This is a genomic window from Amycolatopsis sp. Poz14, assembly GCF_006704225.1.
GTDB lineage: Bacteria > Actinomycetota > Actinomycetes > Mycobacteriales > Pseudonocardiaceae > Amycolatopsis > Amycolatopsis nivea.
On record NZ_JACLHD010000001.1, the window covers coordinates 1859239 to 1916711 of the forward strand.

The 57473-nt window shown below is 69.2% G+C and carries 52 protein-coding genes, 1 tRNA gene and 1 pseudogene (2 of these 54 only partly in view); 37 read left to right on the forward strand and 17 right to left on the reverse strand.

Features of this window, described 5'->3' with window-relative positions; genetic code table 11:
• Positions 1–274, reverse strand: the start of a protein-coding gene (locus tag FKO37_RS09255; RefSeq protein WP_238604237.1) for a S10 family peptidase. It extends 1217 nt beyond the left edge of the window; the window shows 274 of its 1491 coding nt (coding positions 1–274); its start codon is at positions 272–274; its stop codon lies off the left edge, out of view.
• 52 nt (positions 275–326) lie between these two features.
• Here FKO37_RS09255 and FKO37_RS09260 point away from each other — a divergent pair, with 52 nt between their 5' ends.
• The 3 genes from FKO37_RS09260 (at position 327) to FKO37_RS09270 (ending at position 2577) form a co-directional block, all read left to right on the forward strand.
• On the forward strand, positions 327–1010 hold the full coding sequence (locus FKO37_RS09260; protein WP_037820283.1) for a uracil-DNA glycosylase: 684 nt from the start codon (positions 327–329) through the stop codon (positions 1008–1010).
• Between the two features lie 84 nt (positions 1011–1094).
• Complete coding sequence (locus FKO37_RS09265; RefSeq protein WP_043836597.1) at positions 1095–2423, forward strand: NAD(P)/FAD-dependent oxidoreductase; 1329 nt, start codon at positions 1095–1097, stop codon at positions 2421–2423.
• 80 nt (positions 2424–2503) lie between these two features.
• Positions 2504–2577 (forward strand) — tRNA-Leu (locus FKO37_RS09270).
• Positions 2578–2667: 90 nt separating this feature from the next.
• Here FKO37_RS09270 and FKO37_RS09275 read toward each other — a convergent pair.
• From FKO37_RS09275 to FKO37_RS09290, 4 genes are all read right to left on the reverse strand, one after another.
• Entirely contained in the window at positions 2668–3213 is a 546-nt protein-coding gene (locus FKO37_RS09275) for an LppA family lipoprotein (protein ID WP_308196519.1), read from the reverse strand.
• A gap of 78 nt (positions 3214–3291) precedes the next feature.
• Positions 3292–3558 (reverse strand): hypothetical protein, encoded by a 267-nt coding sequence (locus FKO37_RS09280; protein WP_238604239.1) that lies wholly within the window; start codon positions 3556–3558, stop codon positions 3292–3294.
• Positions 3555–5267 (reverse strand): GMC oxidoreductase, encoded by a 1713-nt coding sequence (locus tag FKO37_RS09285; RefSeq protein ID WP_238604240.1) that lies wholly within the window; start codon positions 5265–5267, stop codon positions 3555–3557. The genes FKO37_RS09280 and FKO37_RS09285 overlap by 4 nt, the downstream gene beginning before the upstream one ends.
• Before the next feature lie 119 nt (positions 5268–5386).
• Positions 5387–6628 (reverse strand): CdaR family transcriptional regulator, encoded by a 1242-nt coding sequence (locus tag FKO37_RS09290; RefSeq protein ID WP_238604241.1) that lies wholly within the window; start codon positions 6626–6628, stop codon positions 5387–5389.
• A 121-nt stretch (positions 6629–6749) separates the two neighbouring features.
• On the opposite strand from FKO37_RS09290, the gene FKO37_RS09295 reads away from it, so the two are divergent.
• The 7 genes from FKO37_RS09295 to FKO37_RS09325 all read left to right on the forward strand — a co-directional run bounded on the left by FKO37_RS09295 (position 6750) and on the right by FKO37_RS09325 (position 12543).
• Positions 6750–8159, forward strand: a complete 1410-nt coding sequence (locus tag FKO37_RS09295) for a fatty acid desaturase (RefSeq protein ID WP_238604242.1) — start codon at positions 6750–6752, stop codon at positions 8157–8159.
• Positions 8156–8347, forward strand: coding sequence for a ferredoxin (locus FKO37_RS09300; protein WP_134732381.1), 192 nt, complete (start codon positions 8156–8158; stop codon positions 8345–8347). The genes FKO37_RS09295 and FKO37_RS09300 overlap by 4 nt, the downstream gene beginning before the upstream one ends.
• Before the next feature lie 6 nt (positions 8348–8353).
• Positions 8354–8896: an RNA polymerase sigma factor gene (locus FKO37_RS09305; protein WP_238604243.1), complete on the forward strand. Its 543-nt coding sequence runs from the start codon at positions 8354–8356 to the stop codon at positions 8894–8896.
• 4 nt (positions 8897–8900) lie between these two features.
• On the forward strand, positions 8901–9089 hold the full coding sequence (locus FKO37_RS09310) for a hypothetical protein (protein WP_238604244.1): 189 nt from the start codon (positions 8901–8903) through the stop codon (positions 9087–9089).
• Positions 9090–9204: 115 nt separating this feature from the next.
• Positions 9205–10458 (forward strand): carboxylesterase family protein, encoded by a 1254-nt coding sequence (locus tag FKO37_RS09315; RefSeq protein WP_238604245.1) that lies wholly within the window; start codon positions 9205–9207, stop codon positions 10456–10458.
• On the forward strand, positions 10455–11681 hold the full coding sequence (locus FKO37_RS09320) for an MFS transporter (protein ID WP_037820409.1): 1227 nt from the start codon (positions 10455–10457) through the stop codon (positions 11679–11681). Before FKO37_RS09315 ends, FKO37_RS09320 begins: the two co-directional genes overlap by 4 nt.
• Positions 11656–12543, forward strand: coding sequence for an MBL fold metallo-hydrolase (locus tag FKO37_RS09325; RefSeq protein WP_134667495.1), 888 nt, complete (start codon positions 11656–11658; stop codon positions 12541–12543). The genes FKO37_RS09320 and FKO37_RS09325 overlap by 26 nt, the downstream gene beginning before the upstream one ends.
• Before the next feature lie 4 nt (positions 12544–12547).
• On the opposite strand, the gene FKO37_RS09330 is transcribed toward FKO37_RS09325, so the two are convergent.
• Entirely contained in the window at positions 12548–12934 is a 387-nt protein-coding gene (locus FKO37_RS09330; RefSeq protein ID WP_134667494.1) for a VOC family protein, read from the reverse strand.
• Positions 12935–13085: 151 nt separating this feature from the next.
• Between FKO37_RS09330 and FKO37_RS09335 the strand changes: the two genes are divergently transcribed.
• The 13 genes from FKO37_RS09335 to FKO37_RS09395 all read left to right on the forward strand — a co-directional run bounded on the left by FKO37_RS09335 (position 13086) and on the right by FKO37_RS09395 (position 31907).
• Positions 13086–14561, forward strand: coding sequence for an amidohydrolase family protein (locus FKO37_RS09335; RefSeq protein ID WP_238604246.1), 1476 nt, complete (start codon positions 13086–13088; stop codon positions 14559–14561).
• Entirely contained in the window at positions 14558–15715 is a 1158-nt protein-coding gene (locus FKO37_RS09340) for a M20 family metallopeptidase (protein WP_238604247.1), read from the forward strand. The genes FKO37_RS09335 and FKO37_RS09340 overlap by 4 nt, the downstream gene beginning before the upstream one ends.
• 47 nt (positions 15716–15762) lie before the next feature.
• Positions 15763–16641, forward strand: a complete 879-nt coding sequence (locus FKO37_RS09345; protein WP_238608240.1) for a GNAT family N-acetyltransferase — start codon at positions 15763–15765, stop codon at positions 16639–16641.
• Complete coding sequence (gene menC / locus FKO37_RS09350) at positions 16638–17744, forward strand: o-succinylbenzoate synthase (protein ID WP_238604248.1); 1107 nt, start codon at positions 16638–16640, stop codon at positions 17742–17744. Before FKO37_RS09345 ends, menC begins: the two co-directional genes overlap by 4 nt.
• A gap of 77 nt (positions 17745–17821) precedes the next feature.
• Positions 17822–19474 carry a CdaR family transcriptional regulator gene (locus FKO37_RS09355; protein WP_037820415.1) on the forward strand — a complete coding sequence of 551 codons (1653 nt, stop codon included), beginning with the start codon at positions 17822–17824 and terminating at the stop codon, positions 19472–19474.
• A 156-nt stretch (positions 19475–19630) separates the two neighbouring features.
• Complete coding sequence (locus FKO37_RS09360) at positions 19631–20518, forward strand: serine hydrolase (protein ID WP_238604249.1); 888 nt, start codon at positions 19631–19633, stop codon at positions 20516–20518.
• Between the two features lie 119 nt (positions 20519–20637).
• Positions 20638–22026, forward strand: coding sequence for a beta-lactamase family protein (locus FKO37_RS09365; RefSeq protein ID WP_238604250.1), 1389 nt, complete (start codon positions 20638–20640; stop codon positions 22024–22026).
• The gene (locus FKO37_RS09370; protein WP_238604251.1) at positions 22023–22916 is read left to right on the forward strand and encodes a serine hydrolase; all 894 of its coding nucleotides are present in this window, start codon (positions 22023–22025) and stop codon (positions 22914–22916) included. The genes FKO37_RS09365 and FKO37_RS09370 overlap by 4 nt, the downstream gene beginning before the upstream one ends.
• Before the next feature lie 10 nt (positions 22917–22926).
• On the forward strand, positions 22927–24519 hold the full coding sequence (locus tag FKO37_RS09375; RefSeq protein ID WP_238604252.1) for an ABC transporter substrate-binding protein: 1593 nt from the start codon (positions 22927–22929) through the stop codon (positions 24517–24519).
• Complete coding sequence (locus FKO37_RS09380) at positions 24519–25499, forward strand: ABC transporter permease (RefSeq protein ID WP_037820422.1); 981 nt, start codon at positions 24519–24521, stop codon at positions 25497–25499. Before FKO37_RS09375 ends, FKO37_RS09380 begins: the two co-directional genes overlap by 1 nt.
• A gap of 1 nt (position 25500) precedes the next feature.
• On the forward strand, positions 25501–27408 hold the full coding sequence (locus FKO37_RS09385; RefSeq protein WP_238604253.1) for a dipeptide/oligopeptide/nickel ABC transporter permease/ATP-binding protein: 1908 nt from the start codon (positions 25501–25503) through the stop codon (positions 27406–27408).
• Between the two features lie 121 nt (positions 27409–27529).
• Positions 27530–28492, forward strand: coding sequence for an ABC transporter ATP-binding protein (locus tag FKO37_RS09390; protein ID WP_238604254.1), 963 nt, complete (start codon positions 27530–27532; stop codon positions 28490–28492).
• Between the two features lie 106 nt (positions 28493–28598).
• Positions 28599–31907 (forward strand): serine hydrolase, encoded by a 3309-nt coding sequence (locus tag FKO37_RS09395; RefSeq protein ID WP_238604255.1) that lies wholly within the window; start codon positions 28599–28601, stop codon positions 31905–31907.
• Between the two features lie 44 nt (positions 31908–31951).
• On the opposite strand, the gene FKO37_RS09400 is transcribed toward FKO37_RS09395, so the two are convergent.
• The 3 genes from FKO37_RS09400 to FKO37_RS09410 all read right to left on the reverse strand — a co-directional run bounded on the left by FKO37_RS09400 (position 31952) and on the right by FKO37_RS09410 (position 34052).
• Entirely contained in the window at positions 31952–32152 is a 201-nt protein-coding gene (locus FKO37_RS09400; RefSeq protein WP_134732405.1) for a hypothetical protein, read from the reverse strand.
• Positions 32153–32223: 71 nt separating this feature from the next.
• Positions 32224–32865: a response regulator transcription factor gene (locus FKO37_RS09405; RefSeq protein ID WP_043836645.1), complete on the reverse strand. Its 642-nt coding sequence runs from the start codon at positions 32863–32865 to the stop codon at positions 32224–32226.
• Positions 32853–34052 (reverse strand): sensor histidine kinase, encoded by a 1200-nt coding sequence (locus tag FKO37_RS09410; RefSeq protein ID WP_167754307.1) that lies wholly within the window; start codon positions 34050–34052, stop codon positions 32853–32855. Before FKO37_RS09410 ends, FKO37_RS09405 begins: the two co-directional genes overlap by 13 nt.
• 147 nt (positions 34053–34199) lie before the next feature.
• Here FKO37_RS09410 and FKO37_RS09415 point away from each other — a divergent pair, with 147 nt between their 5' ends.
• From FKO37_RS09415 to FKO37_RS09430, 4 genes are all read left to right on the forward strand, one after another.
• Positions 34200–34940, forward strand: a complete 741-nt coding sequence (locus FKO37_RS09415; protein WP_037820432.1) for an ABC transporter ATP-binding protein — start codon at positions 34200–34202, stop codon at positions 34938–34940.
• 5 nt (positions 34941–34945) lie between these two features.
• Positions 34946–37516 (forward strand): FtsX-like permease family protein, encoded by a 2571-nt coding sequence (locus tag FKO37_RS09420; RefSeq protein WP_238608241.1) that lies wholly within the window; start codon positions 34946–34948, stop codon positions 37514–37516.
• 13 nt (positions 37517–37529) lie between these two features.
• A complete protein-coding gene (locus tag FKO37_RS09425; protein ID WP_037820434.1) occupies positions 37530–39098 on the forward strand; it encodes an amidase in 1569 nt (522 codons plus the stop codon).
• 608 nt (positions 39099–39706) lie between these two features.
• On the forward strand, positions 39707–40573 hold the full coding sequence (locus tag FKO37_RS09430) for a trypsin-like serine protease (RefSeq protein WP_037816828.1): 867 nt from the start codon (positions 39707–39709) through the stop codon (positions 40571–40573).
• A gap of 4 nt (positions 40574–40577) precedes the next feature.
• Here the strand turns inward: FKO37_RS09430 and FKO37_RS09435 are convergent, their stop codons facing one another.
• Positions 40578–41318 (reverse strand): IclR family transcriptional regulator, encoded by a 741-nt coding sequence (locus FKO37_RS09435; protein ID WP_037816826.1) that lies wholly within the window; start codon positions 41316–41318, stop codon positions 40578–40580.
• 120 nt (positions 41319–41438) lie between these two features.
• Between FKO37_RS09435 and FKO37_RS09440 the strand changes: the two genes are divergently transcribed.
• Positions 41439–42716, forward strand: a complete 1278-nt coding sequence (locus FKO37_RS09440) for an MFS transporter (RefSeq protein WP_238604256.1) — start codon at positions 41439–41441, stop codon at positions 42714–42716.
• The gene (locus tag FKO37_RS09445) at positions 42713–43606 is read left to right on the forward strand and encodes a 2-hydroxyacid dehydrogenase (protein WP_238604257.1); all 894 of its coding nucleotides are present in this window, start codon (positions 42713–42715) and stop codon (positions 43604–43606) included. The genes FKO37_RS09440 and FKO37_RS09445 overlap by 4 nt, the downstream gene beginning before the upstream one ends.
• Here the strand turns inward: FKO37_RS09445 and FKO37_RS09450 are convergent.
• Complete coding sequence (locus tag FKO37_RS09450) at positions 43599–44429, reverse strand: TIGR02569 family protein (protein ID WP_238604258.1); 831 nt, start codon at positions 44427–44429, stop codon at positions 43599–43601. The genes FKO37_RS09445 and FKO37_RS09450 overlap by 8 nt on opposite strands.
• Positions 44430–44685: 256 nt before the next feature.
• On the opposite strand from FKO37_RS09450, the gene FKO37_RS09455 reads away from it, so the two are divergent.
• Complete coding sequence (locus tag FKO37_RS09455; RefSeq protein WP_043828165.1) at positions 44686–45855, forward strand: thioester domain-containing protein; 1170 nt, start codon at positions 44686–44688, stop codon at positions 45853–45855.
• A 756-nt stretch (positions 45856–46611) separates the two neighbouring features.
• On the opposite strand, the gene FKO37_RS09460 is transcribed toward FKO37_RS09455, so the two are convergent.
• Positions 46612–48078, reverse strand: a complete 1467-nt coding sequence (locus FKO37_RS09460) for an LCP family protein (protein ID WP_238604259.1) — start codon at positions 48076–48078, stop codon at positions 46612–46614.
• Between the two features lie 209 nt (positions 48079–48287).
• Here FKO37_RS09460 and FKO37_RS09465 point away from each other — a divergent pair, with 209 nt between their 5' ends.
• Both FKO37_RS09465 and FKO37_RS09470 read left to right on the forward strand, forming a co-directional pair.
• A complete protein-coding gene (locus FKO37_RS09465) occupies positions 48288–49298 on the forward strand; it encodes a glycosyltransferase (protein ID WP_037816816.1) in 1011 nt (336 codons plus the stop codon).
• A pseudogene (locus FKO37_RS09470) lies at positions 49295–49738 on the forward strand (polysaccharide deacetylase family protein); the annotation flags it as partial. The gene FKO37_RS09465 and the pseudogene FKO37_RS09470, both read left to right, overlap by 4 nt.
• 156 nt (positions 49739–49894) lie before the next feature.
• Here FKO37_RS09470 and FKO37_RS09475 read toward each other — a convergent pair.
• A complete protein-coding gene (locus FKO37_RS09475; protein WP_238608242.1) occupies positions 49895–50893 on the reverse strand; it encodes a M56 family metallopeptidase in 999 nt (332 codons plus the stop codon).
• Between the two features lie 2 nt (positions 50894–50895).
• Positions 50896–51273, reverse strand: coding sequence for a BlaI/MecI/CopY family transcriptional regulator (locus FKO37_RS09480; protein WP_043828018.1), 378 nt, complete (start codon positions 51271–51273; stop codon positions 50896–50898).
• Positions 51274–51363: 90 nt separating this feature from the next.
• Between FKO37_RS09480 and FKO37_RS09485 the strand changes: the two genes are divergently transcribed.
• Genes FKO37_RS09485 through FKO37_RS09500 form a run of 4 tightly spaced genes read left to right on the forward strand, consistent with a single transcriptional unit; the run spans position 51364 to position 53644 of the window.
• The gene (locus FKO37_RS09485) at positions 51364–51966 is read left to right on the forward strand and encodes a DedA family protein (protein WP_051729237.1); all 603 of its coding nucleotides are present in this window, start codon (positions 51364–51366) and stop codon (positions 51964–51966) included.
• Complete coding sequence (locus FKO37_RS09490) at positions 51963–52532, forward strand: phosphatase PAP2 family protein (RefSeq protein WP_037816809.1); 570 nt, start codon at positions 51963–51965, stop codon at positions 52530–52532. The genes FKO37_RS09485 and FKO37_RS09490 overlap by 4 nt, the downstream gene beginning before the upstream one ends.
• Positions 52529–52897 (forward strand): DUF1707 domain-containing protein, encoded by a 369-nt coding sequence (locus FKO37_RS09495; protein ID WP_037816807.1) that lies wholly within the window; start codon positions 52529–52531, stop codon positions 52895–52897. Before FKO37_RS09490 ends, FKO37_RS09495 begins: the two co-directional genes overlap by 4 nt.
• Before the next feature lie 9 nt (positions 52898–52906).
• Entirely contained in the window at positions 52907–53644 is a 738-nt protein-coding gene (locus FKO37_RS09500; protein WP_037816805.1) for an SDR family oxidoreductase, read from the forward strand.
• Here FKO37_RS09500 and FKO37_RS09505 read toward each other — a convergent pair.
• Genes FKO37_RS09505 through FKO37_RS09515 form a run of 3 tightly spaced genes read right to left on the reverse strand, consistent with a single transcriptional unit; the run spans position 53641 to position 57200 of the window.
• Positions 53641–55185, reverse strand: coding sequence for a long-chain fatty acid--CoA ligase (locus tag FKO37_RS09505; protein WP_037816804.1), 1545 nt, complete (start codon positions 55183–55185; stop codon positions 53641–53643). The two genes, FKO37_RS09500 and FKO37_RS09505, sit on opposite strands and share 4 nt — an antisense overlap.
• 16 nt (positions 55186–55201) lie before the next feature.
• On the reverse strand, positions 55202–56323 hold the full coding sequence (locus FKO37_RS47510; protein WP_037816802.1) for a DUF5938 domain-containing protein: 1122 nt from the start codon (positions 56321–56323) through the stop codon (positions 55202–55204).
• A 28-nt stretch (positions 56324–56351) separates the two neighbouring features.
• On the reverse strand, positions 56352–57200 hold the full coding sequence (locus tag FKO37_RS09515; RefSeq protein ID WP_199817910.1) for an SDR family NAD(P)-dependent oxidoreductase: 849 nt from the start codon (positions 57198–57200) through the stop codon (positions 56352–56354).
• Between the two features lie 78 nt (positions 57201–57278).
• On the opposite strand from FKO37_RS09515, the gene FKO37_RS09520 reads away from it, so the two are divergent.
• Positions 57279–57473, forward strand: the start of a protein-coding gene (locus FKO37_RS09520) for a TetR/AcrR family transcriptional regulator (protein ID WP_043828030.1). Its footprint extends 420 nt past the window's final position; the window shows 195 of its 615 coding nt (coding positions 1–195); it begins with the start codon at positions 57279–57281; the stop codon falls past the right edge of the window.

The window sequence follows — 57473 nt, forward strand, 5'->3', positions numbered from 1 at the left end:
AGGCGAAGGTGACCGGTCGCGTGCCGGGGTCGGCGTCGTCGAGGGTGTAGGCGGTGAGGAAAACCTCGGCCTTGGCCTGGTGGCCCTCGGACTTGCCGTCCTTCTTGACCTCTTGGCGGAGCACGATCCGGCCGGTCTGGGCGGTGTAGGCGAGCTTGCGCCGCTTGACGGTGAGCGTGTGCTGCGTCGTGACGAGGTCGTCGACGGGCTCCGCCGCCTTCGTCTCCTCGTCCTTGGTCTTCTCGGCGGTCTCGTCCGCGGTGGTGTCGGCCATGGCCCCAACCTATCCCGCGTTACCGTGGCAGCACACCAAGCGGAGGAGATCGATGCGCACGTTCGCCGAGCTCGACGCGGAGCTGGTGCGGTGCCGCGCGTGCCCGCGGCTCGTCGAATGGCGCGAGGGCGTGGCGGGGACGAAGGCCGCGTTCGCCGGGCAGGAGTACTGGGCGCGGCCGGTGCCCGGTTTCGGCGCGGAGGACGCCGCGCTGGCCGTCGTCGGGCTCGCGCCGTCCGCGCACGGGGCCAACCGCACCGGCCGGATGTTCACCGGCGATCCGTCCGGCGACTTCCTCTTCCGCGTGCTGTACGAGGTCGGCCTGGCGTCTCAGCCGGTGTCCGCCGCCATCGGCGACGGCCTCACGCTGCGCGGCACCCGACTCGTGTCGCCGGTCCGCTGCGCGCCGCCGGAGAACCGGCCGACCCCCGCTGAGCGGGACAACTGCCGGCACTGGCTGGCCGACGAGCTGGACCTGCTGCGCCCGACCCTGCGCTCGATCGTCGTGCTCGGCGCGTTCGGCTGGCAGGCGCTGCTGCCCGTGCTTTCCGCCGCCGGCTGGCCGGTGCCGAAACCGCGTCCGGCCTTCGCGCATGGCGCCCGGATGCAGGTCGGCGACCTTGCGGTGTTCGGCTGCTACCACGTGTCACCGCGCAATGTCCAGACCGGTCGTGTGACACAGCCCATGGTGGTGAGCGCGTTCACCGCCGCGGCCTCGGCGGCTGGGCTCATCTGAATCGTGACAACCAGCGTGGCGATGCTGGTCACAGCGGGGTGGGGTACCCGAGCGGAGCCGCTTCGGAAGTGCGACTATAGGTACATGGCTGCTGCGAAGTCGGAACCGACTCGGATCCTCGTCCTCGGTGGTGGATACGTCGGCCTGTACACCGCGTACGGGCTTCAGAAGATGCTGCGCGCCAACGAGGCCTCCGTGACCGTCGTTGACCCGCAGCCGCACATGACCTATGCCCCGTTCCTGCCCGAGGCGGCGGCCGGCGCGATCGAGCCGCGGCACGTGGTCGTGCCGCTGCGCCGCGTGCTGAAGCGCTGCCACGTGCTGACCGCGCGGGTCACGAAGATCGAGAACGAGCGCAAGGCCGTCACGGTCGAAGCGGCCGACGGCCACATCGAGACGCTGAACTACGACGTGCTCGTGGTCGCGCTCGGCGCCGTCGCGCGGATCCTGCCGATCCCCGGCCTCGCCGAGGAGGGCATCGCCTTCAAGACCATCGGCGAAGCGATCTACCTGCGCAACCACATCATGACCAAGCTGGACGAGGCCGCCAGCACGCTCGACCCCGAGCTGCGCAAGCGCCTGCTCACGTTCACCGTGGTCGGCGGCGGGTTCGCGGGCATCGAGGCGCTGGCCGAGCTCGAGGACATGACCCGCTTCGCGGTCGAGAACTACTACCCGAACATCAAGCCGGCGGACATCCGCTGGGTGATGGTCGAGGCGGCCGGGCGGATCCTGCCCGAGGTGCGCGAGACGCTGGGTGTGTACACGGTGCAGCAGCTGGAGAAGCGCGGCATCGAGGTCTACCTGTCGACCGCGGCGAAGTCGTTCGAAAACGGCCACGTCGTGCTCTCGGACGGCACCGAGTTCGACACCGACACGATCATCTGGACCGCGGGCGTGAAGGCCAACCCGGTCCTCGCCGGCTCGGACCTGCCGCTCGACAAGCGCGGCCGCGTCGAGGCCACCGCCGCGATGCAGGTGGTCGGCCACCCGGACGTCTGGACCGCGGGCGACAACGCGGCCATCCCGGACCTGTCGCGCACCGAACAGGACCCGACGGCGACCTGCCCGCCGAACGCCCAGCACGCGGTCCGCCAGGCCCGCCTGCTGGCGAAGAACATCATCAAGGTGATCCGCGGCGGACAGCCGAAGGACTACTTCCACAAGAACCTGGGCGCGGTCGCGAGCCTCGGCCTGCACAAGGGCGTGGCGGACGCGCTGAACCTGAAGATCAAGGGCTTCCCGGCGTGGCTCTTCCACCGCGCCTACCACCTCAAGGCGATGCCCACGTGGAACCGCAAGATCCGCATCCTGTTCGACTGGATGCTGGGCGGCCTGTTCCGGCGCGAGGTCATCTCGCTGGGGCAGATCAACAACCCGAAGGAAGAGTTCAACCGGGCCAGCAAGGGCTGAGCGGTTTTCTGATGAAGCCGGGTCGTCTTCGGGCGGCCCGGCTTTGTCGTGTGCGGGGGCGGGTTCGCTAGGGTGGGTGGGCCCCCGTAGCCCAATTGGCAGAGGCAGTCGACTTAAAATCGACCCAGTGCGGGTTCGAACCCCGTCGGGGGCACCGTTATCGCCGCGCCCGGGTGTGCGCCGCCTGGTCGGTAAAGGTATGGACCACCCGGTCGGTGCGTTCGGTCGCCGGGCAGGTTTGCTGCTAATCGGGCTTGGGGCCGCCGCGGCGGTGTGCTTCCGCCGTCAGATGGCAGCCGGTCTCCACTCGTAGAGTGGTGTACTTGCCGGTTCCGAAGTGCAGGAGTGCGCCGTCGGGCTTGCCGTAGGCCACGGTGTGGGTGCCGGGTTGGTTGGTGAAGACCTTGGGCGTGGAGTTGAAGCCGTAGCCCGCGGCGATCTGGCCGACCAGAGCCTGGGCGCGGAGCCAGTCGTTGTCGGGCAGGTTGCCAGGCGAATCCCAGCGGGGCAGGCGCAACTCGCGACCGTCGGCGTCGAGACCGGGGTAGTCGTTGCCGCAGGTTCCTCCGCTGAGTTCGCCTCCTTGTTCCCAGGTGCGGCCGAATTCGGCGGTGAGCCGGTCGCGGATGGCGGCGGTCATGGCGGTATAGGTGGCTTTGGCCTGGTCGATGTCGGGGAGCTTCATCAGTTGGGCGTAACCCTCGGGGGCTGTCTGGCCGCAGCCGCCGGCCAGGGCTAGTGCGAGGGCCAATGCCGCGAGGCGGGCGGCGGATCGAGGGCGTAGGGGCACGAGACGTTTCTACCGTCTTTCGGGCCGTTGATAGTCGGGCCGAGCCACGAGCAGCGGTTCCGGCCGGGGATCGTGCGGTTACCGGGCGCGGCGGCCCCGCAGTTCGACCAGCCAATCCCGTACCTGGCGGTCGTCGTGCAGGTAGGCGTCGCCGGGGCCGTGGCGCAGGTCGATTCCGCAAAGAATGTCCAAGGCCCACCAGCTCAGCTCATCCCACGACAGACTGTCGTCGGTCAGCCAGCGGCAGGCCCATCGATCGACAGCGTCGCGGGTCATGCGTCCTTCGAGAAGTGCGACGAAATGTGCCTCGATCTCGTCGAGGTCCGGCTGCTTGCCAGCGGTCACTCGACAACCGTACGCGAGGGAATCAGTGCACCGGGAGCACCAGCCGGAACCACCGGATTCCGTGGCGCCACCGGCTCGACGCGTGCATACGGTGCGCCCAGCGGAGGCCGCCGGTCTTCCTCGTCGCGGTTGGGCCACAGGGACATCGCGCGTTCGGCTTGGGCGGTGATCGTCAGGGATGGGTTGACGCCCAGGTTCGCGGAGATTGCCGAGCCGTCGACGACGTGGAGGCCTGGGTGGCCGTGGATGCGGTGGTAGGGGTCCAGGACACCGGTTGCCGGGTCGGTGGAGATGGCGCAGCCGCCGATGAAGTGGGCGGTCATCGGGATGTTCAGGATTTCTCCGGTGGTGCCGCCGGCGATGCCGTCGATTTTCTCCGCTACGCGGCGGGCCGCATCGTTTCCGGCGGGGATCCAGGTGGGGTTCGGTTCTCCGTGGCCGGGGCTGGACGTCAGTTTGTGCCGCCCGGTGCGGGTGCGTTTGCTCGAGACCGTGATGGAATTGTCCAGGGTCTGCATCACCAGCAGGATGATGGTGCGTTCGGACCAGCGGCGCGGCGAGAACCAGGTGAGGTTGCGCGGGTTTTTGGCGAACGCGCCGAGCCAGGTGAGCCAGCGCGGGACTGGTTTGCCGCCGTCGGTGAGGGCGGTTTGCAGCAGCGACATCGCGTTGCTGCCTTTGCCGTAGCGGCACGGTTCGATGTGCGTGTGCTCGTCGGGGTGGATGGACGACGTGATCGCGACGCCGTGGGTGAAGTCGACGTCCTTGCGTTTCGATTTCGCGCCCAGGATGGATTCCGAGTTCGTCCGGGTCAATCGGCCTAGGCTGGCGGAGATTCGCGGCAGTGCGCCGGTTTCGCGGGCTTGGTGGAGAAGTTTCTGTGTGTTGTAGGTGCCTGCGCTGAAGATCACGTCGCGGGCGAAGAAGGTGCGCACGTTTTTGCGGCGGCGCGGCGATTTTCCAGTGCGGACTGCGGTGACGAGGTAGCCGCCGTCTGTGGGGCGGACGTCGAGCACTGTGGTCATGGGGATGATGTTCGCGCCGCGTTTTTCGGCTAGATAGAGGTAATTGCGGTCTAGCGTGTTCTTCGCGCCGACGCGGCAGCCGGTCATGCAGGAACCGCATTCGGTGCAGGTTTTGCGGGCTGGTCCGGCGCCGCCGAAGAATGGGTCTGGTACGGCGGTTCCGGCTGGGGTGTTCTTGCCGCCGAAGAAAACGCCGACTGGGGTGAGCCGGAAGGACGAGCCGACGCCCAGGTCGTCGGCGACTTCGCGGAGTACCTCGTCAGCTTTGGTGACAGTGGGGTTCTGGGTGACGCCGAGCATCCGGCGGGCCTGGTCGTAGTGCGGTTTCAGTTCGGCTTGCCAGTCGGTGACGTGCGCCCATTGCGGGTCCTCGAAAAACGGTGCGGGCGGTTCGTAGAGGGTGTTGGCGTAATTCAGGGAACCGCCGCCGACGCCTGCGCCGCCTAGGATGACGACGTCTCGGAGCAGGTGAATGCGCTGGATTCCGTAGCAGCCGAGCCGCGGTGCCCACAGGAAATTCCGGACATCCCAAGAGGTTTTGGGCAGCGTCTCCTCGGTGCGACGGGGGCCGGCTTCCAGTACGGTGACGTGATAGTCCTTTTCGGACAGTCGTAGTGCGGCTACCGAGCCGCCGAAGCCCGAGCCGATCACGAGGACGTCGGTTTCTTCGCGGGGGTCGTTCATCGTTGTCCTCGCAGACGCGGTGGCGAACTCGTTGCCCGGGAGTCTTCTCGCCAAGTCGCGTGCGGGCATCGGTCCGCGGACCGGGAGGTTGGGACGCGACTGGTCCCGCGGCACAAAAATCAGTCGACCGGCCGGAGCACTGCCGGACCGAGCAGCCGGCACGCCAGCAGTGCCACTTCGACGTCGATCCGTCCCTCGGACAGGGGACGGCCGCGTTCCTGCTCGGCCTTGCGCAGCCGGTACTGGATGGTGTTCTTGTGCAGGTGCAGCTCCTGCGCGGCGACCATCAAGCTGCTCCCGCTCGACAGGTACGCCCACACCGTCTCGCGCATCCGGTGGTGTCCCTCGTCGTCGTCGGCCAGGGCGCCGAGCACCGACTGGACCCAGCCCGCGACCGCCGACGGATCTGCCGCGACCAGCGCCAACGGTCCGAGTTGCGCCGCCGCGGTGACCGGGCGCGGTTGGGTTCGCTCGGTCATCTGCGCGACGGCTTCGGCTTGCCGGGCCTGCTGGTGGGTCGTGCGGAACCCGGCGAGTCCGCTCGCCGGGTCGCCCAGCGCGACGCGCACCGGATCGGGTGAGCCAGCGAGCGCGGCGGACACCGCGTCGAGGTCGAGCGTCGCGGCCGGGAACCAGGCCCACACGGTCGAGGCGTCCGGGGCGACGACCAGCGGCGTGGCACCCAGGGCGTTCGCGAGCAGGGCCGCGTGTCGTTCGAGGGTGGTCAGCCGGGTGCTTTCGTCCAGCTCAGGGCCGCACCACAGCACCGCGCCGACGTGCCGGTCCGAGAGCGCGTAGCCGAGGGTTTTCTCGACGTCGGCGGTGTCGACGGGCTTGCCGGACAGCGCTGCCTGCACCTTCGCGAGCCGGGCCGCGTTGCGGTGGCGCAGCCAGGTGTCGCGTTCCAGCTGGTAGGCCTCGACGACCTCTTCGGAGATCTTGTCGATGTAGGTGAAGGCGACCTGCGACAGTTCGGTGGCGGCGACCGCGACGTCCGCGGCCTCCACCGGCTCGGCGGCGATCCGGGCGATCATCTCCTGCTGGAAGGCCGCCTGGCCGAGCCGGTACGCGCGCAGCATCGCGGTGATCGGCACCCGCCGCTGGGCCAGCCGCCGGGCGAACTCCAGCGCGACCGGCGGCGCCCCGACGTCGACCGGTTCGGTCGCGCCGCCCAGCACGCTCAGCGCGGCGACCAGGTTCTCTCGCACCGTGCTGTCCAGCAGTTCGGCGGCCTGCGCGTCCGGTGCGAGCGAGGGCAGTTCGGCGGAGACCTCCGCCACGATCCGCGCGCGGAGCAGCGCGAGCTCGGCCAGGACCGAGTCCGCGACCTTGGCCAGCGTGGCGGCAGCCGTCGACGTCACAGGCAGCACCGTACGCCCGGTTCGTGCCCGAGACCCAACGCAGCCGAGCGTTTCGGTTTCGCGCACAGTGTCCCGCCGCCCGCGAATTCCTACCTTCAGGAAAACGACAGTGGAGGCCGCCATGAAGAAGTACCGCCTCGCCGGACCGAACGGCGAAACCGCCTGGCACGACCGGAAGCGGCACCTGTGGCTGCTCGGGCTCGTGGTGCCGCTGCTGCCGTTCGGCGCGATCGGACTGCACGCCGCGACCGGATCCGACGCGGTGCTGTGGCTCGGCCCGCTCGTCGTGCTGGTCCTCGTGCCGCTGATCGACCTCGTCGCCGGATACGACCACACCAACCCGCCGGACGAGGTGATGGAGGCGCTGGAGGAGGACCGCTATTACCGCTGGATCACCTACCTGTTCCTGCCGTTGCAATACGCCGGTTTCGTGGCGGGTGCGTGGATGCTCGCGCGCGGCGAACTGTCCGTCGGCGGCAAAATCGGCCTCGCGATCACGCTGGGCACGGTCGCCGGCATCGCGATCAACACCGCGCACGAACTCGGCCACAAACGGGAAAGCACCGAGCGCTGGGCCGCGAAAATCGCGCTGGCGCAATGTTTCTACGGGCATTTCTACATTGAGCACAACCGCGGGCACCACGTCCGCGTCGCCACTCCGGAGGATCCGGCGTCGAGCCGGTTGGGCGAAAGCTTCTACCGGTTCTGGCCGCGCACGGTCTTCGGTTCGCTGCGCAGCGCCTGGGGTGTCGAGCGGAAACGGTACGCCCGCAAGCAAACTCACCCGTTCCACCTCGGCAATGACGTGCTCAACGCGTGGTTGATGAGCGTGGTGCTGTGGGGCGTGCTGATCGCCTGGCTCGGCGTCGGAATCCTGCCGTATCTGGTGATTCAGGCGGTATTCGGATTCTCGCTGCTGGAGATCGTGAATTACATGGAGCACTACGGGATGCTGCGCAAGCAGGTCACTCACGGCGCCAAGATCCGGTACGAGCGGGTCACTCCGGCGCATTCCTGGAACTCCAACAATGTCGCGACGAATGTGCTGCTGTACCACCTGCAACGGCACAGCGATCACCACGCGAACCCGACGCGCCGGTTCCAGACCTTGCGCGACTTCAAGGAAAGCCCGGTTCTGCCGACCGGCTACACCGGGATGATGGTCGTCGCGCTGGTCCCGGCGTGGTTCCGCAAGGTGATGGATCCGCGGGTTTACCGGCATTTCGACGGCGACATCCGGCAGGCGAACGTGCAGCCGGGCAAACTTCCGTCGCTGCTGAAGAAATACCCGGTCGTCGCCGCTGCCGCGGACGAACCCGTCGCGGACACCCGGGCGAAGCTGGCCGACGACGTGGACGCCGCGCGGTGCCCTGGCTGCGGCTACATCTACCGCGTCGCGGAGGGCAACGAGCTGGAGGGCTTCGCCGCGGGAACCGCGTGGTCGGAGATCCCGGACGACTGGACGTGCCCCGATTGCGGCGTGCGCGACAAGGTCGACTTCGTGCCCGTGGTGCGGGAGGCGGCGTGCTGAAGATCGTCGCGGACCACGGCAAATGCGAAGGCCTCGGCATGTGCGAGGCGATGGCCGACCAGTTCTTCGAGGTCGGCGACGACGGAGTGGTGCAGGTCCTCGACGAGACCCCGCCCGAGGCGGAGCGGCACTTCGTCGACGCGGCGGTGCGCGCGTGTCCGGTCGCGGCGTTGCGGCTGCAGGATTGAGGCCCGGTGGAGACGGAACTGCTCGGGCGGGCGCGGTCTGGTGACCAGGCCGCGTTCGCCGTCATCTACCAGGAACACGCGCCGCCGGTCTTCCGCTACCTGCGGCTGCGGGTGCCGACGGCGACGGTCGCCGAAGACCTGACGAGCGAAGCTTTCCTGCGCGCGTGGCGGAAACTGCCGGACTTCCGGCCGGACGTCGGCTCGTTCACCGGCTGGCTGTACACGATCGCCGACAACCTCCTGCGCGACCACCGCAAATCGGCCCGCTACCGGCGTGAACTCCTCGACGGAAAAGACCACGACGGACCGGACCTCCGCGGCGGAGCCGACCGGCTCGCGCTGGCCCGCATCGAAGCGGCGGCGCTGCGGCGGTGCCTGGCCGACCTCAGCGAACCGCAGCGCGAGTGCGTGCGGCTCCGATTCTTCGCTGGACTGTCCGTCGCCGAGGTCGCCGCAACGATGAACAAGAACCCCAACAGCATCCGGGCGCTGCAGCACCGTGCGGTGCGCACGCTCGCGACGCTGCTGGCCGAGACCGAGAAGGCGTGAGGGCATGCACGGATTCCTTGAGATTTTCAAGATCATGGGACCATTGCTGGTGCTGATGCTGTGCCCGATCTGGCTTCCGCTGCTTGGAATGCTGATCGGGAAGCTCTCGGACGCCTTCTCCGGCGGCGGCAAGCGGGTCGAGCCCGCGCCGCGGGTGGCGCGGGCCGAGGCGGGGAGCCGCGTCGGGCGGTGAGGTATAGCCGGGCAAACATGCCTCGGGCGGCAAAGAGCATTGGTCAGGCATTCCGGACTTTCTTAGCCTGACAGCGGGTCGAAGGTGCCGGACACCCGCTCAAAGGAGAGCCGAGATGACCGAATGCCAGCCTGTCACTGCCCAGCCGCCGTCCGGTCCGGTCATCGGCGAGCACAGCGACGACGGTTTGCTGCGGTTCCGCGGCGTGCGGTACGGCACCGCCGAGCGGTTCGAGCCGCCGCTGCCGGCCGCGCCTCGCTCCGACGCCAGCCTGCCCGGGCCGATCTGCCCGCAGCTCGGCTCGCGTCTGGAAGCCGCGATGGGGCCGCCGCGGGATGAACCGCCGCAGTCCGAGGACTGTCTCAATCTTGCCGTCGTGACGCCTGCGCTGACCGGCTCACGGCCGGTACTGGTGTGGCTGCACGGTGGCGGTTTCCTGAGCGGAGGCGGCACCCTTCCCTGGTACGACGGAGGACGGCTCGCCGCGGACGGCGACGTGGTGGTCGTGTCGGTCAACTACCGGCTCGGGGCGTTCGGCTACCTGGTCTGCGACGGCGTCAGCGAGGGCAATCTCGGCCTGGCGGACCAGGCGCTCGCGCTTGAATGGGTGCGCGACAACATCGCGGCGTTCGGTGGTGACCCGGGCAATGTCACCCTCTTCGGGCAGTCCGCCGGCGCGCTGTCGACGCTTGCCTTGTTGTCCAAACCGGACAGTCGTCCGCTCATCCGCCGGGCGATCGTCCAGAGTTCGCCGGACCCCGGGATCATTCAGAAACGTGCGACGGCGCTGGAGATCGGCCAGTATTTCGCCGACGCGGTCGACGGCGACCCGGCCACCGCTTCGGTGGACCAGTTGCTGGCCGCACAGCAGCGCACTCTCCGATGGAACGCCGCGAAGGACCCGACGTCGACCCGGCCGCCGTTCGGGCTAGTCGATCTGGACGTGCGACTGTCCGATCCGTTGCCGGACTTGATGATCGGATACACCACGCGGGAGTGTGCGGCGTTCGCGATCGGGCTGCCGGACGAGGGGATCCGGCAAGCGATCCTGGACCAGACCGATCCGCTTTTCGGTCGTCCGGCGCGTGAGCTGGCACAGCAATACGGCGCGTACTCCTACGAATTCGACTGGGCTCCGGAACACGGCGGCTACGGCGCGATCCACTGTCTCGAGCTGCCGTTCCTGTTGGGCACTCCGGAATCCTGGCGGGGGAGCCCGATGCTGGGCGACACCAGCTGGGCCGAGGTCGAACGCCTCGGTGCCCAAATGCGCTTGCGGTGGACGGAATTCGCGCGATCGGGCTCGCCAGGACCGCGGAGCGGCGTCCGGATCGGGAATTCCCTTCAGACACTGGAGAACACGCCATGAGCAAGAGCATTCATTGGCCCGTCGTCCTGCTCTGCTTCCTCGCTGTCCTGCTGGACGGCTTCGACACCGCCGCACTCTCGTTCACGATCCCGACGCTGTCGCATGAGTGGGGTGCGGTTCCGGCTGCCTTCACCCTGCCGTTGGTGCTGACCAACATCGGGGTCGTCATGGGATACCTGGCCGCGGGTTACATCGGCGCCCGGATGAAGGCACGGTCCGTCGTGCTCACCGGCGTCCTGATCTTCGCGGGCGCGACCGTGCTGACCGCCGCGATCCTGCACCTGAAGTCCATGCCAGTCTTCGCGGCGGCACGATTGGTGACTGGCCTGGGCCTCGGGCTGGTGCTGCCCGCCGGGGTGTCGCTCGCGACGAAACACAGCGCGGAAGGCCGCCGGGAACTGGTCTCGGTCGCGGTCACCCTCGGGCTCGCTTCCGGGAGCAGCCTCGGTGGGTTCTTCGGCGGGAAACTGCTGCACAGCGTCGGGTCCGCCGGGGTCTTCTACGTCGCCGGGCTGGCTCCGTTGGTGCTGGCTGCGGTCATGGCCGTGGTGCTGCCCGCCCGCGAGCCGTCGGTGGAGAGCAGCGCGAAGCAGGAAGCCAAGGTGAGCAGGCTCTTCGGACCGGGACTGCGCCTGCCGACGTCGCTCATCTGGGCGTTCTCGTTCCTCATCTTCATCACCGCGTACGTCCTGATTTCCTGGGTTCCGACGCTGCTCACCGGATACGGTTTCGCGGCTGGCAAGGCCCCGCTGGGACTCGCGTTCCTCACCCTGGGCGGCATCGCGGGCGGCCTGGTGCTCATTCCGCTGGCCGCGCGGATCGGGATCGCCCGCGCGCTGATCCTCATGCCCGCGATCGGGGCGGTGTGCATGGTTCTCGTCGCGACCGTGCCGGTCGGCGAGACGCTGCTGTTCGTGCTGCTGGCCGGTGCCGGTTTCGGGGTCACGGCCGGGCAGATCGGCCAGTTGACCCTCGCGGTTTCGATCTATCCCGCCCGCACGCGCACCACTGGCGTCGGCTGGGCCGCGGCGCTGGGGCGGATCGGGTCGATCGTCGGACCGGGCGTCGCGGGTTTGCTGCTCGCGCTGGCGTTGTCGGCGCAGACGATCGTCCTGGTGACCGCCGTTCCGGTGCTGGTCGCAATCGCTTGCGCGGTGGGATTGAGCCGCGTGCGGCCGGCGGCGAGGAGGGAGCGCGATGGCGCACTGGTTCGATCTCGGTGACGTCGCGGTCGTTCCCCTCGTCGAGGACGACCGGCTGCTGATCGAGCCCGGGGAGTTCTTCCCGGGACTCGAACCGGACCTGTCCGACTGGTACGCCCAGGAGCCGTGGTTCGACCGGGCGGCGGGGAAGCTGGTCTTCGTCATCCAGTCGTTCCTCGTCTGCTCGGCGGACGAGGTGCTGGTGGTCGACGCGTGCGTCGGGGCGGGGAAGGAGCGCCAGCGCGCGGAGTTCGACCACCTGCCGGACCGATGGATGCGGCAGTTCCTCGCGACCGGGCTGCGGCCCGCGGACGTCGACGCGGTGGTGTTCACCCACTTGCACACCGATCACGTCGGGGCCGCCACTGTGCAGCGGGAACCGGTGTTTCCGGACGCCCCGCACTTCGTGGTCGAGGAGGAGTTCCGGTACTGGTCGAGCGAGGCTGGCGGGGCGGCGATGCGCCGGACTGGGGACTACCTGACCGACAGCGTGCTGCCGATCGAGCAGGCTGGACAGCTCAGTTTCGTCGCCCCGGATGCGGTGGTCGGCAAGCACGCCGAACTCGTACCCGCTGCTGGGCACACGCCGGGGAACGTGTGCGTGCGGGTGCGCGGCAGTGCCGGGACCATGCTGCTTGCTGGCGACACGATGCACCACGGGGTGCAGATCCGGCATCCGGAGCTGAGCACGAGGTACTGCGTTGATCCGGGGGAGGCGGCACGGGTCCGGAGCCGCCTGCTTGCGGCCGCGGAGGATTCGGTCCTGCTCCCGACGCATTTCCCGGCCCCCTCGGCGGGGCGGGTCCGGCGCGGCCGGGACGGGTACGGCTTCGAGTTCGCCGCCGATCTGCTCCGGTCCGGGCAGTTCCGCTACCGGGCGTAGCCGCTCAGCCGGGTACCGGGTCGACCCGGCGGCGGAGCAGGCAGAACACGTTCCCCTCCGGGTCCGCCAGCACGTGCCACGACTCCTCCCCGGTCTGCCCGACGTCGGCGGGCCGCGCACCGGCCGCGAGCAGGCGTTCCAGTTCGGCGTCCTGGTCCCGGTCGGTCGGGTTCACGTCCAGGTGCAGCGGCAGTTTCGCCGGCTTCGGGTCGGTGCTGCGGCTGAGGATCAAGGTGGGCTGCGGGCCGCCGAAACCGGCGTCGGGCGGGCCGATTTCGAGGTCTTCGCCGTCCCAGCCGAGTTCGACGTAGCCGAGGACTTCGCACCAGAAATCACCCATCCGTTGCGGGTCGGCGCAGTCGAGGACGAGTTCGGTGATCCGGCAGGCCATGTGCGCGAGCTTAAGGCCCGCGCGCACCCCGGCCCAGCGAATTCCGGTTTGTGCGCGCGGATAGATCTGCCGCCCCGGATTCGTCCGCGCGCACGAACGTACTGCCCGGGAAACCTCCTAGGGTCGCCAGCAGCGAGGCGAGGAGGCAAGCATGCGGACACTGCTGCGTGGCGGTCGCGTCATCGACCCGGCTACGGGCTTCGACGGTACGGCTGACGTGCTGGTATCCGACGGCGAGGTGATCGCGGTCGGACCGGGACTGCCGAGCGCGGACGACCAGGTCGAGATCGACGTCGCCGGGTACATCGTGGGACCGGGGTTCATCGATCTGCACAGCCACGTGCATTCGATCGCGGGACAGCGGCTGCAGGCGATGGACGGCGTCACGACGGCGCTCGACCTCGAGGCCGGGCTGATGCCGGTCGAACGGGCCTACGCCGAGGCCGCCGCGGCGGGGCGTCCGCTGCACTACGGCTTCTCGGCTTCGTGGGGTTCCGCGCGGGCGAAGGTGCTCGCGGGCATCGAGCCGGACGCGAACATCAACACCGGGCTTTCCGTGCTCGGCAATCCGGCCTGGCAGCGGTCGTCGTCGAAGACCGAGCTGGCCGCGTGGCTGTCCCTTGTGGAGGGTGAGCTGGCGGCGGGCGCGCTCGGCGTCGGCGTGCTGCTCGGGTACGCGCCGGCCAGCGATCCGGCGGAGTTCCTGGCCTTGGCGAAGCTCGCCAAACAGGCCGAGGCGCCGACGTACACGCACGTCCGCGAGCTGGTCGAGGTCGATCCGGGCACGCCTGCCGACGGGTCGGAGGAGATCGCGATCATCGCGGCCGAGACCGGTGCGGCGATGCACCATTGCCACGTCAACAGCACTTCCGGACGGCACATCGACCGCGTGCTCGCCGCGCTGGAGTCGGGCCGCTCCGCCGGGTCGCGGGTGACGGTCGAGGCCTATCCGTACGGTGCGGGCAGCACCGCGGTCGGCGCGGCTTTCATCTCGCCGGAGCGGCTGAAGATGAAGGGCCTCAACCCGTCGCGGGTGATCCTGCTGGAGACCGGCGAGCGGATCGCGGACGAGGGCCGGTTGCTGCAGGTCCGCGCCGAAACGCCGGGTGCGCCGTGCATCCTGGAGTTCCTCGACGAGCAGGACCCGGTCGACCGCACTCTGCTGCACCAGGCGCTGGCCTTCCCGGACTCGATCGTCGCGAGCGACGCCATGCCGGTGTACTGGCAGAACGGGGCGAACGAATCCACCGAATGGCCGTTGCCGCCAGGAGGGGCGACGCATCCGCGGACGGCGGGGACGTTCTCGAAGTCGCTGCGGCTGATGGTGCGCGAGGCTGGGGCCTGGACCTGGCTGGAGGCGTTCCGGCGCTGCTCCTACCTGCCGGCGCGGGTGCTTGACGAGGTCGCGCCCGGTGCGCGGACCAAGGGCCGGTTGGACGTGGGTGCGGACGCGGACATCGTCGTCCTTGATCCGGCCACGATCACCGACACCGCAACGTATTTCGACGCGACCCGGCCCGCGGTCGGCGTGCGGCACCTGTTCGTCGCGGGCACCCCGGTGGTGCGCGACGGGCAGCTGCTCACCGACGCGTTCCCCGGCCAGCCGCTGCGAGGTGAGCCGCGATGACCGAGTTCAATGTGGACGCTCTGCTCGCCGACATCGAAACGTTGGTGTGCTGTGAATCCCCGTCGTCCGACCTCGACGCGGTGGCGCACAGCGCGGACGTGCTGACCGGCGTCGGCAAGGCTTTGCTTGGCGTGGAGCCGGAGCGGATTGTCCTGGATGGACGGACGCATCTGCGCTGGCGGTTCGGTGACGGTCCGCCGCGGGTCCTGCTGCTCGGTCACCACGACACGGTCTGGCCGATGGGCTCGCTGGAGACGCATCCGTTTTCCGTGCGGGACGGGGTCTTGCGCGGTCCGGGCTGCTTCGACATGAAGACCGGCGTCGTGATGGCGCTGCACGTCGCGGCTTCGCTGGCAGACCGAAGTGGACTGTCCATTTTGGTCACTGGGGACGAGGAGCTGGGTTCGCCGTCGTCGCGGGGACTGATCGAGGAAGAGGCGCAGGGCTGCGCGGCGGCGTTCGTGCTGGAGGCTTCGGCGGACGGCGGCGCGATCAAGACCCGGCGCAAAGGCGTGTCCCACTACCGGATCGAGGTGATCGGACGCGCCTCGCACGCCGGTCTCGAGCCGGAGAACGGGATCAACGCCGGGATCGAGATCGCGCATCAGGTGCTCGCGGTTGCCGCGCTCGCCAGCCCGGAGCGGGGAACCAGCGTCGTGCCGACGGTGCTTTCGGCTGGTACCACGGTGAATACCGTGCCCGCCGCAGCCGCGGTTGAGGTCGACGTACGCGTGTGGGACGAAGAAGAACAGCTTCGCGTCGACCGTGCGGTTCGTGCGTTGCAACCGGTGTTGGAAGACGCACAAGTCCGGGTCACCGGCGGGATCAACCGTCCGCCGCTGGACGCGGTCTCGTCGGCCGCGTTGTACGGCCTGGCCAAGGAATTGGCTGCGGAACTGGGCTTGCCGGAACTGACCGAGGCGGCCGTCGGCGGTGCATCGGACGGCAATTACACCGCCGGACTCGGCGTGCCGACGCTCGACGGTCTCGGTGCGGTCGGCGGCGGCGCGCACGCCGATCACGAACATGTCCTGGTCGAGGAATTGCCGCGGCGGACGGCGTTGCTGGCCGCGCTGGTGGAGAACGTGCTGACGAAGGGGAGTCCGTCGGTTCCGACGAATCCGGCGGACGATTCTGGTCGAGCACGACGGTGACTCTTCGGGGGAAGCCGGGAAAGGATCATCCCGTGACGAATCTTGCGATGAACACGGAAAGACCCGTCGCGGCGGAAACGTGCGACGAAGCGGTCGCGGCCGCTCAGGCGGCGGCCGCCGCTTCGGGGGTCGAAGTCCGGGAAATCACCGAGATCGCGGAAATGACCGCGGTCGGGGTGCTGTTCGAGACGATCTGGCGGTCCGCGCCAGGAACCCGGCCGGTGACCACGGAACTGCTGCGCGCGCTGTCGTCGGCGGGGAATTACGTGGCAGGTGCGTTCGCCGACGGGGAAATGCTCGGCGCCTGCGTCGGCTTTTTCGGAAATCCCGGAAAAGGCAGCCTGCACAGTCACATCGCCGGAGTTTCCAAGGCAGGTGCCGGTCGCGGAATCGGGTACGCGCTGAAATTGCATCAGCGCGGCTGGGCGCTGGCGCAGGACGTCTCGGCGATCAAATGGACCTTCGATCCGCTGGTGCGCCGCAACGCCTATTTCAACCTCGGCAAACTCGGCGCGCTCCCGGTGCGGTATCTGCGGGACTTCTACGGGCCGATGGCGGACGGCATCAACGGTTCCGGCGACACCGACCGGCTGATGGTGTCCTGGGACCTGGCCAGTCCGTCCGTGCGGACCGCCGCGTTCGGCGAACCGATCCGCACGGACGCGAAGGTTTTGCTCGAGCAAGGCGCGGCAGTAGCGCTCGAAGTGGCCGCGGACGGCGGTCCGGCCGACGGCAAAGCGGACGCCCCGGTGGTGCTCGTCGGCGTCCCGCCGGACATCGAAGGCTTGCGCAGCACCGATCCCGGCCGGGCGGACGCGTGGCGGGCCGCGCTGCGCGAATCTCTCGGCGGGCTGATGGCCGACGGCGGCCGGGTGACCGGCTTCGACCGAGCCGGCTTCTACGTGATCTCCAAGGAGGAGCAGTGAAACTCAGCGGTGTGGAACTGCGCCGGGTGCAGATGCCGCTCGTCGCCCCGTTCCGGACTTCGTTCGGCACCCAGTCCGTGCGCGAGCTGTTGCTGCTGCGCGCGGTCACGCCGGCCGGCGAGGGCTGGGGCGAATGCGTGACGATGGCCGGGCCGGTGTACTCGTCGGAGTACAACGACGGCGCGGAACACGTGCTGCGGCACCACCTGATCCCGGCGCTGCTGGCCGCGGAAGACATCACCGCGGCGAAGGTGACGCCGTTGCTGGCGAAGTTCAAGGGCCACCGGATGGCCAAGGGCGCGCTGGAAATGGCGGTGCTCGACGCCGAACTGCGCGCGCACGAGCGGTCGTTCGGCGCCGAACTCGGCTCGGTGCGCGATTCCGTGCCCTGCGGCGTTTCCGTCGGGATCATGGACACCATTCCGCAGCTGATCGACGTCGTGGGCGGATACCTCGACGAGGGCTACGTGCGGATCAAGCTCAAGATCGAGCCAGGCTGGGACGTCGAGCCGGTGCGCGCGGTCCGCGAACGCTTCGGCGACGACGTGCTGCTGCAGGTCGACGCGAACACCGCCTACACCCTCGGCGACGCACCGCAGCTGGCCAAGCTCGACCCGTTCGGCCTGCTGCTGATCGAGCAGCCGCTGGAAGAGGAGGACGTGCTCGGCCACGCCGAACTCGCCCGGCGGATCCAGACGCCGATCTGCCTCGACGAGTCGATCGTGTCGGCGCGCGCGGCGGCGGACGCGATCAAACTGGGCGCGGTCCAGATCGTGAACATCAAACCGGGCCGCGTCGGCGGTTACCTGGAAGCGCGGCGGGTGCACGACGTGTGCGCGGCGCACGGGATCCCGGTGTGGTGCGGCGGGATGATCGAGACCGGCCTCGGCCGGGCGGCGAACGTCGCGCTGGCCTCGCTGCCGAACTTCACCCTGCCCGGCGACACCTCGGCGTCCGGCCGGTTCTACCGGACCGACATCACCGAGCCCTTCGTGCTGGACGGCGGGCACCTGCCGGTGCCGACCGGACCGGGACTCGGCGTGGCGCCGATTCCGGATCTGCTCGACGAGGTGACCACGGCAAAGGTGTGGATCGGTTCGTAGCCCGCTACGAATTCCGGAGGTAGATTTGGTCGGATCGGACCAGCCGGTCCGGGCGAGGCCGGATCTACCTTCGGGGGGTGCTGACACCGGTGCCGAGCAAGCCGCACACGAGTCTGGGACGCGTCCTCGAAGCGCTCGGGGACGTGCTCCTCGAACCGGTCGCGGTCGGCCGCGACACGCGCCGCCACCTCGGCGGGGTGGTGATCCACGATCCGCACGACGACGCGGAGTTCCCGGCGCAGGCGGTGGTCCTCGGCGTCGGGGTCCGCGAATCCGACGAGATCGTGCAGCTCGTGCACGCCGTCGCCGCGCGTGGGGCGACCGCGCTGGTCGTGCGGTCGCCGGTCGCCGCCTCGACGGAACTCGTGCGAGCGGCTAATTCCTCCGGGGTCGCGCTGCTCGGGCTCGCCAGCGGCGCGTCCTGGGCACAGCTGGCCGCCATGCTCCGCACGCTGCTCGCCGAGGGCGACGTCGGCGATGTTTCCCCGCAGACACTCGGCGGGATGCCATCCGGCGATCTTTTCGCCCTCGCCAACGCCATCGCCGCGCTGCTCGACGCGCCGGTCACCATCGAGGACCGCAACTCGCGCGTGCTCGCGTTCTCCGGCCGTCAGGACGAGGCCGACCCCTCGCGCGTCGAGACGATCCTCGGCCGCCAGGTGCCCGAACGGTTCACTCGCGAGCTGGAGAAGGACGGCGTTTTCGAGCGGCTCTACCGCGATCAGGGCCCGGTTTACGTCTATCCGGGAGACGGCTACGACAAGAAGATCGTCATGCCGCGCGCGGCGCTCGCGGTCCGGGCCGGTGACGAAGTCCTCGGGTCGATTTGGGCCGCTGTCGACAAAGAGCTAAGCGAAGAACGTACCGCGGCGTTGATCGACGCTTCGAAAATCGTTGCGCTGCATATGCTTCGGCTCCGCGCGGGCGCCGACGTCGAACGCCGGTTGCGGGCCGATCTGGTCAGCACCGCGCTCGAAGGCGGCTCGGGCGCGCAGGAAGCCATCGCGCGGCTCGGGTTGCTGGGGCAGCCGACGATCGTGCTCGCCATGGGCTTGCTCGAGGCGCCCGACGACGACCTCCGGCTGGTCGCGGAACGCCAGCGGGTCGCCGACGCGTTCGCCATGCACCTCAGCGCGGTCCAGCCCCGATCGGCGGTAGCGCTCGTCGGCGACGTCGCCTACGGCATCGTCCCGATGCCCGGGAACCACGGCGATTGCCGCGAACGCTCGGTACGCGTCGCGTCGACCTTCCTGGAACGCACCGGCCGCCGGGTCGCGGCGGCGATCGGCATCGGCCCGCTGGCTCTCGACGGATCCGGGTTGCGCGCGTCTCGCGACGGGGCCGACCGGGCGTTGCGCGTGCTGCTCACCAACGGCGGCTCGAAGCGGGTGATCGCCGCCGAGGACGCGCACATCGAGGCGCTGATGCTGGAGCTGGCCGACCTTTCCGCGGCGCGCGGCGACGTCGCGACGGGGCCGATCGCGCGGTTGCTGGAGTACGACACCAAACATCAGTCCCAGCTCGTGCACACGTTGCGGTGCTGGCTCGATTCGTTCGGGGACATCAGCGCGGCTTCGGCGGCGGCGTACGTGCATCCGAGCACGTTCCGGTACCGGTTGCGCCGGCTCGCCGAGGTCGGCGGGATCGACCTCGACGATCCGGGGGACCGGTTCGCGGCGATGGTGCAACTGCACTTGCTGCCGCGCATCGAGAAGCCCGAAGAGGCCTGAGTCTTGCTCTCCTGACGGGAAACGGACCGCGACCTTCCCGCGAACGCAGCAACCCCGGCCCCGGCCCCGCCGAGACAATGGGAGACCGGCAGGCGGCGATTCCCGGTTCACGCCAAGAACTTCCTGCCCGAAGTGTCCACTGTAGACAGGAGGGTCATGGCTACCGCATCCGAAACGATCGCCCGCCGCGCCGAGGAGGTCGGCGTCGAGGTCCGGCTGCACGCCGCCGAGGTCGACGGGACCCGAAGTCTCGGCATCGGCGAGGACGTCCCGGTCGTCCCCGCGTCGGTGTTCAAGGTCCCGATCGCGCTGGAGCTGGCGCGTCAGGCCGCCGAAGGAACGCTCGATCTGAGCGCCCCCGTCACCGTCGAACCCGGGCACCCGACGCCGAGTCCGTACGGTCTCGCCACCTTCCGCCACGAAGTCCGGATGTCCTGGCACGATTTGGCGATCCTGATGATCGGAATCAGCGACAACGTCGCCACCGACCTGATTCTCGCCGAGGTCGGCAAAGACGCGGTGAATAGCACGTTGCGCCGCCTGGGATTCACGCAGACCGTTGTGCCGCAGGACTGCGGCGAACTGCTCGCCACGATCGGCGAAGATCTCGGCGTCTCTTACGAGGACGACGAACGGGCGCTCGCCGAACTGACCTACGAACAGGTTTCCGGGTTGCGCGCGCTGCAACCGGAAAAATCCTGTCGCACTACCGCCGCCGAAATGACCCGCTTGCTGGGACTGATCTGGCGCGACGAAGCGGCCGCGCCGGAGGCGTGCGCGGACGTCCGCCGCTGGATGGAACTGCAGGTGTGGCCGCATCGCCTGCGTTCCGGCTTCCCGGACGACGGGATCCGCACGAGCGGCAAAACCGGCACGTTGCCCGCCGTGCGCAACGAGGTCGGCGTGGTCGAGTACCCGGACGGCGGCCGGTACTCGGTCGCCGTGTTCACCCGCGCCGAGGACTCCCGCTCCCGGGTGCCCGAGCGCGACGCGTTCATCGGTTTCGCCGCCGTGACAGCGGTGGAGTCGCTGCGCACGGCCTGATTCGTCGGAGCGGAGGAACTTTCCCCGCGCTCTCCTCGGTCCGGACGAACAAGTGACGTCCGCCACCGACCTAGCATTTCCGAAACGCCGGTCCACCATCCCTCGGACAGAAGGTGCACATGTCGAAAATTTCCGAAATCGAGACCTGGCTTCAGGAGAATTTCGCCGCTTTGCTGGCCAAGCATCAGGTTCCCGGAGCCGCGATCGCGGTGCTCGCCGACGGCGAGGTGATCGACCACGCGGCGGGCGTCGTGAACAAGGGCACCGGCGTTGAGTCCACTGTGGACTCGGTATTCCAGATCGGGTCGATCACCAAGGTGTGGACGACCACGCTGGCCATGCAGCTGGTCGACGAGGGCAAGCTGGACCTCGACCGGCCGGTGCGGGATTACCTGCCGGAGTTCGTGCTCGGCGACGACGAGGCCGCCGCGGCGATCACCGTCCGCCAGCTGACCTGTCACACCGCCGGTTTCGAGGGCGACATCTTCACCGACACCGGACCCGGCGACGACTGTGTGGAGAAGCTCGTCGCGACGCTGTCCGACGTGCCGCAGCTCTTCCCGCCGACTGAGCGGTTCTCCTACAACAACGCCGGCTACTGCGTCCTCGGCCGCGTCATCGAGGTGCTGCGCGGCAAGTGCTGGGACGACTGCGTGCGCGACCACCTCTTCGCGCCGCTCGGCCTGACCCACGCGGCGTCCGGTCCGTACGACGCGATCCGCTACCGCGCCGCGATCGGTCACGTCACCCCGAAGCCGGGCGACGACCCGGTGCCCGCGCCGGTCTGGGCGCTCACCCGCTCGAACTCGCCCGCCGGCTCGACGCTCGCGATGCGCCCGCGAGACCTGCTGACCTTCGTCCGGATGCACCTGAACGACGGCAAGGCCGACGACGGCACCCAGGTCCTGCAGCCGGAGTCGCTGCTCGCGATGCGCGAACCGCAGGTCGACGTGCCCTACCTCGGCATCATGGCCGCGCACTGGGGCCTCGGCTGGATGCTCTTCGACTGGGACGGCGGCAAGGTGATCGGCCACGACGGCGGCACCATCGGCCAGTCGGCCTTCCTGCGCGTGGTGCCCGAGCGCGGCGTCGCGGTCGCGCTGCTGACCAACGGCGGCGCCCCGCTGCACGTGTACCACGAGATCTACAGCAAGCTGCTCGACGAGCTCGCCGGGGTCACGGTCCCGCCGCTGCCCGTGCCGAACCCGGCGGCCGCCCCGGCCGACTTTTCCCGCTACGTGGGCGAGTACTCGTCCATGGTCGCCGACACCGTCGTCAGCGAGGAAGACGGCAAACTCTGGATGAAACGCACCCCGAAGGGAATCTTCGCCGAGATCGGCGCGCCTTCGGGGAAGGAAGAACTGCTGCCGTGCCAGGGCGACACGTTCGTCGCGAAAACCGAGCAGATGCCGGGTGTCTACATGGCACACGCGTTCGTCGGCGACGACGGCAACGGCCGCGCGCAGTTCCTCCACACTGGACGCGCGGACCGACGGGTCTCCCAGTGAGCGGGATCCGCGAGCGGATCGAGGCCGTCTTCGCCGACGCCGGCGCGGAAGGGTTCCTGCACGCCCGGGAAATCGGCGTGCCGGGCCCGGAGGTGTCGGCGGGCGGGGACGCCCCGGTCGTCCTCGCGTCGGTGTTCAAGATCCCGGTGGCGCTCGCCTACGCCCGCGAGGTCGCCGCCGGACGGCTGGACGACACCGAACGGACGAAGGTGACCGCGCGGTACCGGATCGGCGGCATCGGCACCGCGGGCTGCGCCGACGACGTCGAGATGAGCTGGCGCGACCTCGCGCACTTCATGCTCACGATGAGCGACAACGCCGCGACCGACGTGCTCTACCACCGGCTCGGTCAGGAAACGGTGGACCGGGTGCTGAGCGACCTCGGCCTCGAACGCACCCGGCTGATCGGCTGCTGCGAGGACCTGTTCGCGTCGGTCGTCTCCGATCTCGGCGGCACGCCGGAGTCCGATCTCGAGGCGCTGCTCGGCGGGGCCACGCCGGAGCAGCTGGACAAGCTGGCGGTCCGGGATCCGGAACGCACCACGTCGTCCACGCCGCGCGAGATCACCGAATTGCTCGACGCGATCTGGACCGACCGCGCGGGCGAACCCGAAGCGTGCGAACGGGTCCGCACGATCATGGCGCAGCAGATCTGGCCGCACCGGCTGTCGTCGGGCTTCCCGTCCGGCGTCGCGGTGGCGGCGAAAACCGGGACGCTGCCCGGAATCCGCAACGAAGCAGGCGTGGTGACCTTGGGGGACGGCCGCCGGTTCGCGGTCGCGGTGTTCACTCGCGCGCATTCTCTCGAAGACCGCCTTCCCGCGGTCGACGCGTCCATCGGCGCCGCCGCCCGGCTGGCTGTCGACCACCTCCAGAGCGCGACCCCGTAGGAGAAATCCCATGAAAACTGCCCGGCTCACCGCCGCGATGGCGGGCGTGGTGGCCTTGACCGTGAGCGCGTGCGGGGGATCAGCGCAATCCGGGACGGACCGGACCGCGAACCAGAAACTGGTCGACGGCAAGACTTTCACCTTTGCCCTGCCGACCGATCCGGGAACGCTCGACCCGGCGATCACCGTGTTGTCGGCCGCTCGCAATCTCGACGGGTTCCTCTACGACGCCCTGATCAATCTCGACTCCAAGGGCGAGCCGGAGGCGGCGCTCGCGGAGAAGTGGGATGCGGATACGACCACCGCTTCGTTCACTCTGCGCAAGGGCGTCACCTGCTCCGACGGCAGCCCGCTGACCGCGGCCGACGTGGCGGCGAACATCAACTTCATCGGCGACCCGGCGAACAAGTCACCGCTGGCGGGCGTCACGGTGAAGAGCGGCACCAAAGCGGTCGCCGGCGAGGGCACGGTCAAGATCACCAGCGGTGCGCCGGACGCGTTCCTGCTCCGCAACATCGCCGGTCTGCCGATCGTCTGCGCCAAGGGGCTGGCCGACCGGAAAACGCTCGCCAAGGGCGAGAACGGCACCGGCATGTTCGCCATGACCGAGATCGTCCCGAACGACCACTACACGCTGACCCGGCGCAAGGACTACACCTGGGGCCCCGGCCAGTTCGACCCGAAGCAGAAGGGCCTGCCGGACAAGATCGTCGTCCGGGTCGTCCCGAACATGACGACGACGACCAATCTGCTGCTGTCCGGCGAGGTCAACGCCGCCCAGGTGCTCGGGCAGGACCAGCAGCGGCTCAAGGCACAGCGGCTGTACCACGCCGACATCGTCGCCCCGTTCGGCGAAATGTTCTTCAACCAGGCGCCCGGCCGGTTCGGCGCGGACCAGGCGATGCGCCGCGCGCTGACCCAGGCGATCGACCTCCCGCAGGTCGCGAAGGTGCTGACCCGCGACGGCAGTGCTCCGGTCAGGGGCATGGTCACCATGGAACCCCGGCCCTGCCAGGGCGATTCGGCCACCGGGAAGATGCCCGGCTTCGACGTCGCCGCGGCCAAGGCGGCGCTGGAGCAGGCGGGCTGGAAACCGGGACCGGACGGCATCCGCGTCAAGGACGGGAAGCGGCTGTCGCTGACCGCGATCTATGGAACACAGGCCGGTCCGACGATGGCTCCCGGCGCGGAGCTGATGCAGCAGGGCTGGAAGGCAGCCGGCGTCGACGTCCAGCTCAAGGGCCTCGACAGCCCGGGGATCAGCCAGGCGCTGTTCGCCACCGGCGAGTGGGACATCTCGTTGGCTCCGCTCGGCCTCACCGTGCCCAGCGAGCTGGTGCCGTTCATCTCCGGTGCGCAGCCGCCGGAGGGCACGAACTTCGCGCACATCAAGAACCCGCAGTACGACGCGCTGGTCACCAAGGCGGCCACCCAGGCCGGGCAAGCGGGTTGCGCGGACTGGCTGGCCGCGGAATCGGCGCTGTACGAGAAGCAGGACGTCGTGCAGTTCGCGAACTCGGTGCTCCCGACCTTCGGCAGCAACGCGAAGTTCGAGATCGTCAACGGCTACCTCAAGCCGGCCACCATCCGGATGTACGCCTGATGACCGGCGCGATCGCCGTCGCGGGCCCGAAGGTCAGCCCCTGGCTGGCCTTCGGCGCCCGCCGCCTCGGGCGGTTCGTGGTGTCGCTGTGGGTGCTGGTCACCATGGCGTTCCTGATGATCCAGCTGATCCCCGGCGACCCGGTGCGCTCGGCGCTCGGCCTGACCGCGCCGATCGAGCTGATCAACGCCCGGCGCGCCGCGCTCGGCCTGGACCATCCGCTGTGGCAGCAGTACCTCGACTATTTCGGCGGGCTCTTCCGCGGCGATTTCGGCACGTCGATGCTGACCGGGCAGCCGGTCGGCGACGTCATCTCCGACCGGCTCCCGGCGACGCTGCAGCTGGCGCTGCCCGCGTTCGCGGTGGTCATCGGGCTCGCGATCCCGCTCGGCCTGACGTTCGCGGTGCTGACCCGCGGCGGACGGCATCGCGGCGCCGAACTCGGGTTCACCTCGACCACCGTGCTGTTCGCCGCCATCCCGGAGTTCCTGGTCGCGGTGGCGCTGGTGGCGTTCTTCGCGGTGCAGCTCGGCTGGTTCCCGGTGGCAGGCCACGAGGGCGCGGGTTCGCTCGTGCTGCCGGTCATCGCGCTGGCGCTCGGCCCGGCCTCGACGCTGTCCCGGATCGTCCGGGTGGAGACGCTTTCCGTGCTGGGCAACGATTTCGTCCGCACCGCACGGGCGAAACGGCTTCCCGCGCGGATCGTCTACCTGCGGCACGCGCTGCCGAACGCGCTGACCGCGACCCTGACGCTCGGCGGGCTGATGCTCACCAGCCTCGTCGCGGGAACCGTGCTGGTGGAGAACGTGTTCGCCTGGCCGGGCCTCGGTTCGACGATCTCGCAGTCCATTCTGCAGAAGGATTACCCGCTGGTGCAGGGAATCGTGCTCGTGTACGGCATCGGCGTGCTGCTGGTGAACCTCATCGTGGACCTGCTGCTCGCGGTCCTCGATCCGCGTTCGACGATCCGGGAGAACTGAGATGGCGAAACGGCGCGGACAACGGTGGCTGGCCGCCGTGCGCACCCCGCTCGGCGCGTTCTCGGCCGGTCTGCTCGTGCTGGTGATCGCGGTGGCGGTGCTGGGCCCGATCCTGTGGCAGGACGCGGCTTCGGCGATCGACACGAACGCGATCGGCCAGGGCCCGTCGGCCGGCCATCTGGTCGGCACCGACGAACTGGGCCGCGACATTTTCTACCGCGTGCTGGTGGCGACCCGGCTTTCGGTGCTGCTGGCGCTGATCGCCGCGGCGCTCGGCGTCGCGACCGGCCTGGTGCTCGGCATGCTGCCCGCGGTGCTGCCGCGTCCGCTCGGCAGACTGCTGACGGCGGCGATCAACATCGCGGTCGCGTTCCCCGGGCTGCTGCTGGTGTTGTTCTTCGCGGTGATTTTCGGCGTGGGAACCCAAGGCGCGGTGATGGCGATCGGGTTCGCGCTGGCCCCGCAGTTCGCCCGGCTGACCCAGACGTTGTCGGCCTCGGTGGCTGGACGGGACTTCGTGTCCGCCGCCCGCGTCGCCGGAGTGGGCCGGATCCGGTTGCTGTTCCGGCACATCCTGCCGAACATCGGCGAGCCGCTGGCGGTCAACGCCACCATCGGTGCCGGTGGTTCGCTCCTGGCGTTCTCCGGCCTGTCGTTCCTCGGGATCGGCGTGCAGGCCCCGGATTACGACTGGGGACGGCTGCTCAACGAAGGTCTCAACGGCATTTACGTCAACCCGGCGGCGGCGCTCGCGCCCGGCGTGGCGGTGGTCCTCGCGGGGCTCGCGTTCAACCTGTTCGGGGAGACCGTCGCCGGAGTGATCGGGGTGCGGACCCGGTTGCCGCGGTTGACTCCTCGGGTGCTGCGAAAGTCCAAAGTGGACCCGATTTCCGCGGACGATGCCGTGCTGGTGGTCGAAAACCTGGAAGTCGCGTTCCCGCGGCCGACGGGCTGGACGGTTCCGGTGCGCGGCGTGAGCTTCACCGTGCGAGCGGGCGAGGCGATCGGGGTCGTCGGCGAATCCGGTTCGGGCAAGAGCTTGACCGGACTCGCGGTGTCGCGGCTGATCGAATCGCCCGGTTCGGTGACCGCGGACCGGCTGGACTTCGCCGGAACCCCGGTGCTCACCACACCGGAACGCGAATTGCGGACGCTGCTCGGGACGTCGCTGGCGATGGTGTTCCAGGACCCGATGACGTCGTTCAACCCGACCCGGCGAATCGGTCGTCAGCTCGCCGAGGTTTCGCAGCAGCACCAAGGGCTTTCGCGGGTGAAGGCGTTCGAGCGGGCGATCGACCGGCTGCGCGCGGTACGGATTCCGGCCGCGGAACGGCGCGCGAAGCAGTACCCGCACGAGTTTTCCGGCGGCATGCGGCAACGCGCGATGATCGGCATGGGCCTGATGGGCGACCCGCGGTTGATCATCGCCGACGAACCGACGACCGCACTGGACGTGACCGTGCAACGGCAGCTGTTGCGGTTGCTGGCCCAAACCCGCGCCGAACGGGACACCGCGATCATCCTGATCAGTCACGACATCGCGGTCGTTTCCCAGACGTGCGAACGAATCCTGGTGATGTACGCCGGACGGATCGTGGAGGATCTGCCCGCTGCCGGACCGGACATCACGCCGCGGCATCCGTACACGCGGGCGCTGCTGGCCACGACACTCGACCTGGAGACGGACCCGGACGCGCCGCTCGCGGTGATCCCCGGCCGTCCGCCGGAACCGGACCAGATGCCGTCCGGCTGCGCGTTCGCGAGCCGCTGCCCGGTGGCGACCGACCGGTGCCGCGAGGAGGACCCGGAACTGACCGTGCTCGCGCCGGAACACCGGGTGGCGTGCTGGCATCCGGATGCGGCACTGTCGGAAGAAGCAGTTGCCGCCGCTTCGGGAGGCACGAAATGACCGACCTTGACCTCCGCTGGCCAAGGTCCGTGAAGGACTCATTGAGGGAATCTGATTCCCTCAATGAGTCCTTCACGGACCATCGCGCCGGGCGGAACGAAGCAGTGGCGGGAGGGGCGGAATGAGCGAGCTGGTTTTCGATTCGGTCAGCGTCCGGTACGGCGGGCGGCGCGGGCTCACCGCGGTGGACGGCGTGTCGCTGACCGTCCCGGCGGGCAAGGTCGTCGGGCTCGTCGGCGAATCGGGTTCGGGCAAGTCGACGCTCGCGAAGGCGGCCGTCGGATTGTCGCCGGTGAGCGCGGGCCGGGTGCTGCTCGGCGGCGTGGACGTGCGGAAACTGCCGCGTCGGCGTCCGCTGCAGATGGTGTTCCAGGATCCGTATTCCTCGCTCAACCCGAGGATGACCATCGGCGAATCGATCGCCGAAGCGATGCCGCGCGGGACGGACCGCTCGGCGGAGGTCGCCCGGCTGCTCGAACTGGTCAATCTCGATCCCGAACGGGCCGCGCATCTGCCGGGGCAGTTGTCCGGCGGGCAGCGGCAACGCGTCGCGCTCGCCCGGGCTCTCGCGGGTCAGCCGCAGGCGCTGATCGCCGACGAGATCACCTCCGCGCTCGACGTTTCGGTGCAGGGCGCGGTGCTCAACCTCGTGCGTTCGGTGCAGCGGCAGCTCGGCCTGTCGATGCTGTTCATCTCGCACAACCTCGCCGTGATCCGGTATCTCAGCGATTTCGTCGCGGTGATGTACCTCGGCCGGATCGTCGAAGCCGGACCGGCCGAGCAGGTGCTCACCGATCCGCAGCATCCTTACACCCGCGACCTGCTCGACGCCGCCCCCTCGGCGCACAAGTCGCTGTTCGACCAGGAGCCCGGCGCGACCGCGGACGCGGAACCGCCGGATCCGCACCATCCGCCAACCGGCTGCCGGTACCACCCGCGCTGCCCGGTCGGCCCGCTGGTGCGCAGCGACCGCGAGATCTGCCTCCGGGCCGATCCGGCCGAGGACGCCGCGCCCCGGCGGCACGCATCGGCCTGCCATTTCCTAATCCGGCCAAAAGAAGGCCGCCCCCCACTCGGCACGTAACCGTTGCTGAGAAGCCATTAGGCCGTGGCTGTGGCCGGATTAGGAACGATCAGCACAGTGCCGAATCCGAGGGCCACGAGCCCGCGATCTCCCAAGGAGCCAGCGTATGACCCGCCGTCTCGGCATCGATGACCTCTACGACCTCGCCGCGCCCAGCCAGCCCGCGCTTTCGCCGGACGGCAGCCGGATCGCCTACGTGGTCCGGACCGCGGACCGGGAGGAGGACCGGAACGTCGACGCGCTGTGGACGGTCGGCGCTTCCTCCGGCGAAGCCCGCCAGCTCACGCGCGGCAACGCGGACGCGGCGCCGAAATGGTCCCCGGACGGTTCCCGGCTCGCGTTCCTGCGCGCCCAGGACGGCCCGCCGCAGATCTGGATCCTCCCGGCGGACGGCGGCGAGGCCGAGCAGCTCACCAAGCTGCCGCTCGGCGCGGGCGCGCCGGTGTGGAGCCCGGACGGCAGCAAGATCGCGTTCTCCTCGGCGATCGATCTCGCCGCGGTCGTCGAAGCGCCGCCGGCGAACACGCCGATCGTCGCCGAGCGGCTGGACTACAAGTCCGACGGCCCCGGCCTGCTGAAGACGCTCCGCAGCCACGTGCACGTCCTCGACGTCGCGACCGGCGAAGTCCAGCAGCGCACCTCCGGCGACTGGCACGCGGGCCAGCCCGCCTGGTCGCCCGACAGCAAGCACGTCGCGTTCACCGCGGCCCTGGACGCCGACGCCGACCTCACTTTCCGTTCCGCCGCTTACGTTCTCGACGTCACCGAGCGGAACGCCGAACCGCGCCTGGTCGGCACCGACAAGGGCATGGCGGGCACGGCCGGCTGGACCAAGGACGGCAAGGCGCTCCTGGTGGTCGGCCGCACCGACACCGCCACCGGGCACCTCGGCCTGCTGCGCGTCCCGCTGGACGGCGGCGAGACGGTCGACCTGGCCGCCGGCCTCGACCGCAACGTGATGCCCGGCGGCCCCGGCTACCCGGGCGCGCTGCCGCAGCTGACCGAGGCGGGCGACGTCGTGGTGTTCGCGATCCGCGACCGCGGCTGCACTCATCTGTACGAAGTGGACCTTGCCGGTGGCGAGCCTCGCGCGGTGCTGACCGGCGACGGCAACGTAGTGTCCGGAATGGACTTGGTCGGCGACTGGGCCGCGATTGTGCTGGCTACCAACGATTCCTTCGGCGAGGTCGCCGTTGTCGACCGCGCCACGGGCGAGGTCGACGTGCGCACGAAGCACGGCGACGCAGTGTCCGAAGCGGAATTGTTCACCCGTGAATCGCGCGAATTCACCATCAGCGACGGCACCGTCGTGCAAGGCTGGCTCATCCGTGACACCGAACGCACTGGCGCGCAGCCGCTGCTGATCGACATTCACGGCGGTCCGCACAACGCTTGGAACGGTGCCGCGGACTCGATTCACCTGTACCACCAGACCCTCGCCGCACGCGGCTGGGCAGTGCTGCTGATCAACCCGCGAGCCAGCGACGGTTACGGCGAAGCGTTCTACACCGCGGCGATCGGCGCGTGGGGCCAGGCGGACGCACCGGACTTCTTCGAACCGATCGACCAGCTCGTCGCCGAAGGCCTCGCCGACCCGGACCGGCTCGCCGTGACGGGTTACAGCTACGGCGGCTTCATGACCTGCTACCTGACCAGCCGTGACGACCGTTTCGCCGCCGCGGTGGCCGGTGGCGTGGTCAGCGACCTGACCAGCCTTGCCGGGACGTCCGACGGCGGACACTTCATGGCTGTCAACGAATTCGCCGGACTCTCGTCGGGACAATACGAGAACTCCTCCCCGCACGCGCAGGTCGAGAACGTCCGCACCCCGACGCTGATCCTGCACGGCGGCGAAGACGTCCGCTGCCCGGTCGGTCAGGCCGAGCAGTGGTTCACCGCGTTGCGCGAGCGCGACGTGCCGTCCCGGCTGGTGCTGTACCCAGGCGGCGCGCATCTGTTCATTTTGGACGGTCCGCCGTCGCACCGCGTCGACTACAACCGGCGCGTGGTCGACTGGGTCGAGCAATACGCGGGTTCGCGGGTGCCGATCGAGGCCGCGCACTGGAGCCGTCGCCTGGCGGAACTGGCGCGCAAGCACGACGTTCCCGGTGCGTCGCTGGGCATCCTGCGCGTCGACACCGGCGAGGAGGTGTTCGCGACCCATGGCGTGCTGAGCAAGACGACCGAGGTCGAGGTCACCGAGGACTCGCTGTTCCAGATCGGCTCGATCTCCAAGGTGTGGACGTCGACCGTGGTGATGCAGCTCGTGGACGAGGGCCTGCTCGACCTCGACGCCCCGATCGTCGACGTGCTGCCCGAACTGCGGCTGTCCGATCCGGAGGTGACCAAGCGCGTCACCATGCGGCATCTGCTGACGCACACCAGCGGCATCGACGGCGACATCTTCACCGACACCGGCCGCGGCGACGACTGTGTCGAGAAGTTCGTCGACCTGCTGGAGGACGCCGCGCAGAACCATCCCCTCGGCGCGACTTTCTCCTACTGCAACTCAGGTTTCGTCCTCATGGGCCGGGTGATCGAGAAGCTCACCGGGAAAACCTGGGACGCCGCGATGCGGGACAAGCTGTACACGCCGCTCGGCCTCACGCACACCGTCACGCTGCCGGAGGAAGCGCTGCTGTTCCGCGCCGCCGTCGGCCACGACGCGCCGGAGGGCGAAGAACTGGCTCCGGCTCCGGTCTGGCAGCTGCCCCGTTCGGCCGGACCGGCCGGTCTGATCACCTCGCGTACGAAGGACGTTCTCGCCTTCGCCCGCTTGCACCTCACCGGCGGGCTGACCGAGGACGGCACGCGGATCCTGTCGGCGGAATCGGCCGCGGCCATGGCGGACAAGCAGGCCGACGTCCCGGACAAGCACACCCTCGGCGATTCGTGGGGCCTCGGCTGGATCCGCGACGAGTGGGACGGCCGCCGCATCATCGGCCACGACGGCAACACGATCGGCCAGTCGGCGTTCCTGCGCCTGCTGCCGGACGCGGGCCTCGCGGTCACCCTGCTGACGAACGGCGGCCACGCTCGGGACCTGTACACCGAGCTGTACCGGGAAATCTTCGCCGAACTCGCCGACGTCGCCATGCCGCGCCCGCTCGAACCCCCGGCCACGCCGGTCACGGTGGACGCGAGCCGCCACGTCGGGGTGTACGAACGGGCTGGCGCGCATGTCGAGGTTGTGGAGCGCGAGGGTGGTTTGCGCGTCGTGTACACGACGACCGGACCGCTGGCGGAGCTGACGCCGGACAAGGTCCAGGAATTCGACCTGGAGGCGGTCTCGGACACGCTGTTCCTGCTCCGCATGCCGGGCGGGCAGTTCTGGACGCCGGTGCTGTTCTACACGCTGCCGACGGGGGAGCCGTACATGCACTTCGGCGCGCGGGCGACGCCGAAGGTGTCCTGAGGCTTGAGGGGCCGGGCATTCGCTGCCCGGCCCCTCAACCCTGGTCAGTCCTTGCGGCGCGCCAGGTAACGCACCAGCAGCAACACTAGACACGCCACCGCTATCCCGCCGCCGATATACCGGTAAGTCGCCTCCAACCCAGCGAACTGGCCGATCGAGTTAGCAGCGGCGCCGGCGAGAAAAATCAGCCACAGCAAGGTAGTCACAACAGGGCCGCCGGCGGTGCGGCTTCGGGAAGTCTCCATGCCGAGAACACTATGCAGCGGAGAAGGGCGCAAACAGGCCGTAAGCACCCAACTTCACGGTAGCGCCTGCGCTACCTCTTCCCGTTCAGGTAGGCCAGCACAGCGAGCACCCGCCGGTGTCCGTTGTCCTCCGGCAGCCCCAGTTTCGCGAAGATGTTGCGGATGTGCTTGAGCACCGTTCCGTCGCTGACCACCAGCAGTTCCGCGATCGTGGCGTTGTTGTAGCCCTCCGCCATCAGCCCGAGCACCTCGCGTTCGCGTGCGGTCAGCGCGTCGAGCGGGTCGCGGCGGTGGGCCAGCAGCTGGGTCACCACCTCCGGGTCCATCGCCGTGCCGCCCTCGACCACCCGTTGGAGCGAATCGAGGAACTTGGCGACCTTGCCGACGCGTTCCTTGAGCAGGTACCCGACCGCGCCCTTGCCGTCCGCGAGCAGCTCCGCCGCGTAGCGGGTTTCGACGTGCGCGGAAAGCACCAGCACCGGCAGCCCGGGGTGCAGCTGCCGCGCCTGCACGGCCGCGCGCAGGCCCTCGTCGGTGTGCGTGGGAGGCAGCCGGACGTCGGTGATCACCGCGTCCGGGCGGTCCTCGCGGACGAACGCGAGGAAGTCGTCGGTATGGTCGAAAGCGGCGGCCACCTCAATGCCCGAGGTGTCGAGCAGCAGCACCAAACCTTCTCGCAGCAGGGCGTCGTCCTCGACGATCACGACCCGCATGGCAACTCCACTTCCAGAACAGTCGGTCCACCGGGCGGACTCGTCAGCGTGACCGTCCCGTCGAAAGCTTCGGCGCGTTTCCGGATCCCGGCCAGTCCGCTGCCCTGGGATTCGTCCGCGCCGCCGCGGCCGTCGTCGCGGATTTCGATCCGCACGGTGTCGACGGTGCCGTCGAGCGTAATCGACGCGTGTTCCGCGCCCGAATGCTTGGTCACGTTCGCGAGCGTTTCAGCCACGATGAAGTACACCGCCGCCTCGACCGCGGCCGGGCGGCGCGCGGAGCTGCGAACGTCCACAGTGCACGGAACCGCGCATCGGTCGGCGAGCGCGGTGATCGCGCCGTCGAGCCCGCGGTCGGTCAGCAGCGGCGGGTGGATGCTCCGCACGACCGTGCGCAATTCGGCGAGCGCTTCGGTCGCCGCGTCCTGCGCCTTGCCGAGCAATTCCCTTGCCTTGGCGGGATTTCCTTCGAAAAGCTGATCGGCGATCCCGAGTTGCAGCACGACCGCGGACAGCCGTGCCTGCGTCCCGTCGTGCAGATCGCGTTCGAGACGGCGGAGTTCGGCGCCGTGCGCCTCCAGCGCGGCGGCGCGGGTCGCGGTCAGCTCGACGACCCGGTCAGTCAGCGAGGCGCCGGGCCGCGGGCCGAGAAGCGCCCGCGTCGCCAGGGCTTGCCAGCGAGCCAGCGGCGCGGCCCAAAAGGTGAGCGCGATCATGACGATCCCGCTGAAGATGCAGAGCGCGGCCGACGGCCACGAGTTCACCATGAATTCCAGCGAGCTCTGGATTCCGCCGGGCACCAGCCACCAGAACACGCCGGTGAGGATCTGCCGCAGTCCGCCGAGCGGCAGGCCGAACGCGAGCACCCCGACGAGGAAGCCGACCACCGCGTGCACCGCGAGCCATGCGAGATCGCGCAGGCTCGCTGGGTCACGAATGGGCGAAACGTTGGCGTACGGCTCCGCGATCGGCTCGCCGAGCCTGCGCCCGGCACGGCGGCGTTCGAACCGCAGCGGGTAGCGGAGCAGTTTCAGCGCGACCGGGAGCGCCGGAATCCCGACGCCGATCAAACACGTCGCGAGCACGATGGCCATCGCGAAAAAGAGCAGCATCGCGAGAAACGCGGTCGCGGCTCCCACCAGCAAATAGCGGAGTCCGGACCACCACGAGCGCAGCCACCTTTTCACCCGCACAGTGTCCCATTAGGACCTCCCCACCGGGCGTGGTGGTGCCTGCGCTACCCCCAAGACTCTCGCGCTCGGGATCGTTTCCGCGCCCCCGCCGCCATAGCTTCGTAGAGACAGAAATCTGCTGGTCCGAGGAGCGACACGAACATGAACACAGGCGGAACACACGCCCTGAGGCTGGAAGCGGTGCGCAAGATCTACGGCTCCGGCGACGGCGCGGTCACCGCGCTGGACGGGGTGTCGGTCGGGATCCAGCGAGGCTCGTTCACCGCGGTGATGGGGCCGTCCGGGTCCGGCAAGAGCACCTTCCTGCACTGCGCGGCCGGGCTCGACCGGCCGAGTTCGGGAAAGGTGCTGCTCGGCGAAACCGAACTCGGCGGACTCCGCGAGCGCGCGCTCACCGAATTGCGCCGGACCCGGATCGGGTTCATTTTCCAGGCCTACAACCTGCTGCCGTCGCTGAACGTGCTGCAGAACATCACCCTGCCGATGCGCCTGGCGGGCAAGAAGCCCGACGCGCGCTGGTTGCGCGAGATCGTCGACAGCGTCGGCATCGCGAAGCGGCTCGAGCACCGCCCGGCGGAACTGTCCGGCGGGCAGCAGCAGCGCGTCGCGATCGCCCGCGCGCTGATCACCCGGCCCGAGGTCGTGCTCGCCGACGAACCGACCGGCGCGCTCGACACCCGCACCGCGCGCCAGGTGCTCGACCTGTTGCGCACCGTGGTCGACCAGATGGGCCAGACCGTGTTGATGGTCACCCACGACCCGGTCGCCGCGTCCGCCGCGCACGGAGTGCTGTTCCTCGCCGACGGCAAGCTCGCCGGCCACCTCGCGCAGCCGACCCCCGAGCGGGTCGCGCAGCGGCTGACGCACCTCGGGGAGTGGTGACCGCCATGTGGTCGTTGGCTTGGCAGACGACGAGGGCCCGGCTGAGCGGGTTCGTCGGCGCGTTCATCGCGATTCTCTGCGGCACCGCGCTCGTCGCGGGCTGCGGCATCCTCATGGAATCCGGTCTCCGGGCCGGAGTCCCGACCGAGCGCTACGCCGACGCGTCCGTGGTGGTCGGCGGGGTGCAGACCACGAAACCGCCGGGATCGGATTTCGGCGAGTCCGAGCAGGTCACCGAACAGACCACGGTGCCGGAGACGCTGGTCAACCGGATCGCGTCGGTGCCAGGGGTGCGCCAGGCGGTGCCGGAGCAGGACTTCCCGGCGAACGTCGTGACGTCCGGCGGCGAGGTGCTCACCGGCCCGAACGGCACCCAGTCGCGCGGGCACAACTGGGACGCGGCCGTGCTGGCCCCGCTCTCCATCCGGGACGGGCACGCGCCCGAGGCGGCGAACGAGGTCGTTCTCGACGCGGAACTGGCCGCCCGCGCCGGAGTTTCGGTCGGCGGCACAGTGCGGATCTCGACCCGGTCCACGCCGATGGAGTTCCGGGTCAGCGGCATCGCCACGCCCCAGTCCGCCAGCGGGCTGAGCCGGCAGTCGGCCCTGTACTTCTCCGCCGCGCGCGCCGCTGATCTTTCCGGGAAGCCCGGGCAGGTCCACGCGATCGGCGTGCTCGCCGCTCCCGGGGTCGCGGCGGGCGACCTGGAAGACCGCGTCAACGCGGCGGTCAAGGGCGAACCGGTCACGGTGACCGCCGGGATGGAACGCAGCACGGTCGAATTCCTCGACGTGAGCCAGACCCGGATGCTGCTGTTCATCCTCGCGGGCGCGTTCGGCGGGTACGCGATCCTGGTCGCGGTGTTCGTCGTGGCGAGCACGCTGGCGCTGGTGATCAACCAGCGACGGCGGGAATTCGCGCTGCTGCGGGCGATCGCCGCCACCCCGAAGCAGATCCGCAAGCTGATCAGCGCCGAAACCATGCTGGTCGCGACGATCGCCGGGGTGCTCGGCGCGGGTCTCGGCGTGGCCGTCGGCTACGGATTGCGCAACTCCTTCGCCGCGGTCGGCGTGATCCCGCAGGACTTCGGCCTCGCGATCGGCCCGCTCCCGCTCGTCGTCGCGTTCCTGCTCGGCTTGGGCGCGGCCCGGCTGGCCGCGTGGTCGGCGGCGCGGCGTCCGTCGTCGATCCGCCCGATCGAAGCGCTCGGCGAGGCGGCCGTCGAACGCCGCGAACTCGGCCGGGCCCGCCTCGTCGTCGGCTGGGTGCTGGTGGCGCTCGGCTTCGGCGGCGCGACCGTCCCGATGTACGTGACCGGACCGGGTGCGCTCGCCGCCTCCTCGATGTCCGCGCTGGTGGTCGTGATCGGGCTCTCGGTGCTCGGGCCGAAGGTGGTCGCCTTCATGACGCGGATCATCGGCCCGCTGTACTCCGGCTTCTCGCGCATCAGTGGTTACCTCGCCGCGGCGAACAACCAGGCCAACGCCCGGCGGCTCGCCTCGGCGGTGACCCCGGTGATGCTGGCGGTCGCGTTCGCGATCTCGATGTTCTACAGCCAGACGTCGTCCGCCGCCGCCACCCGGGAGCAGGCGGTCCGGTCGACGACCGCGGACCACGTCCTGACGAGCACGACCGGCGCGCTGTCCCCGGAGGTCGCCGCGGCGGCGCGGGCCATCCCCGGAGTCGCGGCCGCTACCTCGGTGATCCGCACCGACGTCGTCACCACGGTCAAGGAGGACCAGCAGCTGCGCGTCATGAAGTACCCGGCGCAGGGGCTGAACGGCGACCAGGTCCGCGGCGTGCTCGACCTCGGCGTCGTGTCCGGGAATCTGGCCGACCTGCGCGGCGACACCGTCGCGATGAGCAAGAGCGAAGCCGATTGGTACGACAAGAAAATCGGCGACGAGGTCGACTTCTGGTTCGGCGACGGCAGCCCCGCGAAGGTGAAACTGGTCGCGGTCTACACGCACAACCAGGCGTTCGGCGAGTACGTGCTGCCCGCCGATCTCGCCCGCGCGCACACGGGGGACCGGATGGACAGTTCCGTTCTGGTGCGCCAAGACCCGAACGCGGATCCGGCCGCGGTGACCGCCGCGTTGCGCGACCTCAGCGCCCGCTACCCGGGCCTCACCGTGACCCCGAGCTCCACGGTTTCCGCGCTGGAAAGCGCTTCGGCGCAGCAGCAGTTCTACCTGAACCTCGTCGCGGTCGGCGTGATCCTCGGCTACGTGGTGATCTCGGTGGCCAACACGCTGGTGATGACCACCGCGCAGCGTTCGCGGGAATTCGCCCTGCTGCGGCTGATCGGCACCACCCGGGGCCAGGTCGTGCGGATGATGCGCCTGGAAGCGTTGACGACCGCGGGCATCGCGGCGCTGATCGGCACCGTGGTGGCGGCGATTCCGTTGGCGATTCTGAACCTTGCCCTGCGCGACACTCCGCTCCCGGCAGGAACTCCCGCGGTATTCGGCGGAATCATCGCCGGAGCTTTCTTGCTCAGCCTGGTCTCGCTCGGACTGTCCACTCGGGTCACCTTGCGCGCCAAGCCCATCGACGCCATCGGCCTCCGCGAATAAGAAAGAAGAACCCATGCGCACCACCTCGCTGAAACGGCTTTCGGTGGCGGCCCTCACCGCGGCGGGCCTGCTCCTGCCCGCCGCGGCGGACGCCTCGCCGGCTCGTTTCCTCGACCAGTCCACCATTCCCGATTTGCAGCGCGCCATGGACCGGAAGCAACTGACGTCGGAACAGCTGACGCGCGGTTACCTGCGCCGGATCGAAGAACTGAACCCCAAACTGCACGCCGTCGTGCAAACCAATCCGGACGCACTGGCGGCGGCGAAGGAAAGCGACGCCCGCCGCCGGACCCACTCTTCCCGCAGCGCCCTGGAAGGAATTCCAGTTCTGCTAAAGGAAAACACCGACACCGCAGACCGGCAAACCACCACCGCTGGGTCCACCGCGATGCTCGGTTCACGCCCCGCCAAAGACGCGTTCCTGGTCCAGCGCCTGCGCGCCGCCGGAGCGATCGTGCTCGGCAAAGCGAACCTGTCGGAATGGTCGAACTTCCGCTCAGGCGGGCAAATCCCAGGCTGGAGCGGAGTCGCGGGCCAGACCCGCAATCCCTACGCACTGGACCGCAGCCCATGCGGCTCCTCGAGCGGCTCGGCAGTCGCCGCCGCAGCCGGTCTGGCGACGGTCGCCATCGGCACCGAGACCGACGGTTCGATCGTGTGCCCAGCGGCCGCGACCTCGACCGTCGGCGTGAAAACCAGCCTCGGCGTCGTGAGCCGCAGCGGCGTCGTGCCGATCACCACCCAGCACGACACCCCCGGCCCGATCGCCCGCAACGTCACCGACGCCGCACTCACCCTCGCCGTAATCACCGGTGCCGACCCAGCTGATCCCGCCTCAGTCGCCGCCGCGCCCGCGATTCCCAAGGACCTCCGTCTGGATCGCAACGCCCTGCGCGGCAAGCGAATCGGCATCTGGCGAAAGGGTCACACCGGCATCGATCAGCAAGCCGACCGCGTCTTCGAGTCCACAGTGCACACTCTGCGCTCACTGGGCGCGACGGTCGTCGAGGGCGCGGACGTCGAGGACATTTCCTGGTCGGTCAAACCGGATCTTTTCCCGGCGTTGCTGACCGAGTTCAAACACGACCTGAACGCCTACCTCAGCGCGACCCCCGGCAACCACCCGCGGAACCTGTCCGAGCTGATCGCCTACAACGACCAGCACCGCGACGTCGAAATGCCGCTGTTCGACCAAAGCCTGCTGATCGAAGCGAACAAGGCCGACGGCAACCTGACCGACCAGACCTACCGCCGCCAGCGCGCCGCCGCGACGGGCATCGCACAACGGTCGATCGACGACGTCCTTGCCTCGAAGGGCCTCGACGCAATCATCACCCTGAGCGGCTTGCCTGCTTCGCCGCTGGACCGCCCAGGCGACCCGAAGTTCTTGAGCAGCACCCGGAACACCTCCGTCGCGGGCTACCCGAACATCACCGTGCCAGCCGGTTTCGCGGGCCCGCTGCCGGTCGGGGTCTCGTTCCTGGGCACGAAGTATCACGATGCGCAGCTGCTCAACTTCGCCTACGCGTACGAGCAGGCGTCACACGCGCGGCAGGCTCCTCGGTACTTGCCCGCTGCCTAGCCGTCGGGCTCCGGCTGCGGGAGGAGATCGTGCAGCAGCGGCCGAGATCCTGCGCGCGCCCCAGCCGCGGCGGGCCAGACGCGTGATGCCAGTGGTCCGTGAAGGGCTCCTTGAGGGAACCAGATTCCTTCAAGGAGCCCTTCACGGACTTCGGCGAGAGCGAGAGCCGTCCGGCACGTTTTCGTCGGCCCGTCCTCCGCAGCGCTCTGGCCGACACCGCCACTGCTCACCCTCCGCGCACCCGAGCAACCCCATCGAGGCGGCCCGACCCGACACCGCTCGGACGAGCCCGCCCGACCCGACCCGGGCCCGCCCAACCCGAGCCCGCCCGAACCGAGCCCGCCCCGCAGATGTCCCGCTGATCGGGAGCAACCCCCACAATCCGCCCCGTGCCGCCAAACGGCCCAGCCTCCAGGCAAAACACCCCGCCGCCGTTAGCATTCCGTGACCAACCGCGAACCCGGCGTATCGAGGCCGTCAGTTTCTACCCTGGTCACCGGATTAATCGGGCACTCTCACTCATTCGGGTTAACAACTTCGCTATCTTGGACCCCGTGGTGCACGCAAAGTCACGTTCCGCTCAGCGGGCGAGCCTTCGGCTGGGTGCCGTGGCGGCTGCCACGGTGCTGGGGGCCGGGCTCGCCGGGGCCTACGTCGGCCTGCACCGGACGGCGGAGGCGGAGACGGCCAAACCGGTGTCGAACGTCGCCGTCGCGCGCAGCGCCGGCGGCAACGCGGGCAACGCCAGCAGCACAGTCAGCGGCGGCACCGGCGGCACCGGCGGCAAGTCCTCCGCGCAGCCGCCCGCGCTGCCCGATCATCCGACCCCGTTCAGCGTCAAACTGTCCTCAAAGGACATTCCGGAGAAGGGCGGCGGCGTCCGCACCGGCGGGTGCAGCGGGTCGCTGATCGCCCCGCAATGGATCGTCACCGCGGGACACTGCTTCCACGACCTCGACGGCACGCGCGTCAGCGGCAAACCCGACTACACGATGACCGCCGCGATCGGGAAGCTCACCGACTCCGATCCGCGCGGGCACGTGCTGAAGATCGTGGACACGCGCCAGTCCGCGGTGAACGACCTCGCGCTCGCCAAGCTGTCCGAGCCGGTCACCGACATCGAACCGCTCGCGCTGCCGGACGGGCCGCCGGACCCGGGGCAGCACACGACGTTCGTCGGCTGGGGTTCGCTGTCCTCGAAGGTCATCGTGCAGACCGATCACATCAAACGCGGCGACTTCCAGGTCGACGAAGTGCGCAAGAACGAGATCACCCTCGAACCGCTGAAGAAGCGCACCGTCGAGAACAGCCCCTGCCCGGACGACTCGGGTTCGCCGTTCTTCGTGCCGGTGAAGGGCAAGAACACGCTGATCGCGGTCGAGAACTTCGGACCGGACTGTCCTCAGCCCGGCATCGAAACCGCGGCGCGCGTCGACCAGCTCGTCTCGTGGATCCGGGGCGAGATCGGCGCGTAAGCGCTCACCGGGGCAGCAGTGCCGCCAATTCCCGCGCGGCAGCACGCAAAGCGGGCACGAACTCCTCGAGTTGAGCCACGCTTAGCCGGTAAGCCGGTGCCGCGGTGGACAACGCGGCGATCGCGGTCCCGTCCGGAGTCCGGATCGGAACGCCGACCGCGCGGATGCCTTCCTCGTGCTCCTCGTCAGCGATCGCGTAACCACGTTCGCGCACCGCCGCGATCTCCGCCGCGAACGCCTCGCGCGAAGTGATCGTGCGCGGGCCCAACGCGGGCAGCTCAAGCGAAGCGACCAGTTCATCGCGGTTCGGCGCGAACGCGACCAGGCATTTCCCCATCGACGTGCAGTGCAACGGCCCGCGCGCGCCCGGTTCGCCGCGGATCTGCAGCCGCTGGGACCCCTGCACCGAGTGCACGTAAACCTGGTTGTGCCCGTCCAGCACGGCCAGCAGCGTCGGCTCGCCGGTCTCCGCGGACAGCTTCTGCATCACCGGCAGCGCGACACCGGCGAACCCGCGCGCCTGCGACACCGACTGGCCCAGCTCGAACAGCCGCAGCCCCAGCGAATACCGCTTCGACACCGGGTCATTGCGCGCGAATCCCTCGCTCTGCAAGGAGCTGAGCAACCGATGCGTGGTGCTCACCGGATACCCGGCGGCGCGCGCGAGCTCGGACAGCGGCACGCCCTCGGGGTAGCCGCCGAGCAGGGACAGCACCCGCAAAGCCTTGCCGACCATGTCCGCCATCGGACCCCCTTGACGTCCCGCGCGCGGCGACGCACACTGCCTCTCACCGCATTGCGGAATAGCTTTCCATATGACGGAAAGCTCGTCAAGGACTTGGGTCAGCGGCGACAGGAGTACCGGATGAACACCGTCGAGCAGGCGGGCACGCTCGGGAGGCAGCGCTGGCTGCGGCTGATCCCGATCGTCTTCGTCACCTACAGCCTCGCCTACCTCGACCGGTCGAACTTCTCGATCGCGACCGCGGGCGGCATGGCCGAGGAACTGCACCTCACGAGCACGACGTCCGGCCTGATCGCCGCGTCGTTCTTCCTCGGCTACTTCCTGCTGCAGGTCCCGGGCGTGCTCTACGCCGACCGCCGCAGCGTGCGGAGCCTGATCTTCTGGTCGGTGCTCGCGTGGGGAGTCCTGGCGACCGCGCAGGGCCTGCTCAGTTCGGTGCCGGTGCTGATCGTGGTCCGGTTCCTGCTCGGCGCGGTGGAAGCGGCGGTCCTGCCCGCGCTCGTCGTGCTGCTCGCCCGGTGGTTCACGAAGGCCGAACGCGGCCGGGCCAACGCGTTCCTGATCCTGGGCAACCCGGTGACGGTGATGTGGCTGTCGGCGGCGTCCGGGTATCTGATCGAGGCGACGTCCTGGCGCGGCATGTTCATCATCGAGGGAATTCCGGCGCTGATCTGGGCTTTCGTGTTCCGCGCGCAGGTCCGCGACCGGCCCGCCGACACTCCCTGGCTCGACCCGGCCGGTCGCGCCGCGGTCGAAAACGCGATCGCCGCGGAACAGGCGCAGCTGCCGGAACCGGCTGCGCGGCCGGTGCGGGAAGTGTTGCGGTCCAAGGCAGTTCTGCTGCTGGCGGCGCAGTATCTGTTGTGGAGCATCGGGGTGTACGGCTTCGTGTTCTGGCTGCCGTCGATCGTCAAGGCGGGCTCGTCGGCCGGGATCGGCGCGACCGGTTTGCTGTCGGCGATCCCGTACGCGTTCGCCGTGGTGGCGATGCTGATCAACTCGCGCGGTTCGGACCGGACCGGGGCGCGGCGGCGATTCGTGTGGCCGTGGCTGCTCGCCGGCGCGGTCGCGTTCTACGGTTCGTATCTCTTGGGCAAGCAGCAGTTTTGGTGGGCGTTCGTGCTGCTGGCGATCGCCGCGGTCGCCTTGTACGCGCCGTACGGCCCGTTCTTCGCGATGATTTCCGAACTCCTGCCGCAGCGGACCGCCGGGGTGGCGGTAGCCGTGGTCAACGCCGCCGGCGCGCTCGGCGGGTTCCTCGGGACCTACCTGGTCGGCTGGCTCGAATCCGCCACCGGCAGCACGGCTGCCGCGTTCCTGATGCTGGCGGGGACAATGGCCGCAGCCGCGGTGCTGGTGCTCGCGGTTCCGGCGAAGACGAAGGAAAGGCGAGCATGACCGCGCGTGTACTGGTGCCCTGGTCCGACATTTCCGTTCCGGCCGAACTGAACGCGGTCGTCTGGGACGGCCGCGGCACCCCGCCGGACGGCCTCGACGACGTCGAGTTCTACGTCCTGCCCTACGACCAGGGCCCGGCGGCGGCGAAGCTCATCCCGGAACTGCCGTCGCTGCGCGCGGTCCAGACGCTTTCCGCCGGGTACGACAATCTGCTGCCGCTCGTCCCGTCCGGCGTGCAGCTGGCGAACGGCCGGGGCCTGCACGATCTCAGCGTCGCCGAGCACGCGCTCGCGCTGATCCTTGCCGCGCAACGGTATTTCCCGCGCTGGTTCGCGCAGCAGCAGAAGGGCTCGTGGGACCGGGTGCACACGCGCTCGCTCGCCGACTGCCGCGTCCTGCTGGTCGGCTACGGCTCGATCGGCCAAGCCATCGAGCGGTACCTGGAGGCCGGCGAGGCCGAGGTGGTCCGGGTCGCCAGCACCGCGCGCTCCGGCGTGCACGGCATCGACGAACTGCCGGAGCTCCTGCCGTCCGCGGACATCGTGGTCCTGGTCCTGCCCGACACCGCGCAGACGCGTGGCCTTTTCGGGGCCAAGGAACTGGCGCTGCTGCCGGACACCGCGTTGGTCGTGAACGTCGGCCGCGGCACCGCCGTGGACACCGACGCGCTCACCGCTGAGGTTTCCGCCGGTCGCCTGCGCGCCGCGCTCGACGTCGTGGACCCGGAACCGCTGCCCGCCGACCATCCTCTGTGGACCCTCGACGGCGCGATCATCACCCCGCACATCGCCGGCGGTTCGGACTCGTTCTACCCGCGCGCGAAGCGGCTGGCCGAACGCCAGCTCGCGCACTACGCGAAGGGCGAGCCGCTGGAGAACCTCGTCAGCTGAGCACGGCCTCGACCGCGGGCTGGTAGGCGGCGATCTGGTCGGGCGTCCAGAAGCCGGAGATGTCGTGCGTGACGATCCGGTAGACGAGCGCGCGGATCAGCATCTGCCGCCATTCCGGCAGATGCGCCCAGCGGTCGATCAGCTCGGGAGTCGCGCCGTACCAGCACAACGCGTCGGCGACCGCCACCGCGGCGGCCCAGGCCGGGGGACGCCAGTAGACCGCCCAGTCGATCACCGCGGGCGGCTGTCCGGGCGCGAACAGGACGTTGCCGGGAAGGTCGCCGTGCACCGCCTGCGCGGCCGACTCGACCGGACGGCGCGCCTTGAGCAACGGGCGGAGGAGGTCGCGAGCGGGTGCCGTGCCTTCGGGCGGCAATTCCGCCCAGGCGACGCGGTCTCCGATAGCCCAGGGGTCAGTGCGGAAATCGAGGAAATCCGGCCGCGGCAGCTGGGCGATCGCTTGATGGAACGCGATCCCGGCCCGAATCGCGTCGTCGGGCCGGGAAGTGTCCGGGCGGCCGGGGACGAGCCGGCTCGCCTCCCAGCCGAGCGACGGATGACCGCCGGATGAATTCTGGCCGACGGATGTTCCCGCGATCCATTCCCCGTCGCGAGCCTGAAGCGGCCGGGCGATCCGGAACTCCGCCGATTCCGCCACCTCGGCGAGCGCCGCCGCCCGCCATCGCGTTTCCGGAGCGAACTCCACCGGTTTCAGCACGATGTCCCCGGCGCGCCAGGTCTCGCCTTTCCCGCCCTCCAACCGAACCGGGTCCTCGGCGCAGCCGAACGCGGCCAGCACGTCCGCCGATGGTTGCTTGTTCAACGTTCCGCGCCTTTTCTCTCGGGTTTCCGCAGCTCTTCGCATATCTACCCAGAGCAACGCAAGGGGAGGAACGACTCCCCCTGAAGGTACAGAAGCGCATTCAGGGGACCACCCACAGTGCACATGTGAGCCCTGTGTATGCTTCGCCATCGCTTGACTGGGTGGATTCTTCACCCGAATTGGTGGCCGCCGTGGTCGGGGAGATGTGGTCTCACGCGGTCCGTCGTTCGTGGTTCGGGACTCGATGGGAGAAAGCATGCACGGCAGGTCAATTCTGGTCCGGGGAGGGGCCGCGGCGGCTTCCGCGGCAGCGGCGCTCATGATCGCCGCGCCGGTCGCCCTCGCGGACGACAACGCCCCCACGGCGCGCAGCGGCGCGGCCTCGGGCGAGCTGGTGTACGGCGGCACGTCGGGCTTCGACGTCAACATCGCCGACAAGGGCAAGGTCCAGACGACGCTGTTCAACTTCAAGCTGTCCGACGGCGCCATCTCGAAGATGTACTGCGTGCAGATCGAGGTCGGCGCGCGGTTCGGCGAGACCATGGTCGAGCACGCCTGGAACGACTACCCCGACGCGAAGTCGCCGTTCCGCAAGAACAACAAGAACATCAACTGGGTGCTGCACCACAGCTACCCGTCGCAGGACGTCGCCTCCATCGAGAAGGCGCTGACCGGCAAGGGCGTCGAGCTCCACGACGGTCTGTCCACGAAGGAAGCGCTGACCGCGACCCAGGCCGCGGTGTGGCACTACAGCGACGCGAAGGACCTCGACGCCGAGAACCCGCTGGCCAACGGCTCCCCGGACGAAGCGGCCGACGTTCTCGCGCTGTACAAGTACCTCACCGGCGACGCCAACACCGGCGTCGAGGAGAAGAAGCCGGCGCTGAGCATCACCCCGGCGAAGGCGACCGGCGAAGCGGGCACCAAGATCGGCCCGTTCACCGTCGCCACCACCGGCAGCGTCACCGACTTCACGAGCAAGCTCCCCGAGGGCGTGAAGGTCGTCGGCGAGAATGGCGAGGAGATCAAGTCCTCGGCGATCAAGAACGGCACGAAGCTGTTCCTGGACGTCCCGAAGGACGCGAAGCCCGGCACGGCCGAACTCGCGATCAAGGCCACCGGCGACGTCAACACGGGCCGCCTGTTCGTGGCCAAGAACTACGACAGCAACCCGGCGCAGTCGCTGATCGTGGCACAGTCGCAGAAGAGCGCGGTCGAGGCCGCCGCAACCGGCACCTGGACCGAAACGGGCCCGGTCACCACCGCGCCCGCCACGACCGCCCCCGCGGCCGGCAACAACTCGGGCCAGACCCCGCTGGCGAACACCGGCGTGAACGCCGCCCTGCCCATCGGAATCGGCGCAGCCCTGGTCATCGCGGGCGGCGCGATGATCCTGGTGGTTCGCCGTCGTCGCAGCAACGCCTGATTTACTCTGCTTGACCCTGCTTTAGCAACGGGCCGGTCCTTTTAGGACCGGCCCGTTTTGCTTCCCCGCCCGGGAAGTCCGTGAAGGGCTCCTTGAGGGAATCTAATTCCCTCAAGGAGCCCTTCACGCCCCCGCGGCCGGTGCGTGAGGGCCACCCTCACGACGCGCGTCCGGTCCGTGAGGGACCCCTTCACAGACTTGGGTTCCCTCAAGGAGCCCTTCACGGACGACAAGGTGCCGTGAGGGCCACCCTCACGGCCGCTGATTCCCTCAGGGTTCCCCTCACGACCCATCCGCCGTGCGTGAGGGGCCCCTTCACGGACCCGCCTGCTTCCATCAGTTCGCCAGCGCGCGGGATGCGCCCCAATGTGGCATTGGTTGCATCGCATGCACCGAACGCCACATTGGGTGCGTCAGATGCACCCAATGCCACATTGGGGCGCTCCACGACCCCCACAACCGGCGGCCGCGAACCCATCCTCACCCAGCGCTCAAGCCGCGCGCCCCACCCGCCAACCCGCCGCCGATGGCTCGAGCCGCGCGTCTCACCCGCCACCCCGCAACCGGTGCGCTCGAGCCGCGCGCCCCACCCATCACCCCGCAACCAGTGCACCCAAGCCAAGCACCCCGCTCACCAATCCGCAGCCGATGCACCCAACGATCGGTGCACCCACACCACCCCAGACCGTCATCACAATCAAGCTTCGGGGTGTCCCACCGCACTCCCGACCCGCGATGTGCGAAGCACGAGCCGGGTCAGTTCACACAAGTAACCCCATCAGCAGTAATCTCCGGAGCACCCCCGGCAGGAGGCTCCATAACCGCCGGAGCGGAAGCCGGATGCACCCCGGAATCATCCGAATACTTCTGCCCCAAATAAACCCGGAAATGATCCTTGTCCAAAGAACTGTCCGAAGCCACCGCAACCCCACCGAGCTTCGCCGCGATACCCTCAGCCTGACTACGCTGCCCCCGCCCGTAATAGACAGTAGAAGTCCGCCGAGTAGCACTATTAGTGACAGACCCCCGCTGATACCCAGCAGCAGCAAGCTTGTCCGCAACCCGGTTGGCCAACCCGTCCACCCCAGACGAGTTCCGCACATCCACCACATAAGAAGCCAACGCAGGATCCCCAGCAGCCGAAGACGGCGGCGCAGAAGAAGACGGAGCAGAAGTAGCAGCCCCGGTCTGCTCCCGGACAAACTTCTGCACCTGCTGAGGATCCACCTGCACGGCATCCCCGTCATTAGGCGTCTTCAAAGTAATGCTAACCACCGGCACGGTGACAAAGTTGATACTCCCAGCACTCATCCCATGCAGTTGCTGAGCAAACCCGAGCAAATCCCAGTTGGTATCAACAACGACAGCCTTCTTAACCGCCCCGATCAACGCATCCAACTTACCCGGATCCGTCAACGTGCCAGCGGAAAGAATAGTCTTAGCCATACTCGCCATGAAGACCTGCTGCCGCTTGATCCGATCCAAGTCCCCATTGGGCAACCCATGCCGCTGCCGCACGAACTGCAACGCCTGCGCTCCGGCAACATTCTGCGGCCCAGCAGGGAAATTAGCCCCAGAGTAAGAATCCCGAACCGGGGCCTTAAGGCAAACCGGAACTCCGCCCACAGCCTGGCTCACGTAGTAGAACCCAGCCAGATTGACCGCCGCATAGTGCGTAATGGTCAGCCCGGTCAACTGCTGCACAGTCTCGATCGCCGTCTTGGCCCCAGCCTGCGCCGAGTCCGTCTCCAGCTGAGGCCCAGACTCCCCCTGAGCCTTCAGCTCGTTCTTCCGAGCAGTCTGCCCATACGTATAAGCCGAGTTGATCTTGTGCTTCCCGAACTTCCCGGCAAGCTGGACATACGAGTCACGCGGGATCGAGATGGCCGTGGCGTTCCCGCCGCCCGCCGGGATGTGCACGACGATCATCGTGTCCGTCGTGTCGCCGCCGTCCTCGGCGCCGCCCGCGTGCAGTTGGTCGAGTACGTCATCGGGCAGCGGATTGCCCTCCGCGTCGGTGCGCGTGTCGAGGCCGACCATCAGGATGTTCTGCTCGTCCATCGGCGAGTTCGACCCGGAGCCGATCACATCGGACCTGGTCAGGCCGTCGGTGATCTGGTTCAGCTTCGACCACGCGAACGCGGTGCCGCCGAGGACCAGCAGCGAGACGACGGCCAGGAGCACCTGGGCGACGCGGAGCGCGCTGGAAGTCTTGCGACGCATCGGGGTTCCTCTTCCTGCCGCATCCGGTGGTCGAAAGACCCACGGTAGCGGGCGTCTCACCTGGACGGGTTACCGCTTACCCCAAATTGCGGAGAGGGCGCCCGGAATGTCGGACCGAGGGTGTATCGCCGCGGGCGGTCCGGCCTCGACTCTCATTCTACAGGGATGTAGTTTTACTACAGCCGTGTAGAAGCAGAAAGAGGTGCCCGATGGCCCGCGTGGTGATCGTGTCCGCCCGGATCGGAGCGGGACACGACGGTGCCGCCAGGGAGCTGGACCGGTGGTTTTCCAGCCGCGGCGCACACGTCGTCCGCGCCGATTTCCTGGACCTGCTGCCGGGAAGACTCGGCGAACTGCTCTGCGGCGCCTACCACCGGCAGCTCAACACCGTGCCGCGCAGCTGGGACTGGCTGCTCAGCGCACTGGGCACCCCCGCGCTGGCCGGAGCCGCCCGTCGGTTCGCCGGCCTCGCTACGCCGCGACTGCGCGAGCTGCTGGGGGAGAACACCGACGTCGTCGTCTCGACCTATCCGCTTGCGACGCACGCGGTCGCCCGGCTGCGGCGGTCCAACGAACTGACTGCGCCGCTGGTCGTCTACCTCACCGACCCGTCGGTGCACCGCCTGTGCGTGAGCCCGGACGCGACGCTCACCGTCGCTCCCAACGAAACCGCCGCCCGCCAAGCCCGAGCGCTCGGAGCCGGTCGCACGCTCGTCTCGCGTCCGCTGGTCGCACCCGCCTTCCGGCCCACCGCCGGGATCACCGAACGGCTGCGGCTCCGGCTCACCTTCGGCCTTCCGCACGACGGCCCGCTCGCGTTGGTCGTGGCCGGATCCTGGGGCGTAGGCCAAATCGGACAGACCGCCGATGACCTCCTCGCGACCGGTCTCGTCGAACCGGTCGTAGTGTGCGGCCGCAACGAAGCACTGGCGGAAAGACTGCGGAAAACCGGACATCGGCACGTTTTCGGCTGGGTCGACCGGATGCCGGAACTGATGCGCGCGTGCGACGTCGTGGTGCAGAACGCGGGCGGGCTGACGACGTCGGAGGCGCTCGCGACCGGCCTCCCGGTGCTGACCTACCGCTGCCTGCCCGGCCACGGCCGAGCCAACGCCGCCGTACTGCACAACGACGGCATCGTCCCGTGGGTCCATTCGCCGAGCGAACTGACCGAGGCGCTCGAGTGGTTGCTGCGCCGACCGGTCAAGGCAGCCGGATGATCCGCGGGCTCGCCGCGGCAGCCGTCGCACACGCAGCGCCAGCCGCATTGTTCGTACCGCAGCTGCGGACGGCGAGACTTGCCGGACGAGGCGACCCCAGCCACGTGGCGCTGACTTTCGACGACGGCCCCAACCCGGAGTCCACGCCGCAATTCCTCCGAATCCTCGAAAAGCTGGACATCCGCGCGACCTTCTTCGTGCTGGGCCGGGAACTGGCCGCCGCACCGGAACTAGGCCGGGAGATCGCCGCCGCCGGGCACGAGGTCGCAGTCCACGGCTGGGATCACCGCTGCTTCCTGCGCCGCTCCCCGAAGGCCCTGCACGACGAACTGGCACACACCGTCGACCTGATCGAACTCATCACCGGCACGAGACCGCAGTGGTTGCGCGCGCCGTACGGAGTGTTCAGCGCGAGCGCCCTGCTCTCGGCGCGCGTGCTCGGACTTCAGCCCGTTTTGTGGAGCACCTGGGGATTTGACTGGACCAGTCGCGCCACTCCGCGCTCGGTCGTGCGCACCGTGTGCCGAAGGCTGACCGGCGGCGGCACGATTCTGCTGCACGACTCCGACGTCGCCGCCGCACCGGGAGCGTGGCGGTCAGCGTTCGGCGCAGTCCCGGTGCTCGTGTCGGAATGCCGGGAGCGCGGGTTCGCCGTGGGTCCCCTGCGCGAGCACGCACGCGGCGTGCTGCGCGGTCTCGAGTCCGGAGTGGAGATCGGTCGCCGCGTCGAGCGTGCTGGCCGCTGACCAGGCGCACGCACCCAGCACGACCGCCACGGCCACTGCCGCCAACGGATTCCGCCGCGAACCGGACGACGGGGCGGAAAGCAGCGCACGCACGCGTTGCGGCACCGGTCCGCCGGTCGCGGCGAGCGCGAGCGACGGCTGGGACCGGCTGGCCAGCGCGGCCTTCGCGACCGCCGTGGCCACCAGTTTCCGGTCGCCGACGCGGTCCGCGGCCGCCTCGTCCGCCCAGCGTTCCAGCGCGAACCGGGCCGCCGCGCCGAGCGGACGCAGCACGGGGTTGACCGTGGTCGCCACCGTCACGATCGCGGCGAAAACGTGGTGCCGCAGCCGCAAATGCGCGCGTTCGTGGGCCAGCAACGCGCGGCGTTCCTGCGGTTCCAGCGCCGCGAGCATCCCGCTGGACACCGCGATCCGGCCGCCGCCGCCCGCCACTGCGAACGCGACCGGTTCCTCGCCCGGCAGCAGCACGAAGCCAGCCTCGCGGGTGTGCGCGTTCAGTTCGGCGTGCACCTTCCGGTGCCAGCGCACGTGCTGCGTCGCCGCCCGCGTCAACGCGACCCCGGCGACGACGAGCGCGACCCCGCTGGCGATCGCCAGCGGCAGGTTCACCGCGTCGGCCCCGCGGAACGCGACCGCGGAGAAATCTCCCAGCTCGCCGACGAACGGCAGCTGCGCGAGCCCCGCCGCCGCGAGGACCGCGAGCGTCGCCGTGCTGCCGACGGCGAGCACCAGCGCGGAACCGGCGAGCAGCCAGCTGCCCAGCCGCGGCGACAACCGGGGCGCGACCCAGCGCGCCACCGGCCAGGACGCCAGCGGCAGCAGCAGCGGAACGAGCAGGTCGAGGTTCACGGTCAACCGCCGTTCTGGCGCAGCAGGTCGCGCAGCACGGCCTCGTCCGATTCGGACAGGTTCGACACGAATTTCGCCAGCACGCTGGACCGGTCCGCTTCGGCGTCGAGCACCTTGCTCATCCGGCGGGCGGCGAGCCCGGGTTCGTCGTCGGCGGCGCGGTAGGTGAACGAGCGGCCCTGCTTCTCGCGGGTCGCGACGCCCTTCTCGAACAACCGGGACAGGATCGTCACGACGGTGGTGTAGGCCAGCCCGCCGCCGATCCGTTCCTGCACGCCGGCGGCCGACATCGGCTCGTCGGATTCCCACAGCACCGCGAGCACCTCGGCCTCCAGCTCGCCGGGAGCCCGCCGGGCGCTCTCGCCCCGTCCGTTGCGCATGACCCAAATTCTACCGGTTTGTCGAAGCAGCCCAGCCCACTACTACGTTCATGTAGAATTTCGACAGTTGTGTAGTAGTTGGAGGTGGGCATGCTCGACCCGAAGTGGCTGCTGGCCGCGTTCGGCCCGCTCGGCGTCTTCGCGGTGATGTTCGCCGAGACCGGCCTGCTCGTGGGCTTCTTCCTGCCGGGCGATTCGCTGTTGTTCACCGCAGGGGTGCTGGCGGCCTCGTCGAAACTGCACCTGCCCCTCACGGCCGTCATCGTCGCCGCGGCGGCCGGCGCACTGCTCGGCGCGCAAGCCGGATTCGTCCTCGGTCGGCGCGGGGGAGGCGCGCTGCTCGTCCGCGTGCGCAGCAAGCACCTGCACGAGGGCATCGCGCGCGGATCGGCGCTGCTCAGCCGGTACGGGCTGGGCAAAGCGGTCGTGCTGGCGCGGTTCATCCCGGTGGTCCGGACCGTGCTGAACCCGCTCGTCGGCATCGCCGGGATGCCTGCCGCGAAATTCGCGTTGTGGCAGGTGATCGGCGGTCTGCTGTGGACGGCCGGGGTCACGCTCGCCGGGTACGCGCTGGGGGCGTCGGTGCCCAACATCGACACGTACCTGCTGCCGATCATCGCCGTGGTGGTGCTGCTTTCGCTGAGCCCGCTGCTGGTCGAACTCGTCCGAGCCCGCCGGAGCGTGCCGCGATGATCGACGCTGGCTTGTATCGCGACGTCACGGATTTCGCCTGGTCACAGCACTGGCTGGCGGGCATCGCGACGACCTTCAGCGAGTACGGGGTTTTCCTGGTGGCACCGGTGATCCTCGCGCTGCTCTGGCGAGCGCGGACCAGGGGACCGGCGGCGCTGGCGGCCGCGGCGTGGGTGCCGATCGCGATCGCGGCGGCGCTCGCCGTGGACACCGTGCTGAAGTCCGCGTTCGCCGAGATCCGGCCGTGCCGCGTGGTTCCGGGCGTGCACACGCTGCTGCCGTGCGATCCGCCGGCCGACTACGCGTTTCCCAGCAACCACACGGTCATCGTCGCCGCGTTCGCGGTGGCGTTGCTGCTGGTCAACCGCAAATGGGGACTCTGGGCGCTCGTTTTCGCGGTGCTGATGGGGATTTCGCGGGTGTACGTCGGGGCGCACTACCCGCACGACGTGCTCGCGGGGTTCGTGGTCGGGGCCGGAATCGGGGCGCTCGGGCTCGTGGTCCGCGAACCGCTGGCGAAGGTGGCGGTTCGGCTGATTCCAGTCGTATCCGGGAGGAAAACATGACTGACGACCGACCCGTCCGCTGTTCCGACGCCGAACGCGAGCAGACGACGAAAGCCCTGAACAACGCGGCGGGCGAAGGACGGCTGAGCCTCGCCGAGGTGGAAGAACGGGTCACGGTCGTCTACGCGGCGCAATACCGGCACGAGCTGGACGCGGTGGTCGCGGACCTGCCCGCACCTGCGCCGAGGCCCAGCTGGCAGCCACTGCTTCTGCTGGCCGGACACCAGTTGGTCACAGATTTCGGAGCCGCACCGCCGCGGCGGAAGCTGGCGGTCGGAATTCTGCTGATGTTCGCCGTAGGGGCGATGGTTTTCCTTGCCATGCATGGTTTCACGGACGAAGGAGAGCACTTCGGGCACCGCTAAACTGACGCCATGCAGAGGGGAACGGGCGTCGCGTTGGTCACCGGGAGTTCGCGCGGGATCGGCAGGGCGGTCGCGGAACGGCTGGGTGCCGACGGGTTCTCGGTCGCGGTCAACTATCGCTCCGATCAAGACTCGGCCGAGGCTGTCGTCGTCAAGATCCGCGCGGACGGCGGCCAGGCGGTCGCCCTGCGCGCGGACGTCACCGACGACGCCGAGCTGCGTGGCCTTTTCGACCGCACGGAACAGGAATTCGGCGGTCTCGACGTGGTCGTCGCGAACGTGGGGATCGCCCGGTTCGTGCCGCTCGCCGAGGCCTCCGACGAGATCTACGACTTGATCTTCGGCACCAATCTGCGACCCACCTTCGTCGCTTTGCGCGAGGCGGCCCGGCGGGTGCGCGACGGCGGCCGGATCGTCGTGATGTCGAGCGGAGTGGTCCAGACAGCCCGGCCCGGCACCGGGATCTACGGTGCCGCGAAGGCCGCCGGGGACCAGCTCGTGCGCGTGCTGGCGAAGGAACTCGGCCCGCGCGGAGTGACGGTGAACAGCGTGCTTCCGGGCGCGGTCCGCACCGACGCGCTCCTCGCCGACGGGCCGCCGGGCGTGGTCGAGTACAGCGCGAAGCAGACGCCCCTCGGCCGGATCGCCGAACCCGGCGACATCGCGGACATCGTGGGGTTCCTGGCGTCGGACCAGGCCCGCTGGGTCACCGGCCAGACGCTGCACGCCGGCGGCGGACAGTTCTAATCGCCCGGCCGTTCGGCCAGCAGCTGCGTCCGCACGTCGGTCTTCAGTACCTTTCCGACCTTCGACCGCGGCAGGTCCGGCCAGAGCAAGACCTCCTTCGGAGTCTTCACGCTGCCGAGCAGCTCCTTCACCGTGGCCCGCAGTTCATCAGCGGCAGCGGTACGTCCTTGGTGCAGCTGGACGACCGCGGTCACCTGCTCGCCCCACTTTTCGTGCGGCAAGCCCACCACCGCGCAGTCCTGCACCGCCGGATGCGTCATCAGCGCCTGCTCCACCTCGGCCGAGTAGACGTTGAACCCGCCGGTGATGATCATGTCTTTCGCCCGGTCCACGACGTACAGGAAGTTCTCCTCGTCGAGGTAGCCGATGTCGCCGGTGTGGTGCCAGCCGTGCCGGCTGACTTCCGCGGTGGCGTCGGGGTTCCGGTAGTACCCCGGCATCACGAGCGGTCCGCGCACCACGATCTCGCCGCGTTCGCCGCGCGGCAGGAGGGTTCCGTCTTCGGCCATGATCGCCACCTGCGTCAGCGGCGTCGGACGACCCGCTGAGGTGAAGCGTTCGCGCGCCAGGGAACCGTCCGGATAGAAATGGTCGGCGGGAGCCAAGGTCGAGATCATCATCGGCGCTTCGCTTTGCCCGAACAGCTGTCCGAGCACCGGCCCGATCCGGGCGATCGCTTCCTCCAGCCGGGCAGCGGACATCGGCGCGGCCCCGTACCACAGGCATTCCAGCGAACTGAAGTCCGTCGCGGACAGTTCCGGATGGTCCAGCAGCAGGTAAATCAGCGTCGGCGGCAGGAAGGTGTGGGTGATCCGGTGCCGTTCGATCAGTTCGAGGAACCGGCCGAGATCCGGCGACGGCATCACCACGATTTCGCCGCCCAGCGCCAGAACTGGGAAACACAGCACCCCGGCGGCGTGCGTGAGCGGAGCCAGCGCGAGGTAGCGCGGGCGCGGCTGGAACGGATAGCTCATCAACGTCAGCGCCGACATGGTTTCGACGTTGTGCCCGGTCAGCACCACGCCTTTCGGCCGCCCGGTGGTGCCGCCGGTGCCCACGAGCATCACCGTGTCGTCCGGCGGACCGGCCTGCCACGGCGTGCCGGGAAGCCCGTCGAGCCATTCGGCCAGCGGGATCGCGCCGGGGAACGAGCCGTCGAGGCACACCACCGTGGTCAGCTTCGGCAGCTGATCGGCGATCCGGGAGACGAGCGGTGCGAACGACTCCTGCACGAGCAGGCAGGTGCAGTCGAACAGGTCCAGCAGCTCCCGGTTCTCCGCCGCCTCGTTGCGCGGGTTGACCGGGCACCACACCGCCCCTGCCCGGCTGATGCCGAAGACGCACCCGAACGACACCGGGTCGTTGGCGGAGAGGATCGCCACCTTGTCGCCTGGTCGCACGCCGGAACGGGCGAGCGCCCTGGCGACCTGCCAGGACAGCTGCTGGACCTCGCCGTAGCTGAGCGATCCGCCGTCCGTGGTCAAACACGGGGCCGACGGGCCCAGCGAGGCGCCCTTGTCGAGATAGTCGGTCAGTCGCACCGCTCGTCTCCCCGTCTCAGGACTGCACCGTCAGAACCGGATTCGAGACCAGCCCGAACGACCGCAGCACGCCGAGCAGTTCGCGGTGCCCGAACGCCTGGCACGCCGACGCGAACCCGGCGCGCCGCGGGGGTTGCTGCAGCAGCGAATACGCCGCGTACGCCTGCATCAGCCCGGTCTGCTTGTAGTTGCAGGTCCCGTGGATCACGCAGTGCGCGCGACCGAGCGGGCCGGACGCGTGCACCGAGTCCAGCGACGTATTGATCCGCTGGTTTTCCCTCGGCGGCATTTCGTCCCGGACCGCGGCCGCCTGCTCGTGCAGCACCTTGAGCTTTTCTTCCAGCGGCAGGTCTTTCACCTGCTCCAGGACGGCCGCGACAATCTGCGGCACACCTTGCATCAGTGCCCGGTCGAACACGCCGCCGACCGCTTTCACGTTGGCCACGCGCGGATCGTTCTTGAACCACACCGGATGCGACGTGCCGCCCCACGGCAGCGCGAGCCCGATCTCGTGGTGCCCCGGCACGGTGACCTCTTGCAGCCCGCCGTCGGCGGGCCAGGCCGCGTATTCGTTCTGCTCCAGGTAATACGCGGCGGACAGCGCGGCGTTCACCAGGATGGTCTGCGTGGAAGCGACTGTGGGGTAACCCTTCCAGAACACCAGGATGTCCAAAGTGTCCAGTCCGGGAGTCTCGAGGCAGAGGTTCGCCGCGATCTCGCCGGTGGTGTACATCTGCGCGATGCCGGGGGAGAGCAGCAGGCCCTTGGCGGCCATGTCCGCGCCGTAGCGCTCTTCGGCGGAGATCAGCCAATCCTGCTCGCCGGTGGTGTCGAGATAGTGCGTCCCGGATTCGAGGCACGCCTGGACGACCTCGTGGCCGTACTCGCTGAACGGGCCGACGGTGTTGCACACGACCGACGCGTCCTGGAAAAGCTCGGTGAGCGGGCCGGTTTCGTGCGATACCTCGACCACCTCGTGGTCCACCGTGTCGAGGCCGGGAATGTGGTCGAGCGCGGCCTGGACCCGGGCCTTGTCCCGGCCGGCCGCGGTGAAGGCCACGTTGTACTCGCGGAGGTATTCGCAGATCAGGCGGCCGGTGTAGCCGGACGCGCCGTAAACGACGACGGGCTTGGTCACGACTGGTGTTCCTTTCGCTGGAGGGGATTCACATGCCCATGCCGCCGTCGACCGGGAGGCCGGCGCCGGTGATGAAGCGGGCGGCGTCGGAGGCGAGGAACACCACGGCGTCGGCCATGTCCGCGACCTCGCCGAGCCGTCCGGCCGGGGTCTGCGCGACCACCGCGCCGATCGCGTCCTCGATGCTCGGGAACAGCCCGACGTCGACGACGTCGGCCGCGAGCTGGTTGCCCATCTGCGTCGGAACCAGGCCCGGGTACACGCAGTTGACTCGTACGCCGTAGCCGAGTTTCCCGGACTCCATCGCCGCGACGCGGGTGAGCCGGTCGACCGCCGATTTCGTCGCCGAATAGCCAGCGATGCCGGGGAAAGCGATGGTCGCGGCCACCGAGGCGATGTTCACGACCGCGCCGCCGCGTCCGGCGACGCCGCCAGGACGCATGGCGCGGAACGCGTGCTTCACGCCGAGCGAGGTGCCGAGCACGTTGACTTCGAGCATCTTCCGGACGTCGGCCGGGTCGAGGTCGGCGACGAGCCCGGTGATTTCCACGCCCGCGTTGTTCACGACGATGTCGAGCCCGCCGTGCTCGCCGGCCACGGCCTCGACCGCCCGCGCCCAGTTGTCGTCGTCGGTGACGTCCAGCCGGACGAATCCGCTGCTGGCCCCGCTCTGCTTGATCGCGTCGGCGGTCTGGCGGCCGAGGTCTTCTTGGACGTCGGCGATGACCACCGCCGCGCCTGCCTTCGCGAGCGCCTCGGCCATGCCCTGGCCAAGGCCCTGCGCGCCGCCGGTGACCAGCGCGGTGCGCCCGGTCAGGTCGTACGAACCCATCGACATCTCCTCCTTGAGACGTGCCGCGAGTGCGGTGTAGTTCACACCGTAGCTAATTTTGGACAGTCGTCAAGATTTTCTTGGACGATTGTCAAGAATCCGTGGCGCGCTAGACTGCGCGGTGTGACACAGGCGAAGGAGCGCATCTCCCGCCGCGCCGTGGACAAGTTCGCCCAGCGCCGCGAGCAGCTGGCCGAGTCCGCGCTGCAGGCGCTGGCCGAGCTGGGCTATGCCCGCACGAGCCTGCGCGAAATCGCCCAGAAATCCGACTTCTCGCACGGCGTCCTGCACTACTACTTCGCGGACAAGGTCGAGCTG

Bases quoted from the DNA above. Each gene is read 5' to 3' on its own strand.
- FKO37_RS09440 (WP_238604256.1), top strand. From the start codon at position 41,439: ATGAACACCGTCGAGCAGGCGGGCACGCTCGGGAGGCAGCGCTGGCTG.
- FKO37_RS09435 (WP_037816826.1), bottom strand. From the start codon at position 41,318: ATGGCGGACATGGTCGGCAAGGCTTTGCGGGTGCTGTCCCTGCTCGGC.
- FKO37_RS09415 (WP_037820432.1), top strand. From the start codon at position 34,200: ATGAACACAGGCGGAACACACGCCCTGAGGCTGGAAGCGGTGCGCAAG.
- FKO37_RS09295 (WP_238604242.1), top strand. From the start codon at position 6,750: ATGAAGAAGTACCGCCTCGCCGGACCGAACGGCGAAACCGCCTGGCAC.
- FKO37_RS09495 (WP_037816807.1), top strand. From the start codon at position 52,529: ATGACTGACGACCGACCCGTCCGCTGTTCCGACGCCGAACGCGAGCAG.
- FKO37_RS09465 (WP_037816816.1), top strand. From the start codon at position 48,288: ATGGCCCGCGTGGTGATCGTGTCCGCCCGGATCGGAGCGGGACACGAC.
- FKO37_RS09360 (WP_238604249.1), top strand. From the start codon at position 19,631: ATGGCTACCGCATCCGAAACGATCGCCCGCCGCGCCGAGGAGGTCGGC.
- FKO37_RS09390 (WP_238604254.1), top strand. From the start codon at position 27,530: ATGAGCGAGCTGGTTTTCGATTCGGTCAGCGTCCGGTACGGCGGGCGG.
- FKO37_RS09490 (WP_037816809.1), top strand. From the start codon at position 51,963: ATGATCGACGCTGGCTTGTATCGCGACGTCACGGATTTCGCCTGGTCA.
- FKO37_RS09335 (WP_238604246.1), top strand. From the start codon at position 13,086: ATGCGGACACTGCTGCGTGGCGGTCGCGTCATCGACCCGGCTACGGGC.
- FKO37_RS09400 (WP_134732405.1), bottom strand. From the start codon at position 32,152: ATGGAGACTTCCCGAAGCCGCACCGCCGGCGGCCCTGTTGTGACTACC.
- FKO37_RS09320 (WP_037820409.1), top strand. From the start codon at position 10,455: ATGAGCAAGAGCATTCATTGGCCCGTCGTCCTGCTCTGCTTCCTCGCT.
- FKO37_RS09420 (WP_238608241.1), top strand. From the start codon at position 34,946: ATGTGGTCGTTGGCTTGGCAGACGACGAGGGCCCGGCTGAGCGGGTTC.
- FKO37_RS09445 (WP_238604257.1), top strand. From the start codon at position 42,713: ATGACCGCGCGTGTACTGGTGCCCTGGTCCGACATTTCCGTTCCGGCC.
- FKO37_RS09345 (WP_238608240.1), top strand. From the start codon at position 15,763: ATGAACACGGAAAGACCCGTCGCGGCGGAAACGTGCGACGAAGCGGTC.
- FKO37_RS09315 (WP_238604245.1), top strand. From the start codon at position 9,205: ATGACCGAATGCCAGCCTGTCACTGCCCAGCCGCCGTCCGGTCCGGTC.
- FKO37_RS09385 (WP_238604253.1), top strand. From the start codon at position 25,501: ATGGCGAAACGGCGCGGACAACGGTGGCTGGCCGCCGTGCGCACCCCG.
- FKO37_RS09380 (WP_037820422.1), top strand. From the start codon at position 24,519: ATGACCGGCGCGATCGCCGTCGCGGGCCCGAAGGTCAGCCCCTGGCTG.
- FKO37_RS09330 (WP_134667494.1), bottom strand. From the start codon at position 12,934: ATGGCCTGCCGGATCACCGAACTCGTCCTCGACTGCGCCGACCCGCAA.
- FKO37_RS09460 (WP_238604259.1), bottom strand. From the start codon at position 48,078: ATGCGTCGCAAGACTTCCAGCGCGCTCCGCGTCGCCCAGGTGCTCCTG.
- FKO37_RS09365 (WP_238604250.1), top strand. From the start codon at position 20,638: ATGTCGAAAATTTCCGAAATCGAGACCTGGCTTCAGGAGAATTTCGCC.
- FKO37_RS09340 (WP_238604247.1), top strand. From the start codon at position 14,558: ATGACCGAGTTCAATGTGGACGCTCTGCTCGCCGACATCGAAACGTTG.
- FKO37_RS09480 (WP_043828018.1), bottom strand. From the start codon at position 51,273: ATGCGCAACGGACGGGGCGAGAGCGCCCGGCGGGCTCCCGGCGAGCTG.
- FKO37_RS09395 (WP_238604255.1), top strand. From the start codon at position 28,599: ATGACCCGCCGTCTCGGCATCGATGACCTCTACGACCTCGCCGCGCCC.
- FKO37_RS09310 (WP_238604244.1), top strand. From the start codon at position 8,901: ATGCACGGATTCCTTGAGATTTTCAAGATCATGGGACCATTGCTGGTG.
- FKO37_RS09500 (WP_037816805.1), top strand. From the start codon at position 52,907: ATGCAGAGGGGAACGGGCGTCGCGTTGGTCACCGGGAGTTCGCGCGGG.
- FKO37_RS09285 (WP_238604240.1), bottom strand. From the start codon at position 5,267: ATGAACGACCCCCGCGAAGAAACCGACGTCCTCGTGATCGGCTCGGGC.
- FKO37_RS09265 (WP_043836597.1), top strand. From the start codon at position 1,095: ATGGCTGCTGCGAAGTCGGAACCGACTCGGATCCTCGTCCTCGGTGGT.
- FKO37_RS09425 (WP_037820434.1), top strand. From the start codon at position 37,530: ATGCGCACCACCTCGCTGAAACGGCTTTCGGTGGCGGCCCTCACCGCG.
- FKO37_RS09455 (WP_043828165.1), top strand. From the start codon at position 44,686: ATGCACGGCAGGTCAATTCTGGTCCGGGGAGGGGCCGCGGCGGCTTCC.
- FKO37_RS09375 (WP_238604252.1), top strand. From the start codon at position 22,927: ATGAAAACTGCCCGGCTCACCGCCGCGATGGCGGGCGTGGTGGCCTTG.
- FKO37_RS09260 (WP_037820283.1), top strand. From the start codon at position 327: ATGCGCACGTTCGCCGAGCTCGACGCGGAGCTGGTGCGGTGCCGCGCG.
- FKO37_RS09485 (WP_051729237.1), top strand. From the start codon at position 51,364: ATGCTCGACCCGAAGTGGCTGCTGGCCGCGTTCGGCCCGCTCGGCGTC.
- FKO37_RS09325 (WP_134667495.1), top strand. From the start codon at position 11,656: ATGGCGCACTGGTTCGATCTCGGTGACGTCGCGGTCGTTCCCCTCGTC.
- FKO37_RS09405 (WP_043836645.1), bottom strand. From the start codon at position 32,865: ATGCGGGTCGTGATCGTCGAGGACGACGCCCTGCTGCGAGAAGGTTTG.